Annotated in this window: 46 protein-coding genes, 1 pseudogene and 1 riboswitch (1 of these 48 cut by a window edge); of the genes and pseudogenes, 29 read left to right on the forward strand and 18 right to left on the reverse strand. The window is 68.1% G+C overall.

Annotated features, from left to right (window positions below; genetic code table 11):
• Window positions 1-26: 26 nt before the first annotated feature.
• The 3 genes from BLT45_RS03535 to ilvC are packed head-to-tail and all read right to left on the reverse strand — an operon-like array spanning window position 27 to window position 3035.
• A complete protein-coding gene (locus tag BLT45_RS03535) occupies window positions 27-299 on the reverse strand; it encodes an ACT domain-containing protein (RefSeq protein WP_093295257.1) in 273 nt (90 codons plus the stop codon).
• On the reverse strand, window positions 283-2031 hold the full coding sequence (gene ilvG, locus BLT45_RS03540; RefSeq protein ID WP_093295260.1) for an acetolactate synthase 2 catalytic subunit: 1749 nt from the start codon (window positions 2029-2031) through the stop codon (window positions 283-285). Before ilvG ends, BLT45_RS03535 begins: the two co-directional genes overlap by 17 nt.
• Complete coding sequence (gene ilvC / locus BLT45_RS03545) at window positions 2028-3035, reverse strand: ketol-acid reductoisomerase (protein WP_093295263.1); 1008 nt, start codon at window positions 3033-3035, stop codon at window positions 2028-2030. The genes ilvG and ilvC overlap by 4 nt, the downstream gene beginning before the upstream one ends.
• Before the next feature lie 365 nt (window positions 3036-3400).
• On the opposite strand from ilvC, the gene ilvD reads away from it, so the two are divergent.
• Window positions 3401-5242 (forward strand): dihydroxy-acid dehydratase, encoded by a 1842-nt coding sequence (ilvD, locus tag BLT45_RS03550; RefSeq protein ID WP_093295266.1) that lies wholly within the window; start codon window positions 3401-3403, stop codon window positions 5240-5242.
• A gap of 7 nt (window positions 5243-5249) precedes the next feature.
• Window positions 5250-6101, forward strand: a complete 852-nt coding sequence (locus BLT45_RS03555) for a phosphate/phosphite/phosphonate ABC transporter substrate-binding protein (protein WP_175455711.1) — start codon at window positions 5250-5252, stop codon at window positions 6099-6101.
• Between the two features lie 26 nt (window positions 6102-6127).
• Here the strand turns inward: BLT45_RS03555 and BLT45_RS03560 are convergent, their stop codons facing one another.
• A complete protein-coding gene (locus BLT45_RS03560; RefSeq protein WP_093295272.1) occupies window positions 6128-8047 on the reverse strand; it encodes an alpha/beta hydrolase family protein in 1920 nt (639 codons plus the stop codon).
• Window positions 8048-8178: 131 nt separating this feature from the next.
• Window positions 8179-8279: riboswitch (TPP riboswitch) on the forward strand.
• Window positions 8280-8425: 146 nt separating this feature from the next.
• On the opposite strand from BLT45_RS03560, the gene thiC reads away from it, so the two are divergent.
• The 4 genes from thiC (at window position 8426) to BLT45_RS03575 (ending at window position 11878) form a co-directional block, all read left to right on the forward strand.
• The gene (thiC, locus tag BLT45_RS03565) at window positions 8426-10312 is read left to right on the forward strand and encodes a phosphomethylpyrimidine synthase ThiC (RefSeq protein ID WP_093295275.1); all 1887 of its coding nucleotides are present in this window, start codon (window positions 8426-8428) and stop codon (window positions 10310-10312) included.
• Between the two features lie 102 nt (window positions 10313-10414).
• Window positions 10415-11014, forward strand: coding sequence for a DUF4136 domain-containing protein (locus BLT45_RS03570; RefSeq protein ID WP_093295277.1), 600 nt, complete (start codon window positions 10415-10417; stop codon window positions 11012-11014).
• Window positions 11011-11178 (forward strand): hypothetical protein, encoded by a 168-nt coding sequence (locus tag BLT45_RS18295; RefSeq protein ID WP_175455712.1) that lies wholly within the window; start codon window positions 11011-11013, stop codon window positions 11176-11178. Before BLT45_RS03570 ends, BLT45_RS18295 begins: the two co-directional genes overlap by 4 nt.
• A gap of 16 nt (window positions 11179-11194) precedes the next feature.
• Window positions 11195-11878, forward strand: a complete 684-nt coding sequence (locus tag BLT45_RS03575; protein ID WP_093298435.1) for an ion channel — start codon at window positions 11195-11197, stop codon at window positions 11876-11878.
• Window positions 11879-11966: 88 nt separating this feature from the next.
• Here the strand turns inward: BLT45_RS03575 and ppa are convergent, their stop codons facing one another.
• Complete coding sequence (ppa, locus tag BLT45_RS03580) at window positions 11967-12521, reverse strand: inorganic diphosphatase (protein WP_093295280.1); 555 nt, start codon at window positions 12519-12521, stop codon at window positions 11967-11969.
• A gap of 155 nt (window positions 12522-12676) precedes the next feature.
• Here ppa and BLT45_RS03585 point away from each other — a divergent pair, with 155 nt between their 5' ends.
• The 3 genes from BLT45_RS03585 to BLT45_RS03595 all read left to right on the forward strand — a co-directional run bounded on the left by BLT45_RS03585 (window position 12677) and on the right by BLT45_RS03595 (window position 14584).
• Window positions 12677-13462: a lytic transglycosylase domain-containing protein gene (locus BLT45_RS03585; RefSeq protein ID WP_093295282.1), complete on the forward strand. Its 786-nt coding sequence runs from the start codon at window positions 12677-12679 to the stop codon at window positions 13460-13462.
• 113 nt (window positions 13463-13575) lie between these two features.
• Window positions 13576-14082, forward strand: a complete 507-nt coding sequence (locus BLT45_RS03590) for a hypothetical protein (RefSeq protein ID WP_093295285.1) — start codon at window positions 13576-13578, stop codon at window positions 14080-14082.
• A gap of 73 nt (window positions 14083-14155) precedes the next feature.
• On the forward strand, window positions 14156-14584 hold the full coding sequence (locus tag BLT45_RS03595) for a DUF4920 domain-containing protein (RefSeq protein WP_175455713.1): 429 nt from the start codon (window positions 14156-14158) through the stop codon (window positions 14582-14584).
• An 8-nt stretch (window positions 14585-14592) separates the two neighbouring features.
• Here the strand turns inward: BLT45_RS03595 and BLT45_RS03600 are convergent, their stop codons facing one another.
• Window positions 14593-15228 carry a Rossmann-fold NAD(P)-binding domain-containing protein gene (locus BLT45_RS03600; RefSeq protein WP_093295290.1) on the reverse strand — a complete coding sequence of 212 codons (636 nt, stop codon included), beginning with the start codon at window positions 15226-15228 and terminating at the stop codon, window positions 14593-14595.
• A gap of 169 nt (window positions 15229-15397) precedes the next feature.
• Between BLT45_RS03600 and BLT45_RS03605 the strand changes: the two genes are divergently transcribed.
• From BLT45_RS03605 to BLT45_RS03630, 6 genes are all read left to right on the forward strand, one after another.
• The gene (locus BLT45_RS03605; protein ID WP_093298438.1) at window positions 15398-15793 is read left to right on the forward strand and encodes a hypothetical protein; all 396 of its coding nucleotides are present in this window, start codon (window positions 15398-15400) and stop codon (window positions 15791-15793) included.
• A gap of 209 nt (window positions 15794-16002) precedes the next feature.
• A complete protein-coding gene (locus BLT45_RS03610; RefSeq protein WP_093295293.1) occupies window positions 16003-16377 on the forward strand; it encodes an EF-hand domain-containing protein in 375 nt (124 codons plus the stop codon).
• A 134-nt stretch (window positions 16378-16511) separates the two neighbouring features.
• On the forward strand, window positions 16512-16829 hold the full coding sequence (locus tag BLT45_RS03615) for an EF-hand domain-containing protein (protein WP_093295296.1): 318 nt from the start codon (window positions 16512-16514) through the stop codon (window positions 16827-16829).
• A gap of 24 nt (window positions 16830-16853) precedes the next feature.
• The gene (locus tag BLT45_RS03620) at window positions 16854-17171 is read left to right on the forward strand and encodes a hypothetical protein (protein ID WP_093295299.1); all 318 of its coding nucleotides are present in this window, start codon (window positions 16854-16856) and stop codon (window positions 17169-17171) included.
• A 122-nt stretch (window positions 17172-17293) separates the two neighbouring features.
• Window positions 17294-18016, forward strand: a complete 723-nt coding sequence (locus BLT45_RS03625) for an HAD family hydrolase (protein ID WP_093295302.1) — start codon at window positions 17294-17296, stop codon at window positions 18014-18016.
• Between the two features lie 34 nt (window positions 18017-18050).
• Window positions 18051-18497 carry a hypothetical protein gene (locus BLT45_RS03630; RefSeq protein WP_254771777.1) on the forward strand — a complete coding sequence of 149 codons (447 nt, stop codon included), beginning with the start codon at window positions 18051-18053 and terminating at the stop codon, window positions 18495-18497.
• Window positions 18498-18516: 19 nt separating this feature from the next.
• On the opposite strand, the gene BLT45_RS03635 is transcribed toward BLT45_RS03630, so the two are convergent.
• The 10 genes and pseudogenes from BLT45_RS03635 to BLT45_RS03680 all read right to left on the reverse strand — a co-directional run bounded on the left by BLT45_RS03635 (window position 18517) and on the right by BLT45_RS03680 (window position 29035).
• Window positions 18517-19641: a cupin domain-containing protein gene (locus BLT45_RS03635; RefSeq protein WP_093295305.1), complete on the reverse strand. Its 1125-nt coding sequence runs from the start codon at window positions 19639-19641 to the stop codon at window positions 18517-18519.
• Between the two features lie 86 nt (window positions 19642-19727).
• Window positions 19728-20486 carry a 2-dehydro-3-deoxy-D-gluconate 5-dehydrogenase KduD gene (gene kduD, locus BLT45_RS03640; protein ID WP_093295310.1) on the reverse strand — a complete coding sequence of 253 codons (759 nt, stop codon included), beginning with the start codon at window positions 20484-20486 and terminating at the stop codon, window positions 19728-19730.
• A gap of 119 nt (window positions 20487-20605) precedes the next feature.
• Window positions 20606-21454 carry a 5-dehydro-4-deoxy-D-glucuronate isomerase gene (gene kduI / locus BLT45_RS03645; protein ID WP_093295313.1) on the reverse strand — a complete coding sequence of 283 codons (849 nt, stop codon included), beginning with the start codon at window positions 21452-21454 and terminating at the stop codon, window positions 20606-20608.
• 130 nt (window positions 21455-21584) lie between these two features.
• Entirely contained in the window at window positions 21585-22640 is a 1056-nt protein-coding gene (locus BLT45_RS03650) for a LacI family DNA-binding transcriptional regulator (RefSeq protein ID WP_093295316.1), read from the reverse strand.
• 50 nt (window positions 22641-22690) lie between these two features.
• A pseudogene (locus tag BLT45_RS03655) lies at window positions 22691-24196 on the reverse strand (family 43 glycosylhydrolase); the annotation flags it as partial.
• 92 nt (window positions 24197-24288) lie between these two features.
• Window positions 24289-25425: a pectate lyase gene (pelA, locus tag BLT45_RS03660; protein WP_093298448.1), complete on the reverse strand. Its 1137-nt coding sequence runs from the start codon at window positions 25423-25425 to the stop codon at window positions 24289-24291.
• A complete protein-coding gene (locus BLT45_RS03665) occupies window positions 25422-26705 on the reverse strand; it encodes a TRAP transporter large permease (RefSeq protein ID WP_093295319.1) in 1284 nt (427 codons plus the stop codon). Before BLT45_RS03665 ends, pelA begins: the two co-directional genes overlap by 4 nt.
• Window positions 26706-26708: 3 nt before the next feature.
• Window positions 26709-27224 carry a TRAP transporter small permease gene (locus BLT45_RS03670; RefSeq protein ID WP_093295322.1) on the reverse strand — a complete coding sequence of 172 codons (516 nt, stop codon included), beginning with the start codon at window positions 27222-27224 and terminating at the stop codon, window positions 26709-26711.
• Between the two features lie 12 nt (window positions 27225-27236).
• Window positions 27237-28232: a TRAP transporter substrate-binding protein gene (locus BLT45_RS03675; RefSeq protein WP_093295325.1), complete on the reverse strand. Its 996-nt coding sequence runs from the start codon at window positions 28230-28232 to the stop codon at window positions 27237-27239.
• Window positions 28229-29035: a 2-keto-4-pentenoate hydratase gene (locus tag BLT45_RS03680; RefSeq protein WP_093298452.1), complete on the reverse strand. Its 807-nt coding sequence runs from the start codon at window positions 29033-29035 to the stop codon at window positions 28229-28231. Before BLT45_RS03680 ends, BLT45_RS03675 begins: the two co-directional genes overlap by 4 nt.
• A gap of 199 nt (window positions 29036-29234) precedes the next feature.
• On the opposite strand from BLT45_RS03680, the gene BLT45_RS03685 reads away from it, so the two are divergent.
• Entirely contained in the window at window positions 29235-30587 is a 1353-nt protein-coding gene (locus BLT45_RS03685; RefSeq protein ID WP_217629524.1) for a pectate lyase family protein, read from the forward strand.
• Window positions 30588-30698: 111 nt separating this feature from the next.
• Here BLT45_RS03685 and BLT45_RS03690 read toward each other — a convergent pair whose 3' ends face one another.
• On the reverse strand, window positions 30699-33614 hold the full coding sequence (locus BLT45_RS03690) for a TonB-dependent receptor (protein WP_093295328.1): 2916 nt from the start codon (window positions 33612-33614) through the stop codon (window positions 30699-30701).
• Window positions 33615-33894: 280 nt separating this feature from the next.
• Window positions 33895-36708: a TonB-dependent receptor gene (locus tag BLT45_RS03695; RefSeq protein WP_175455714.1), complete on the reverse strand. Its 2814-nt coding sequence runs from the start codon at window positions 36706-36708 to the stop codon at window positions 33895-33897.
• Between the two features lie 238 nt (window positions 36709-36946).
• On the opposite strand from BLT45_RS03695, the gene BLT45_RS03700 reads away from it, so the two are divergent.
• The 13 genes from BLT45_RS03700 to kdpA all read left to right on the forward strand — a co-directional run.
• Window positions 36947-37963 (forward strand): sugar kinase, encoded by a 1017-nt coding sequence (locus tag BLT45_RS03700; RefSeq protein WP_093295334.1) that lies wholly within the window; start codon window positions 36947-36949, stop codon window positions 37961-37963.
• A gap of 135 nt (window positions 37964-38098) precedes the next feature.
• Entirely contained in the window at window positions 38099-38956 is an 858-nt protein-coding gene (locus tag BLT45_RS03705; protein ID WP_093295337.1) for an HpcH/HpaI aldolase/citrate lyase family protein, read from the forward strand.
• Window positions 38953-41385 carry a sodium:solute symporter family protein gene (locus tag BLT45_RS03710; RefSeq protein WP_254771778.1) on the forward strand — a complete coding sequence of 811 codons (2433 nt, stop codon included), beginning with the start codon at window positions 38953-38955 and terminating at the stop codon, window positions 41383-41385. The genes BLT45_RS03705 and BLT45_RS03710 overlap by 4 nt, the downstream gene beginning before the upstream one ends.
• A 70-nt stretch (window positions 41386-41455) precedes the next feature.
• On the forward strand, window positions 41456-42331 hold the full coding sequence (locus tag BLT45_RS03715) for a LysR family transcriptional regulator (RefSeq protein ID WP_093295340.1): 876 nt from the start codon (window positions 41456-41458) through the stop codon (window positions 42329-42331).
• A gap of 236 nt (window positions 42332-42567) precedes the next feature.
• On the forward strand, window positions 42568-44811 hold the full coding sequence (locus tag BLT45_RS03720) for a TonB-dependent receptor (RefSeq protein WP_093295343.1): 2244 nt from the start codon (window positions 42568-42570) through the stop codon (window positions 44809-44811).
• A gap of 14 nt (window positions 44812-44825) precedes the next feature.
• Complete coding sequence (locus BLT45_RS03725; protein ID WP_093295346.1) at window positions 44826-46115, forward strand: serine hydrolase domain-containing protein; 1290 nt, start codon at window positions 44826-44828, stop codon at window positions 46113-46115.
• Window positions 46112-47062 carry a ribokinase gene (locus tag BLT45_RS03730; RefSeq protein ID WP_217629525.1) on the forward strand — a complete coding sequence of 317 codons (951 nt, stop codon included), beginning with the start codon at window positions 46112-46114 and terminating at the stop codon, window positions 47060-47062. Before BLT45_RS03725 ends, BLT45_RS03730 begins: the two co-directional genes overlap by 4 nt.
• 28 nt (window positions 47063-47090) lie before the next feature.
• Window positions 47091-49280, forward strand: coding sequence for a formylglycine-generating enzyme family protein (locus tag BLT45_RS03735; RefSeq protein ID WP_093295349.1), 2190 nt, complete (start codon window positions 47091-47093; stop codon window positions 49278-49280).
• Window positions 49277-52087: a ThuA domain-containing protein gene (locus BLT45_RS03740; RefSeq protein ID WP_093295352.1), complete on the forward strand. Its 2811-nt coding sequence runs from the start codon at window positions 49277-49279 to the stop codon at window positions 52085-52087. The genes BLT45_RS03735 and BLT45_RS03740 overlap by 4 nt, the downstream gene beginning before the upstream one ends.
• The gene (locus tag BLT45_RS03745) at window positions 52084-53910 is read left to right on the forward strand and encodes a glycoside hydrolase family 127 protein (RefSeq protein WP_254771779.1); all 1827 of its coding nucleotides are present in this window, start codon (window positions 52084-52086) and stop codon (window positions 53908-53910) included. The genes BLT45_RS03740 and BLT45_RS03745 overlap by 4 nt, the downstream gene beginning before the upstream one ends.
• 121 nt (window positions 53911-54031) lie before the next feature.
• Window positions 54032-55219, forward strand: coding sequence for a CaiB/BaiF CoA transferase family protein (locus BLT45_RS03750; RefSeq protein WP_093295355.1), 1188 nt, complete (start codon window positions 54032-54034; stop codon window positions 55217-55219).
• A 120-nt stretch (window positions 55220-55339) separates the two neighbouring features.
• Window positions 55340-56065: a TorF family putative porin gene (locus BLT45_RS03755; RefSeq protein ID WP_254771780.1), complete on the forward strand. Its 726-nt coding sequence runs from the start codon at window positions 55340-55342 to the stop codon at window positions 56063-56065.
• Window positions 56066-56182: 117 nt separating this feature from the next.
• On the forward strand, window positions 56183-57671 hold the 5' portion of the coding sequence (kdpA, locus tag BLT45_RS03760; protein ID WP_093295359.1) for a potassium-transporting ATPase subunit KdpA. It continues 215 nt past the right edge of the window; the window shows 1489 of its 1704 coding nt (coding positions 1-1489); its start codon is at window positions 56183-56185; its stop codon lies beyond the right edge, outside the window.

The following is a 57671-nucleotide window of genomic DNA, read 5'->3' on the forward strand; positions in this document are numbered from 1 at the left end:
GACGTCCGCGCTGGCGGGTGCGGCGTTCATGCAGCGCGGTCCTGGTGGCGACGATCCCGGCTCAGCTCCTGCACGGCACTGAAGGACAGTTCCTCCACGTCGTAGATTTTCAGCAGCTGCTGGCGCAGGGTTTCCGGCGCGCGGGTACTGTCGATCACGATCGCCAGGGCCCAATAGCCTTCGCTGTCATGGGTGGCATGCACCGCATGGGGCGGAAAGCCACGACGCTCGATCATGCCCAGGACGCGGATCAGCGCGCCTTCGGCAGGTTTGAGCTTCAGTTCAAGCCGGTAACGCATTCTTTTTCTCCGGGCCGTCGGCCGCGTCGGCAGGCTCGGCGGATGGTTTCGCGGGATTGGCATCCAGCATCGAGCTGTTGGCGTGGTTCGGCGGCACCAGCGGCCAGACGTTCGCCTTGATGTCGATGGTGACGTGCAGCAGGGCGGGGCCGGGCTGGGCCAGCAGATCGGCCAGGGCGTCCTCGACCTCGTCGCGCAGGCTGATGTGGCGGGCCGGGATGCCGAACACGCGCGCCAGTGCGGCGAAGTCCGGGTTGTCGGACAGGTCGATCTCGCTGTAGCGCTCGGCGAAGAACAGTTCCTGCCACTGCCGCACCATGCCCAGCGCGCTGTTGTCGATCAGCACGATTTTCACGGGCAGCTTGCAGCGGGCGATGGTGGCCAGCTCCTGCACGTTCATCATGAAACCGCCATCGCCGTTGACCAGGATGACGGTGCGGTCGGGGCAGGCGAACTGCGCGCCCATCGCCGCCGGCAGGCCGAAGCCCATCGTGCCCAGCGCGCCGCTGGTCAGGTGGTTGCGCGGATGGGTGAACTTGCAGTGCTGCGCCACCCACATCTGGTGCTGGCCCACGTCGCAGGCGACGATCGCATCCGCCGGCGCCACTTCGCTCAACCGCTTCAGGAGGCCGGGTGCGTAGATGTCGGTGCCGGGTGCGTCGTAACGGAAACCGAAGCGCTCGCGATTCGCCATGCAACGCTTGCGCCATTCTTCGCAGGTGCTGCGTGCGGCACCCAGCGTACGCAGGCTGGCGGCGACATCCCCGGGCACGGCGACGTCGGCGGTACGCAGCTTGCCGATCTCGTAGGCATCGGCATCGATATGCAGCACGCGGGCGAACGGGGCGAACTCGGCCAGCTTGCCGGTGGCGCGGTCATCGAAGCGCGCGCCGACGACGATCAGCAGGTCGCATTCCTGCACCGCCATGTTGGCCGCCCGCGTGCCGTGCATGCCCAGCATGCCCAGGTAATGCGGGTGGCTGGCGGGCAGGGCGCCCAGGCCACGCAGGGTCAGTACGGTGGGGATCTTGGTCGCATCGACGAACTGGCGGAACGCATCCACCGCGTCTGCGATGCCGATGCCGCCGCCGCCGTAGATCACCGGCTTCTCGGCGCCGGCGATCGCGGCCAGCGCATCGGCCAGCTTCGCGTCCTCCGGTGTCGGGATCGGATCGACGCTGGCCGGCACGTGGTCCGGCAGATGCGAGGCATCCGACATCTGCACGTCCTTGGGCAGGTCGATCAGCACCGGGCCGGGCCGGCCTTCGCGCGCGATGCGGAAGGCTTCGCGCACCATCTCCGGCAGATCGTCCACGCGCCGCGCGACGAAGCTGTGCTTCACGATCGGCAGGGTCAGGCCGAACACGTCCAGCTCCTGGAACGCATCGGTGCCCATCAGCGTGGTGGCGACCTGGCCGGTCAGGCAGACCATCGGCACCGAATCCAGCATCGCGTCGGCGATGCCGGTCACCAGGTTGGAGGCGCCGGGGCCCGACGTGGCCACGCACACGCCGACCTTGCCGCTGGCGCGGGCATAGCCGTTCGCGGCCAGCGCGGCCCCCTGCTCATGCCGCACCAGGATGTGCTTGAGGTTGGAATCCACCAGCGCGTCGTAGAACGGCATGATGGTGCCGCCGGGATAGCCGAACAGCGTGTCCACGCCCTCGGCTTCCAGGGCGTGGGCCAGCCAGCGGGCGCCATTGCGTGGGGCAGTGGCCGCGGCGGCGTTCATGCGGCGGCCTGCTCGTCTGTCTTCGGTTGCGGGGCGTTGGCCTGCAGCCACACCATCTTCGCGCGCAGTTCCTTGCCGACCTTCTCGATCGGGTGGTCCTTGTCCGCCTGCTGGAACTTCTTGTAGTTCGGCAGGCCCGCGTCGTACTCGGCCTGCCAGTTGCGGGTGAAGGTGCCGTTCTGGATATCGGTCAGCACGTCCTTCATGCGCGCCTTCACCGAGGCGTCGATGACGCGCGGACCGCTGACGAAGTCGCCGTACTGCGCGGTTTCGGAGATGAATTCCAGCATGCGGGTGATGCCGCCTTCGTAGAACAGGTCGACGATCAGCTTCAGTTCGTGCAGCACTTCGTAGTAGGCGATCTCCGGCTGGTAACCGGCTTCCACCAGCGTCTCGAAGCCGGCCTGTACCAGCGAGGAAGCGCCGCCGCACAGCACGGCCTGCTCGCCGAACAGGTCGGTCTCGGTCTCTTCCTTGAAGGTGGTCTTGATGATGTTGGCGCGCGCGCCGCCCAGGCCGCCGGCGTAGGCCAGCGCGAACTGCTCGGCCTTGCCGCTCTTGTCCTGGTGGACGGCGTAGATGCAGGGCACGCCACGGCCGATCTCGTACTCGCGACGCACCAGCGCGCCCGGGCCCTTCGGCGCGACCAGCACCACGTCCAGGTCGGCGCGCGGTTCGATCATGCCGAAGTGGACGTTGAGGCCGTGCGCGAACAGCAGCACGGCGCCCTGCTTCATGTTCGGCGCCAGCACGTCGGCATAGAGCTTCTTCTGCACCATGTCCGGCGTCAGCACCGCGACCAGGTCGGCGTCCTTCACCGCGTCGGCCGGCGCCTTCACCACGAAACCATCGGCCTCCGCCTTGGCTTCCGTCGGGCCGCCCGGGCGCAGGCCCACCGTCACGTCGAAACCGGAGTCGCGCAGGTTGAGCGCGTGCGCGCGACCCTGGCTGCCGTAGCCGACGACGGTGATCTTGGGATGCGGGAGAGCGTTGGCGGTGGTCATGGTGCGGGTTTCCTGAGGGTTGATGGGGAATCGAAGGGGCTTAAACAAAAAACCCCGCACTTCTCAGTGCGGGGTTTTGCGAATCTGGCGTTTCTGCTGCTTACACGCCGGTCCGTCCCGCACTTGTGGGCGAGGTAATAAGGACGAGTACGAGGAAGGACGCCGCAGCGGATGCGGTGGGGTCGTTCGTCGTGGGCGTGTGGCGCTGCAACATGCAGCAAGAGAAACATGCCGCTCCGAACCGTGTCAAGCGCTTTTCCGGCGTTTGCGACGATCGGATGATTTCAGTCGAGATGGTTGCAACTGAAACCTAGAAAACGCCGCAGAATCAGCCTCCCCACGCTGTCGCACCGCCGGCTGTTTCCATGCCCGAGTACCGTTCCAAGACGTCCACCCACGGCCGCAACATGGCCGGCGCCCGCGCGCTCTGGCGCGCCACCGGCATGAAGGACGAGGACTTCCACAAGCCCATCGTCGCGGTGGCCAACTCCTTCACCCAGTTCGTGCCCGGGCACGTGCACCTCAAGGATCTGGGTCAATTGGTTGCACGTGAAATCGAACGGGTAGGCGGGGTCGCCAAGGAATTCGACACCATCGCCGTCGACGACGGCATCGCGATGGGCCACGACGGCATGCTGTACTCGCTGCCGTCGCGCGAGGTCATCGCCGATTCGGTCGAGTACATGGTCAACGCGCACTGCGCCGATGCGCTAGTGTGCATCTCCAACTGCGACAAGATCACCCCCGGCATGCTGATGGCCGCGCTGCGGCTCAACATCCCCACCGTGTTCGTGTCGGGCGGCCCGATGGAAGCCGGCAAGACGCGTCTGGCCGATCACAAGCTCGACCTGATCGATGCGATGGTGATGGCCGCCGACCCGAACGCCAGCGACGAAGAGGTCGCCGCCGTCGAACGCAGCGCGTGCCCCACCTGCGGCTCGTGCAGCGGCATGTTCACCGCCAACTCGATGAACTGCCTGACCGAGGCGCTCGGCCTGTCGTTGCCGGGTAACGGGACGGTCGTGGCCACGCATGCCGACCGTGAGCAGCTGTTCAAGCGCGCGGGTGTGGTCGCCGTGGAGCTGTGCCATCGCTGGTACGGCGGCGAAGACGCGACGGCGCTGCCGCGCGGCATCGCCACATTCGAGGCGTTCGAGAACGCGATGACGCTCGACATCGCGATGGGCGGTTCCACCAACACCATCCTGCATCTGTTGGCCGCGGCGCAGGAGGGCGAGGTGCCGTTCGACATGCGCGACATCGACCGCCTGTCGCGCCGCGTACCGCAGCTGTGCAAGGTCGCGCCGAACACGCAGAAGTACCACATCGAGGACGTCCACCGCGCCGGCGGCATCATGGCGATCCTCGGTGAACTCGCGCGCGGCGGCCTGCTGCATACCGGGGTCGCCACCGTGCATGCGAAGTCGCTGGGTGATGCGATCGCGAAGTGGGACGTCACGACCAACGACGATGACGCCGTCACGACCTTCTACAAGGCGGGGCCGGCCGGCATTCCCACCCAGGTCGCCTTCAGCCAGGCCACGCGCTGGCCCTCGCTGGACACCGATCGCGCCGAAGGCTGCATCCGCAGCGTCGAACATGCGTTCTCGCAGGAGGGCGGCCTGGCCGTGCTCTACGGCAACATCGCGGCGGACGGCTGCGTGGTGAAGACGGCCGGTGTGGACGAGTCCATCCACGTGTTCGAAGGCACCGCGCGCGTCTTCGAAAGCCAGGATGCGGCAGTGGCCGGCATCCTCGGCGATGAGGTGAAAGCGGGCGACGTGGTCGTCATCCGTTACGAAGGCCCCAAGGGCGGGCCCGGCATGCAGGAAATGCTGTATCCGACCAGTTACCTGAAGTCGAAAGGGCTCGGGAAACAGTGCGCGCTGCTGACCGATGGCCGTTTCTCGGGCGGCACCTCCGGCCTGTCGATCGGACACGCCTCGCCCGAAGCGGCGGCGGGCGGCGCAATCGGTCTGGTGCGCGACGGCGACCGCATCCGCATCGACATTCCGCAACGCACGATTTCGCTGCTGGTCTCCGACGAGGAGCTGTCGGCGCGTCGCGCGCAACAGGACGCGAAAGGGTGGAAGCCCGCGCAGCCGCGTATGCGCAAGGTCAGCACCGCACTGAAGGCTTACGCCCTGCTCGCGACCAGCGCCGACAAGGGTGCGGTACGCGACAAGCAGCTGCTGGATGGTGTCTGATAGCGGGATGACCCGCGCCCTCTTCGTCGTCGTCCTGTCGCTGTTGTCCGTCGTGCCTGCGTGGGCCCAGCAGGCGCAACCGCGCGCCTGGGTGATCGCCACCTATGCGTATCCGCAGCGCGATCGCGCGGCCGCGATCCAGCCGCTCGCCGACTATCTCGGCCTGCGTGCCCGGCATGGGGTGCAGGTCCGCGTGTTCGATTCGCCCACGGCGCTGGTCGACGCGCTGCGGCGCGGCGACGTCGACGTGGCGGTGCCAAACCTGCACGGCTATCTGCAGGCACGCCACGCCAGCGAGCCGCTGACGACCTTGCCCGTACCGCAGGTGCCGGCGTTGCAGGCGGACCGCTACCGCGCCGTGCTGGTCGGCCGGCAAGGCCTGGAGGCCGCGGGCGAGCTGGAACGGCAGGCGAGGACGCTGCGCCTGGCGCTGGTCGGTCGCGATTCGGCGTCCGGTGGGTTCGTGCCGGTGCGCGAGCTGCGCCGACGCGGTCTGGAACCCGAAACCGCGTTCGCCCATCTCGCGTACGCCGGTTCGCATGCGGCAGCCCTGGAGGCCGTGGCGACCGGGCGCGCCGACGTGGCGGCGCTTGCGGCCGATGTCTACGACGCCGACCGCCCGGCCGGCGTCGTCGAACTCTGGCGCTCGGCGCCCATCGCGCCCGGCCCGCTGCTGTGCCGCCCCGCGGCCGATGTGCCGTGCCAGCAGTTCACGGCCTGGCTGCTGGAAGCCCACGACGAGGCTCCGGCCGTGATGGCCGCGCTACGCGCGGGCTGGCCGGAGTTCGGCGATGCGCAACGCTTCACGGTGCCGGAGCGCGCGCTCCTCGATGCATCGATGATGCAGGTCGAACCCTAGGCGCGCGGGGCGAGGCCGGCGGTGCGTCATGGCGTGGGCGGACCGATGTGCCGCGCAAGGAATGTTTCGAGCGTCCGATAGAACGCGATGTTGTTGGCATCGGCGTAGAAGCCGTGGCCCTCGCCGGCCACCGCCATCCATTCCGGGGCACGGCCCGCGCGTTCCAGTGCCGCGCGCATGGCCCGCGCCTGGGCGATGGGCGCGCGCTCGTCGATTTCGCCGTGCACCAACAGTACGGGTGCCGTGATCCGTGCAGCGAGCGTCGTGGGCGAGGCGGCGGCCAAGGCCGCTTCATCGCGACCGATGGCACGCACGAGGTAGTTGTTGCCGTACTGCGTGCTGCGGATATCGCCCTTGGCGTACATCATCTTGAGGTCGTATATCCCGGCGAAGCCGGCCGTGCACTTGATCTGGTCCGGTGCCCGCGCCGCCAGCATCAGGGCCGAGTAGGCGCCGAAGCTGGCGCCGTACGCGCAGACGCGGTTCCCATCGGCATACCCCTGCGCGATCGTCCAGCGCAGGCCTTCCAGGATGTCGTCCTGCACCCGCGTGCCCCATTTCAGGTAGCCGGCCTCCACGAACGCGCGGCCACGTCCGCCGGAGCCGCGGTAGTTCACCTGCAGGACCAGGTAACCACGGCTGGCGAGGAACTGCGCATCCTGGTCGAACGCCCAGTCGTCGCGGATCGCGTGGGGGCCGCCATGCGGCATCACCACGGTGGGCAGGCCGGCCGGCGTCGTGACGCCCGCCGGCAGGGTCATGAAGCCTTCCAGTTCCATGCCGTCGCTCGCACGGAAGCGGAAAGCGCGCCGCTCGCCCATGCGGGCGGTATCCAGGCCCTCCCGGCTCGAAAGCAGGAGCGATGCTTTGCTCTGCGCGCGATCGAACAGGTACCAGCTCCCGGGGTCGCGATCGCTGGAGACGTACAGCAGCGACCTGTTGCCATCGCGGCTGTGGTCCGCGTACGCGACATAGTGATCGGGGAAGGTGTTGGACAGCGCCTGGTGCAGTACGGCGTCCGCGGACTGTGCGTCGATGTAGGTCGCGCGCGGTCGGCCGTCGTCGATCACCGCGGCGAAGGGCTCGGCAGGCGCCGCCGCCCATTCGATGTCGGATACGCTGCGCAGCGCGTGGTGCGCGAGCACGCGGCGCTCGCGACCGTCCGGCGAAGACACGACGAGGCTGGAGGGGCCGCCATTGATGGCCTGGAGCCCGAACACGCGGGTCCCGTCTGCGCTGAATGCATACGGCGTCCACGCCATTCCCGGGGCATCCGGTACGACCGGCATCCAGTTCCTGCCCTGCTCATCGGCGATGAACAGCAAAGGTCGGTCGTTGTCGTCGGTGCCCGACGCGAACCGGGGCACGCCGCGCGGGTCCAGCGTGAACTGCAGGTCCTTGACGTCGATATCGGCGACCAGCCTGCCGGTCGCGTTGCCGGCGTCCACGTCGTACAGCTGCGACCGCTGCGTGCCGCGCGACAGGCGGCGCATGTAGAAGCGGCCGTTGGGCGTGGCGGGCACGCCTTCGATGTAGCCGAAGCCGGCTTCGACGCCGGCCGTCCGCAATGTCTGCTGATACCCGAACAGGTACTTCTGGTTCTTGCCGTCGGCGTCGGTGGCGATGATGTCGCCCGTCGGGATGGGCGCCTCGCGCGAGCCCAACTTGCGCCCCTTCGCCAGCACCAGGCGGGTGTTGCCGACCCACGCCACCTGGGTGGGAAGCTCGAAGCGCGGCAGCCGCAGGAGCGCGGTACGGTGCATGTCCCCCGTGCGGTGGATGACCAGCGCGTGGTGGCCCTCGCCGAGGTCCGCGGTGATCGCCACGTGGGCGCCATCCGGCGACAGGCGCGGCGAGTGGAGCCGATTCGCGGCGACGAACGCCTCGATGGGCACGGGTGCCTGGGCGGTCGCCGCGACGGCGGGCAGGGCCAACAGAATGCCCATAACGAACATCGTTCTGAATCCCATCATCCCCTCGTCCTTGTCCCATCCCGGGCCCCTGCCGCCCAGCATATCCCGACCGCAGGGCGCCGGATCGCGCAGGCGGCGCCCGACGCCGGGTTATGGTCTAATTCGCGCCGAAGCGGGGGTATCGCCGGCCGGGCCGGTGATTGAGACAGACCCTTCGAACCTGATCCGGTTGAGACCGGCGTAGGGAAGCTTCGCAGGCTGCGCCGTGTTGCCGTGTCGCCCTCCCCGGGCCCGCCCTCCGTCCGCCGCCGCGCCGCCGCTTCGTCCGTGATGCGAATCCTCGTATCCCGCTATGCGAATCCCTCGCAAGAGCCCGCACATCTCGTGCGGGATTCGAAAAGGACGAAGCCGATGAATGCCATTCCCAAGCCCGCCGCCGATCTGCTGCAACAGACCGGGCAACTTTCCGAGTCCGTGACGCGTCCGATCCCGGGTTCGCGGAAGATCTTCGTCGAAGGCTCGCGCGCGGACCTGCGGGTGCCGATGCGGGAGATCGCGCTGACCCAGACGCCGACCCTGTTCGGCGGCGAGGAGAACGCGCCGGTCACGGTGTACGACACGTCGGGCCCGTATACCGATCCCGGCGCGAGCATCGACCTGTCCGCCGGCCTGCCGGCGCTGCGCGCGAAATGGATCGAAGAACGCGGGGACACCGAGCAATTGCCGGCGTTGAGTTCGGAGTTCGGCCGGTCGCGCGAAGCGAACGCCAAGCTCGACAGCGTGCGCTTCCCCGGCCGCATCCTGCCGCGCCGCGCGAAGGCGGGCGCCAACGTCAGCCAGATGCACTACGCCAGGCGCGGCATCGTCACGCCGGAAATGGAATACGTCGCCATCCGCGAGAACCAGCGGCTGGATGCCGTGCGCGAGGCCCACCTGCTGGCGCAGCATCCGGGCGAAAGCTTCGGCGCCAGCATCCAGACGTTCATCACCCCGGAGTTCGTGCGCGACGAGATCGCCCGCGGCCGCGCCATCCTGCCGAACAACATCAACCATCCGGAAAGCGAGCCGATGATCATCGGCCGCAACTTCCTGACCAAGATCAACGCCAACATCGGCAACAGCGCCGTGTCTTCCGGCATCGCCGAGGAAGTGGAGAAACTGGTGTGGTCGATCCGCTGGGGCGGCGACACGGTGATGGACCTGTCCACCGGCAAGCACATCCACGAGACGCGCGAGTGGATCATCCGCAATTCGCCGGTGCCGATCGGCACCGTGCCGATCTACCAGGCGCTGGAAAAGGTCGACGGTCGTGCCGAGGCACTGACCTGGGAGATCTTCCGCGACACCCTGATCGAGCAGGCCGAGCAGGGCGTGGACTACTTCACCATCCATGCCGGCGTGCTGCTGCGTCATGTGCCGCTGACGGCCAAGCGCGTGACCGGCATCGTCTCGCGTGGTGGCTCGATCATGGCCAAGTGGTGCCTGGCGCATCACAAGGAGAACTTCCTCTATACGCACTTCGAGGACATCTGCGAAATCATGAAGGCCTACGACGTCGCCTTCTCGCTGGGCGATGGCTTGCGCCCGGGGTGCATCGCCGATGCCAACGACGCGGCGCAGTTCGGTGAACTCGAAGCGCTCGGTGAGCTGACCAAGATCGCCTGGAAGCACGACGTGCAGTGCATGATCGAAGGTCCCGGCCACGTGCCGATGCAGCTGATCAAGGAGAACATGGACAAGCAGCTGCGCGAGTGCGGCGAGGCGCCGTTCTACACGCTCGGCCCGCTGACCACCGACATCGCGCCGGGCTACGACCACATCACGTCCGCGATCGGCGCGGCGATGATCGGCTGGTTCGGCACGGCGATGCTCTGCTACGTCACGCCGAAGGAACACCTGGGCCTGCCGAACCGGCAGGACGTGCGCGACGGCATCATGGCGTACAAGATCGCCGCGCACGCCGCCGACCTGGCCAAGGGGCACCCGGGTGCGCAGGTGCGCGACAACGCGCTCAGCAAGGCGCGCTTCGAGTTCCGCTGGGAGGACCAGTTCCACCTGGGCCTGGATCCCGAGAAGGCCAAGGAATTCCACGACGAGACCCTGCCCAAGGACGCGCACAAGCTGGCCCACTTCTGCAGCATGTGCGGGCCGCATTTCTGCAGCATGAAGATCACCCAGGACGTGCGCGACTACGCGGCCGAGCATGGCGTGGACGACCAGCAGGCGCTGGCCGACGGCATGGCGGAGAAGTCGGCGGAGTTCCTTGCGCAGGGTGCGCAGGTGTATCGTCAGGGCTGAACCGGGGCGCGGGTCCGTTGCGACGGATCGGCCCGGGGATGCGTAAAGGTGGAAAGGGGCCGCCGATCGCGGCGGCCCATGCCGAACCTCCGGAGACCTGCCATGACCCCGATCGCCCGCCTGACCCGCCGCAGCCTGCTGCTGGCCGCCACGTTGCTGCTGGCCGCCTGCGCGACCGGTCCCCGCGTCACCAGTGACGTCGACCCATCCGCCAACTTCGCGCAGTACCGCACGTTCGCGTTCTACACGCCCCTGGCGATCGAGAGTCAGGGCTACGCCACGCTCACCAGCGGGCGCACCAAGGATGCGGCGCGCGCGCAGATGGAAGCACGCGGCTACGTGTACGACGAGAAGTCGCCCGACCTGTGGGTGAACCTCAACGCCTACATGCAGGAGAAGACCGACGTCGTCAACACGCCGGAAGTGGATTACGACTACTACTACAGCTACCGCTCGCGGCGTTACTTCGCCGTGCCGTACTGGCGCGACCGTACCGATGTCTACAAATACACCGAAGGCACCCTCAACGTGGACCTGGTGGATGCGAAGCAGAACCGCCTTGTCTGGACGGGCGTCGCCGTCGGCCGCGTCGGCCGCACCAAGCCGGAGGAGCGCGGGACGAAGATCGACGCCGCCGTCGCGGAGATCTTCCTGCGCTATCCGTATCGCGCCGGCAGCGGTGCGACCGCGGTGGCCCCGTGAAGGGCAGCGGCAGCGGCATCGCGAAGGCGGGCATCGGCTTCGGTACCGCACTGGCGATCACCATTTCGTGGAGCGCCAACAAGTCGCTGCTGTGGGCGGTGATCCACGGCGTGCTGTCGTGGATCTACGTGGTCTACTACGCGCTGGTCTACCACTTCAAATGAAGGTCGCGGCATGACGATGCCCCTGGCGTGGCTGCGCTGGCTGGTCACGGCGCGGCGCCACCCGTGCGCCTTCCTGCTGATCGTGCAACTGGCAGGCATCCTGCTGTACCCGGTGATGGAAGACACCCAGGCCGGCCGCGCGTTGTTCGGCGCGTTCGGCATCCTGGTGCTCGCGCTGGCGCTGTGGGTCGTCAACCGTAGCGCGGCGGTGAATTGGATCGCCTGGTCGCTGGCGGTGCCCTCGGTGCTGCTGTCGGTGTCGGCGGCGCTGTTCGACCTGCCCTCGCTGGGCGTCTACGCCCACCTGCTGGAAAGCGGCCTGTACTTCTATACGGCCGGCAGCCTGATCGCCTACATGCTGCAGGACCACTCGGTCACCAGCGACGAACTGTTCGCCGCCGGGGCCACGTTCACGCTGCTGGCCTGGGCCTTCGCGTTCGCTTTCTCGGTCTGCCAGCAGTGGTATCCGGGCAGCTTCACCGCGGCGGTCGATCCGACCTCAGCGCGCAGCTGGATGGAGCTGCTGTTCCTGAGCTTCAGCCTGCTCTCGGGCGTCGGCTTGAGCGACGTGGTGCCGATCCTGCCGCAGGCGCGCGCGCTGGTGATGCTGGAGCAGTTCGCGGGGGTCATGTACATCGCCGTCGTCGTGTCGCGGCTGATCGGGCTGACGATGCTGCGTCCGCCCCGCAGGCCGGAGTGATGCGGGCATCGCCCGTCCGCAGGGCCCATCAACAAGAAGGCCGCCCGAGGGCGGCCTTCCTTTTACGCTTGCGGGACGTGCGAGGCGATCAGAACTTGTGCTTCTCGTCTTCCGGCTGGGCGGCCTGGCGGGCGATCGCATCGACCAGCACGGCCTTGGCTTCGGCGGCGTTGCCCCAGCCGTCGAGCTTGACCCACTTGCCCTTCTCCAGATCCTTGTAGTGCTCGAAGAAGTGGCCGATGCGCTCCAGCCAGTGCGGGCTGACCTGGTCGATGTCGCTGATGTGGCTGTAGCCGGCGAACACCTTATCCACCGGCACCGCCAGCAGCTTCTCGTCGCTGCCGGCTTCGTCGCTCATGCGCAGCACGCCGACCGGGCGGCAGCGGATCACCGAGCCGGGGATCAGCGGCAGCGGCAGCACGACCAGCACGTCGGCCGGATCGCCATCGCCGCACAGGGTGTGCGGGACATAGCCGTAGTTGCAGGGGTAGCGCATCGGGGTGGAGAGGATGCGGTCGACGAAGATCGCGCCGCTGGCCTTGTCCACCTCGTACTTCACCGGCTCGGCGTCCTTCGGGATCTCGATGATGACGTTGATTTCGTCCGGCGGATTCTTGCCGGCGGTGACCAGATCCAGGCCCATTGCGTGCTCCGAGGGGGTGCGGTGAAAGAGGGCCCGCATTTTACGCGCTTGGCTGCTGCGGCGCAGCAGGACCGGCCTCGGCCCTGGCCGGCCGTCGGCGCCCGGCACGTGATTCAGGCTGTCTTACAGCGTCAGGGCCCTAAAATCCGCCGCCCATGCACCCCCTCCGACCCGCCGCCGGCCTCCTGCTGACGGTGCTGGCCTTGGCCAGCACCGACGCGGGCGCGCGCACGGTGTACCGGTGCGTCCAGGGCGGCACGGTCAGTCTGGCCACCGCGCCGGAGCCCGGCTCCAAGTGCACGGCCAAGGAGATAGACGACAACGCGGTCAGCACGCCGAACCTGTGGGGTTCGATGGGCGTGTTCAGCGGCACGCTCTACGAGCGCGAGCAGGACGGGCAGAAGGTGTACTCCACCCGCAAGCTGCCGGGGTCCACGCCCTACCTCAAGTTCACCGTGCAGACCCCGCCGGGCGAACCCGCGCATCCGGGCCTGGGCCGGGTCGGCAAGCCCCGCCTCGACCGCTATCCCTCGGAATTCAAGGCGGCCGCCCGCCAGACCGGCGTGGACGACGCCTGGCTGCGCGCCGTGGCGCACGCAGAAAGCGATTTCGACGCCAAGGCGGTATCGCCGAAAGGCGCCATGGGCGTGATGCAGCTGATGCCGGACGTGGCCAAGGAGTACGGGGTGGCGGACCCGTTCTCGTCCGCCGAATCGATCAACGCCGGCGCGCGCCACCTCGGCCTGCTGATGAAGCGCTACAAGGGCGACCTGACCCTGGTCGCTGCGGCCTACAACGCAGGGATCGGTACCGTGTCGCGCTACGGCGGGGTGCCGCCCTACGCGGAGACGCAGGAGTACGTGTCCAAGGTCACCGCCTTGTACGAGCTCTACCTGCGGGCCATGGGTCGCAAGCAGGCGCCGGAACGGCCCGCGCTCTGAACCGGTTTCCGCGGGGCGTTCAGCCTCGAGGCGGGTCCTTCACTCGGTGTGTGCGTACGTGCGCCTAGCGTAGCCCCATGGCCGGGGTCGCCCCACTCCCGGAGGAGACCGTCATGAAGCATCGTCGCGTATTCAGCGCTCCCTCGGTCCCGGTCGCCGAAGCGGCCATGCGGCGCGCCATCGGCGTCGGCATCGATCCGGACCACGCCGCCCTGGTGGGCCGCTCGGAAATCGAAGTCGAGCAGGTTCCCGACAGCGAGAAAGAGGCCGCCCCCACCGACTTCAAGCCGGCCGCGCTGCGCGGGCTTGTCGGGGGCGCCTTGCTGGGTCTGGTCCTGGGCGTGGCCGCCATGTTCGTCCCCGCCGTCGGCATCCATGCCGCGGGGGTGGCGGTGTGCGTGGTGATCGGTGCGTGTGTCGGCATGTGGGCGGCGTCTCTGGCGGGATCGGCGGTGCCCAGCGAGGTGCGCCGCGACTACAGCCAGCAGATCGAGGCGGGACACGTGCTGCTGGTGATCGATGATCCCGATGAGGATCGGCTCGAGCGGGCCTGCGCGGCGGTGCTGGAGACGGCCGGCGTCTACCGGTTGCAGGTCCTGCCGCACGGGCTGCTGCAGTAGGTCCGTGCCGGGCCGTATGATCGGCGATTCCCGCAACGAGGATTCGCTCATGCGTCATCGGACGATCGGAATCATGTTGGCCTTGTGCGCGGGCGGCGCATGGGCCGGCGATGCTGCCCAATGGGAGAAGTTCGGCGCCGAGGTGCCCGCCGGCCCGGTGGTGCCGCTCGCGCAGGCACTCGCCGACCCCGCGGCGCACCAGGGCCAATCGCGTGTCTTCAGCGGACGCGTCGTCGATGTCTGCCAGAAGAAGGGTTGCTGGGTGATGCTGGAGGACGCGGGGCACGGCGCGCGCGTGCTGCTCGGCGACCACGATTTCTACGTGCCCAAGGACGTGCGCGGTCCGGCCCAGGTCCACGGCGTGCTGTCCAAGGTGACGCTGTCGCCGTCGGCACGCGAACACACCGCGAAGGAAACGTCGCCGGGCGCCGAGGTGCCGACGATCGAATACCGCATCGTCGCCGACGGCGTGCAGGTGCAGGCGGACGATCCCGGCGCCTGAGCGCCGGTTCAACCGAGCAACTGCTCCGAAGGCACGACGTGCCGGCCGGGACGTGCGTCCAGGACCGCCTCCAGCAACGCCGCCGCGACGCGTTCCGGCGGCACCACCCGATAGCGGCGCGGCAGCACGGGGCCGAGCGCACCGAAGATCCGCTGCGCCCATCGCTCGCCCGCACGGTGTTGCGCGCGGTCGCCGCCGAGCAGTCCGGGCCGCAGCAGCGTGAGCGAATCGAATCCCAGGTTTGCCAGCGCCTGTTCCAGCTCGCCCTTGGTGCGCGAATAGAACACGCGTGACGCCGGGTCCGCGCCCAGAGCCGACACCAGCGCGAAGGCGCGTGCGCCATGGGCACGCGCGAGGCGTGCGACGGCCAGCGGATAGTCGTGGTCCACGCGATGGAAGGCGGCCCGCGATCCGGCATCGCGGATCGTCGTGCCCAGTGCGCAGGCCACGGCATCCACGTGCCACCCGTCGGCGTCGCCGGGCAGCGCATCGAAATCCACCACGGGGTTCACGAGTTTCGGGTGGGCGGGAAGCGGCCTGCGCGTGGGCGCGATCACGCGGGTCACGCGCGGCGACGCGAGCGCGAGGGTCAGGGTGATCTGGCCGATGAGGCCGGTGGCGCCTGCCAGCAGAAGACGGCTCATGCGGGGATTCCACGTGTCGGGAGCCGCATCATGCCAAGTCGGACGCATCCGCCACAGACGCTTCGGTTACGCTTCCGTGTCGGCCACGAACCCGGCGCCCGGAGCGCCACGCCATGCCTGTCGCCTCCGCCACCGCTCCTGCCCTCGAATGGACCCGGGAGCGCGCCCGATGAATCTCCCGCTCCACTACGGCGTGCTGGGTGCGGTCGAGGCCGGCCTGATCGCCTTCATCATCGGCCTGCTGAGCTTCCTGTTCTGGCATTGGCTCTGCGACCGCCAGCGATGGTCGATCGGGCATGCGGTGGGATGGGCGTGCGTGACGGCCGTGCTGATCGGTGCGGGCATCGATGCCTGGAACCTGTTCTACCTCGGTATCAGCCGCCTGGAATCGCCGTTGTATGCGCGGCTCGCCCTGCAAGGCATCCACGATGCCGAATCACTCGGCTCCCGCGTCGTGCTCGAGATCGCCGGCGCCCTGAGCGGCGTCGCCCTTGGTTGGCAATGGTTCAGCAAAAAATCGCACGACGAAACGTCGCCGAAAAGCGCCGAAAAAACGGACGCGTAACTTCATTCCTGTTCGACGTCACGCATTCCACGAAGTGATGACCGCGTCGTCACCGGTGCCTAACACCGTGCTAACCGATGCGATGTCGCGTGTGGTTAAGCGTGCGTGCACGTTCATATCAATGCGCATTTTCCGTTCACACGCGCCGCTGCAAGGTGGGGCCGTGCGCAATCGGACGCACTTCTAACGAAGACAGACGGAGCACTGACATGACGAAGAACACCCGCACCCCGCTGATCGCCCTGGCCGCCCTGAGCGCTGCGCTGGCCATGCCGCTGGCATTCGCGCAGGAGAAGACGGAGGACGCCGCCACGCAGCAGGCGCAGCAGACCGAACCCACCGCCGACCAGGCGACCGGCGCGGCCACGCAGAGCCCGACCCAGAGCACGCAGTCCGCGGCCGATGGCAAGCAGGGCTGGGCTGACGTCGACACCAACGGCGACGGCAACATCAGCAAGGAAGAAGCCGCGGCCAACCCGGGCCTGAGCCAGGTCTTCGACCAGGCCGACGCCAATACCGACGGTTCGCTGACCGCCGACGAGTACAAGGCGTTCGTCAGCAAGAACTACGGCGAACAGAAGTAAGCAACGCCGCATCACCGCGTGACGGCGCGCGACAGCGCGCTACACGCATCACCGGAAAAGGCGGCCGGCGTGCCGCCTTTTCCGCTTCATGGCCCCGCGTACCGCTGGTAGGCGGGGCGGCACAGGAGGTCCCCATGACGCAGACCACATTCCGCTCCACCGGCCTCGCGGTCGCACTCGCGATGATGGCGACCGCCGCGCTTGCGCCCGGTGCGTTGGCCCAGGATGCCTCGCGCGCCGACCAGGCGCCTTCGAACCCGCCGCACAGCGCGCCGGCACCGTCCGCGCCCAAGCCCTTCGCAGAACTCGATGCAAATGCGGATGGCGCCATCAGCAAGGACGAGGCCGCCATGGATCCGCCGCTCGCGCAGGCCTTCGGCACCCTCGACACCGATGCCGACGGCCGTCTGACGCCCGAGGAATACGCCGTCTATGCGCAGGGCCAGTCCTGATCCTTCCCCCTCTGGAGAACATCCATGAACACCCGTATCCACCGATTGCTCGACAAGCGGCTCCTGCTGCTCGGCACGGCCGTGCTCGGCGCAGGCCTGCTGACGGCCTGTGGTCCGAAGCCGGAAGACACCCCGGCCGCCGCGGCCCCTGAGCCGGTCGAGACCACGCCGCCGGCCGACGTTGCGCCGCCGGCCCCGACGCCGACCGATCCGGCGATGCCGACGGATCCGAACGCACCGCCGACCGATCCGAACCTGCCGCCGCCGGCCAACCCGAACGCGCCGGAAACCACGCCGCCGCCCGCCGACGGCAGCACGACGCAGCCTGCCAGCGGCGGCTGAGTCGGCGCGTCGGGCACCTGACGTCCGCAAAGGAATGGCCGCCTCCGGGCGGCCATTCCATTCGTGCTGCGCACGTGACTGCTATCCTGCGCGCCCCTCCAGCACGACGGCAGGCACTCGGCATGGCGCGTATCCAATGGGTCGGCTTCGATGGCGACGACACGCTCTGGAAGAGCGAGGACTACTACCGCCAGGCGGAAGCCGACTTCGAGGCGATCCTGGGCGCCTACGTCGACCTCAGCGACCCGCGCACCCATGGCCACCTGCTGGAGGTCGAACGCCGCAACCTGAGGATCTTCGGCTACGGCGTCAAGGGCATGACCCTGTCGATGCTGGAGACCGCGATCCAGCTGTCCGACGAACGCATCAGCGCGCGCGATCTGCATCGCGTGATCGAGATCGGGCGCGCCACGCTGCAGCATCCGGTCGAGTTGCTGCCGGGCATCCGCGAGGCGGTCGCGCAGATCGCGGCCGATCATGAAATCGTGCTGATCACCAAGGGCGACCTCTTCCACCAGGAAGCCAAGATCGCGCAGTCGGGCCTGGCGGATCTGTTCCATCGCATCGAAGTGGTCTCGGAGAAGGACGAGGCCACGTACGCGCGCGTGCTGCGCGAACTAGAGGTGGCGCCCGAAGCCTTCGCCATGGTCGGCAACTCGCTGCGATCGGACATCGAGCCGGTGCTCGGACTCGGCGGCTGGGGCATCCACATGCCCTACCACGTGACCTGGGCGCTGGAGGCCGAGCACGGTGTCGCGCACGATGCGCCACGCCTGCGGGTGGTGGAAGGCGCTGACCAATTGGCCGCCGCGCTCGCCGCGATCGAAGCCACGCCAGGCGCATGACGCACCTGCGGCGGCCCTGCGGCACAATGGCGGCGTGAAACGCGCGCTGCCCATCCTGATACTGCTGGCCTGCCTGGCCATCGTCGCGCCTGCCCGCGCGCAGGACGTGGCGGCCTACGCACCGGCGAGCGGCGATGCCGCCGTGGACCGGCACCTCACCGACATCAACGATTACGCCGCGCGCTATCCGGCCGCCTTCGCCGACGAGATGTCGCGCTACTACGCCGTGCCGCGCGCGTATGTCGAAGCGATGCAGCAGCAACCGGACTGGACCGCGGGCGATATCTTCATGGCCTGCGCGCTGGCGCAGATCGTCGGGCAGCCGTGCCGCGCGATCGTGCGCGAATGGTCGCGCGACCATGAGGGCGGATGGAAAGCGGTCGCCGGTCGCCTCCAGACCGAGCCCGGCAGCCCGCAATACCGTCGCCTGCGCAGTGCGCTGGAATCGACCTACCGTCGCTGGGGCCGGCCGCAGCCGTAACCCGGCATGCGCGCTGGCGTTACTGCGGCTTCTTCGCGTACATGATCAGCAGCACGAGATCTTCGTCGCCGTCCTGGCGGATCGCGTGGGTGCTGTCCGGGCGGGTCAGCATCGCATCGCCCGCCTGCACGGGCTGTACCGTGCCGTCGAGCTCGTACACCCCACGTCCGCTGAGCACGTAGTAGATCTCGTCCTTGTGATGCTGGTGCAGGCCGATGCCCGCGCCCTTGTGCAGCACGCGCTTGCGGAACTCGAAACCCAGCGCGGGCGCATCGCGGAAGAACGGATACGCCGTGGTGGCGCCGGCGCCACCGTGCGGTCCGGGCTGCGGCGTAGCGATGTCGCGGTCGTGCACGACGAGCGACGGATTCGGCTGCGCCTTGCGGTCGGCGAGCGCGGTGGCAGGCGCACCGCAATCGGTGTCGCGGGTAACGTGGCTGGCGAGCGACGGATCGATCTGCTTCCATCCCGCGACCACCAGGCACGCCACCATGACGGCGCCGCGCTGCTGGAAGTGGGTGTCGTCCTGCTGGTCCTGTGCCGGCACGTGCATGAAGTAGGCCTTGCTGGCCTCGTCGCCGGCGGCGCGCAGCCAGTCCATGCTCAGGGCGGTCAGGTCGATCAGGCCGAGTTGCTCGCGCTGCGCCAAGTCGCGCACGGCCTGTGCGTACAGTCCGTGCGTATCGAGCAGCTGCCCGCGGTCGAATTTACGCCGCGCCACCGGCGTCACCAGGATCGGGGTGGCACCCTTCTCGCGCGCGAGCGCCACGTAGCGCATCAGCCACTCGGGAAACGCGCGCTGCGGCTCGTTGTAGCGGGTGGGGTCCTCGATCTTCTCGTCGTTGTGGCCGAACTGGATCAGCAGTACGTCGCCCTTGCGGATGTCCTTGGCCATGCCGTCGAACCAGCCTTCGGCGATGAAGCTGCGCGAACTGCGGCCGCTCTGCGCATGGTTGCGGACGACATAGGCATCCTCGGCCAGGAAGCCCTGCAACTGCTGGCCCCAGCCCTCGCGCGGTGCGCGTTCCGGGCCGTAGGGGCTGGCCGTGGAATCGCCGGCGATGAAGACCTGCCGGGGCGGTGCGGCATGCGCGAAAGCGGGCAGGGCGGCCAGCAGGACGAGCGAGGCGAAAGCACGGACCATGGCGACACCGTATCGGAAGGCGAAAACGACACGGGCCGCGTCGGAGAGGGGCGCGGCCCGTGTCGCTGCAGCAAGGGGAAAGAAACTCAGCGTGCCAGCCAGCCACCATCGACGGGGATGATGGCGCCGTTGACGTAGTCCGACGCACGCGACGCCAGGAACACCGCCGTACCGCCCAGGTCGGAAGGCTCGCCCCAACGGGCGGCGGGGATGCGGTCGAGAATCGCCTTGTTGCGATCGGCGTCGGCGCGCAGCTGCGCGGTGTTGTCGGTAGCCATGTAGCCGGGCGCGATGGCGTTGATGTTCACGCCCTTGGCGCCCCACTCGTTGGCGAGCAGGCGGGTGATGCCGGCGATGCCCGACTTGCTGGCCGTGTACGACGGCACGCGGATGCCGCCCTGGAACGACAGCATCGAGGCGATGTTGATGATCTTGCCGCTGCCTTGCGCGATGAAGTGGCGGCCCGCGGCCTGCGACATGAAGAACGCGGACTTGATGTTGACGTTCATGACGTCGTCCCAGTCCTTCTCGCTGAAATCCACGGCGTCGGCGCGACGGATCAGGCCGGCGTTGTTGACCAGGATGTCCAGCCCGCCCAGACCCACGACGGTTTCCTTCACCAGACGCTCGACGGGATCGATGCTGATCAGGTTCGCTTCCAGGTTGAGGAAGCGGCGCCCGAGCGCGCGCACCTTCTCGCTGGTTTCCGCGGCTTCGACGATGCCCGCCGCGGCGATGTCGGCGCCGGCTTCGGCCAGCGCCAGCGCGATGCCCTGGCCCAGGCCGGTATTGGCGCCGGTCACCAGGGCGACCTTGCCTTCGAGACTGAAAGGATTGCTTGCCATCGGGTGCCCCTCGGTATGTGCTGCTGCAGGTGGTGTAGAGCGGAGCTTGCTCCGCTGCTCTTGATTGCGCGTTCTCATGAAACGCCCAGCCGAGCAAGCTCGGCTCTACATGACGTCGGTTACTTCAGCTGGCAGATGTCCAGCACGTGCATGTCGGTGTAGTCCAGGTTCTCGCCGCCCATCGCCCAGATGAAGGCGTAGTTGCTGGTGCCCGAACCCATGTGGATCGACCACGGCGGCGAGACCACGGCTTCGTCGTTCTGCACGACGATGTGGCGCTGCGCTTCCGGTTCGCCCATGAAGTGGTAGACGCGGTCGTTGTCGGCCAGGTCGAAGTAGAAATAGACCTCGCTGCGGCGGTCGTGCAGATGCGGCGGCATGGTGTTCCACACACTGCCGGTCTTCAGCACGGTCAGACCGAGCAGCAGCTGCGACGACTGGCACGTGGCCGGCACGATGAACTGGTAGATCGTGCGCTCGTTGCTGGTCTCCAGCGCGCCACGCTCCAGCGCCACCGCATCCTTGATCGACAGTTGCTTGGTCTCGAAGCGCGCGTGCGCCGGCGTCGAGGTGAGGTAGAACTTGGCCGGGTTGGCCGCGTCGTCGGACTCGAACGCCACGTCGGCGCTGCCCATCGCCACGTACAGGCCGTCCTTCGGGCCGAGCGCGTACGTGGTGCCGTCGACGGTGATCTTGCCCGTGCCGCCGCCGACGTTGATCACGCCCAGTTCGCGACGCTCCAGGAAGGGCTTGCCGGCGGCCGAAGCGGGTTCGGTCTGCCGCGGCAGGTCGACCTTCTTCGACACCGGCGCGGCACCGCCGATCACGAAGCGCTCGTTGTGCGAGTAGTTCAGCTGCACCGTGTCGGCGACGAACAGGTCGCCGATCAGGTAGCGGTCGCGCAGCTGGTCGTTGCTCGCGCCGTCCATCATGTCCGGGTGGGTGGCGTGGTAGGTCTTGCAGAACATGGGCGGGGCTCCGTCGGTGCGGACGCGCCTTGGGGCAGCGTCGGTAAGAGGTGTGGGGCGGATTCTACGGACTTTGGTAACCGGTGTCATTTTGCGGTGCGGCACTGCGGCCGAGGCCGCACGGGGCGGCTTACTCCGGCGGCTGCGAGGAGTCGCGGATGATCAGGTGCGGGCGGATGCTGGCCGCCGCCAGCACCGGGGTGCCTTCCGGCTGGATCAGCATGGCGGCGGCGGTGCGGCCGGTATCGCGGGTGTTGCGGCGGACCGAGGTCAGCGAGGGCCACAGACGGGAGGCCAGCGGACTGTCGTCGAATCCGACCACCGACAGCTGGCGCGGGATGCTGATCCCGGCGCGCATCGCCACCTTGTAGACGCCGGCGGCCATCTCGTCGTTGCCGGTGAAGATCGCGGTGGGGCGGTTCTTGCCGGACAGCAGCTTCTCGGCCGCGACCACGCCGGATTCGAAGGTGTATCCGGCTTCGATGATGCGCGACTTCGGCAGTTCCAGGCCGCGCTTGGCGAGCGCCTGCACGAAACCGTCCGTACGCTCGATCGAGGAACGGTAGGCGCTGGGGCCGGTGATCAGCGCGATGTCGGTGTGGCCGAGCGAGAGCAGGTACTCGGCCGCTTCGGCCGCGCCGTCGCGGTCGTGCGTGACCACCATGCGCGAGGGTTCGTCCATCGAGACCGAGGCGATCCGGGAATACCGGCAGCCGATCTCGGCGAGCATGTCCGCCAGCGCCTGGTCTTCCGAGGCACGCGGCACCAGCATCACACCGTGCAGCTTCTGCTGCTGCACGAAACGGCGCACGCCGTCGATGTAGCCGGGGCTGCGGCTGTCGCAGGGATGCACGACCAGCTCGAAGCCGGAGTCGCGAAGCGCATCCAGTGCACCGTACTGCATGTTCACGATGTACTGGGCGGTCGGGTTGTCGTAGACCATGCCGATCAGGAACGAGCGGCGGAACGCAAGGCCGCGCGCCATCGGGTCCGGCACGTAGCCCACGTCCCGCATCAGCGCCTCGACCTTCTCCCGCGTGTCCTTACGGACCAGCGGCGAGTGGTTGATGATCCGCGAAACCGTTTTCTTGGAGACACCGGAGAGCCGCGCGATGTCGTTGATGGTCGCGGCCTTGCCACCGGTGGGCAGGGCGGCGGGGCTTTCGGGCTTCTTGCGCGCGGGCATGGGGCGATGCGGGTCCGTTCGTCGGTCGAGGGGATTCTAGCGGCTGGGGGTCAGTCCAGCGCGCGGTAGCGGAAATTACGGAAGTGCACCTTCCCCTGGCCAGCCGCATACAGGGACGGCTTCAGGGCCAGGAAGCCCCCGGCGACGTTGTGGTGGTAGCCGGACACCTCCATCTGCACGGGGTACTTGGTCCAGGTCTTCCCGTCCGCGCTGGTATGGATCGTGACGATATGGCGGTTGTGGGTGACCCGCAGCCAGAGCCTGCCGCCCTTCGTGCTGGGGGCCAGCTTCCCGGGGCGTTCCAGGCCATAACGGTGCATCACGAACTGCTCGCCGTTGCTGCCCACGCCCGCATAGAGGCGGTCGTTGTAGAACAGCACCGCGCCGCCCTGCGCGCCGGGTTCGACCTCCATCTCGACCTCGAACTGGTAGGCGAGATCGCCGGCAATGACGCCAAGAGGCGAGCTGTCGCGCGGCGAGGTCCCCTTGCCCTGCAACGTCATCACGCCGTCGCCGAACGTGAGTCGACGGGCTTCATCGGGCGCCGGATCGTAGAAGGCCCACTGCGGGCCCAGCCGGCCGCCGCGAAAGTCGTCGGACAGGGCCATGCCGTGGGGCGAAAGGGCCTTGCCCGCGGGTTTGCGCAGCGGGCGGCTCAGATCACCGCCCTGGGCGACGAACCAGCCATCGTCCGTCCACGCGATCGGATCGAGCAATGCCTGCCGGCCGAGCGTCCAGAACTCGTGCTCGTAGCCGTGGTAGATCATCCACCATTGCCCTGCGGCGTCCTCCACCAGCGTGGCGTGCCCGCGCGACCACCAGTACTGGTCGCGCGAAGTCGTGCGCACCACCGGATTGTTCGGCGCGTTCTCCCAAGGCCCGTGGATCGAGCGCGACCGGGCGACGATCACCATGTGACCGGTGGGCGGTCCGGCGGTGCCGCCCACGGCGGTGATCATGTAGTACCAGCCGTCGCGGAAGGTGATCTTCGGCCCTTCCTGCGCGTAACCCTCCACGTCCCACGATTCGGGATACCGCCAGCCGCCGTAGACGTGCTTCACCTCGCCCACGGTGCTCAGGCCGTCGTCGGCCAACTGCACGTAGTCGCCGGCGCTGAGGAACAGGTAGCGCTTACCGTCTTCGCCGACCGCATGGCCGGGGTCGATGTGGCCGGGCAGGCCGATGTCGATCGGCTCGCTCCACGGTCCGCGGATGTCGTCGGCCCACACCACGAAGTTGCTGCGGCGGGGCGATTCGGTGCCGCCGACGCGGGCCGGGAAGTAGATGTAGTAGCGGCCCTGGTGCTTGACCAGGTCCGGTGCCCAGATCGAGCCGACGTTCCGGGTGATGGCATGACCGACCGGCTGCCAGTTGATCAGGTCGCGCGAGTGCCAGATCGGCAGCCCGGGATACGCCGTGAACGAGGACAGCGTGAGGTAGTAGTCGTCGCCGTCCTTCAGCACCGACGGATCAGGACGGTCGCCCGCCAACACCGGATTCAGGAAAGTGCCGTCGCCGAGGTCGGCCTGGCGCTGGTGCTCGATGCCGCGTTTCCATGCGGGCGGCGTATCCCCCGCCTGCGCGACGAAAGCGAGGCAGCAGAGCAGGGCGGTGGCGATGAAGCGGGTCGACAGCATGCGGAGCGTCCTCAAGGCGAAGCGGGGTGCGACGCCTTCCATTGCGGGTATTCCTTCGACAGCAGCCGCTTCGGCCAGCTGCCGTACCACTCGTAACCGGTACGACGCTCGCGCGGGATATCCTCGTAGCGCGCGACGCGTTGGCTGTCGCGCGTGGCGAGTACCACGCTGTTGTCCTTCGTGTCGTAGAAGCGCGCCCACAGCCCGGTCGCGGCCGGGTCGGCGACCAGGCGACGGTCCTTGGCGCTGCTGTGGTACTGGAACTGCTCCGTCGGCGCGTCGAATGTCTCGATGCGCTGGCCGGTGATCTCGACGTGGCGTAGCCAGGCCACCGCACCGTCCACGGCCTTCACGACCTCGGGCGAGGGATCGGGAATCGACATCAGGTAGCGCACGACACCGACGGTTTCCTGCCCGGTGATCGAGGGCAATTCGAACTTGCGGCCCTGCGCGGGCGCCAGTGTTCGCGCATCGTACTGGCCGGCCCAGCCCGCGAGCGTGTTGCCCTGGCGCACCTGCAGGCGCAGCAGGCAGGCATCGCCGGCTTCGACGGCCGCCTGCACGCGTGCGCGCAGCGCCGCGTCGACGAAGGCGTAGCGCCGGGTATCGGTGAGCACCTTGCGCAGCGTGCCGAGCACGCCGGCGGTGACGTCGTCCGCGATGGTGATGTGCGGGTGGTAGGACTGCGTGGCCGGCACCGTATGCGGCCATCCGCCGCACGCCGGGATCTGCTGGGCCAGGGTGAACGCCAGGCCCTTCAGACTGCCATTGCGGTACCGCGCATCGCCGGTGATCGCGTATGCCGTGGCCAGGTAGTCCACCTGCGTGTAGATGTTGCGGTTGTCGAAGCTGCCGCCGGACTTGCGGGCTTCGGCATCGAAACGCGCTTTCTCAGGCTCGTCGAGGATCCGCGCGGGATCCTGGTTCTCGATCCAGCCGCCGTCGGTCCGTTGGTAGCGCAGGATGTTGTCGGCGATCAGCGCGACCTGGTCCGGCGCATACCGCGGATAGGCATCGCCATGCACGTTGCGCCAGTGGTGGATGGCGTCCTCGAACCCGGCGAGCGAGGGCGTAGCGGTCGACGCCGCCATGGCCGCCGACAGCGGCGCCCACAGCAACGCGACGACCAAAGCGCGCGCGCAGATCATCCCCTCAGCGCCCGCGGCAGCCACAGCGACAGCTCGGGGAAGAACGCCACGATCAGCAGCACCGCCAGCGCCGCCAGCCAGAACGGCCAGATGGTGCGCATGCTTTGCGCCACGGTGATCTTGCCGATGGACGTACCGATGAACAGCACCGAGCCTACGGGCGGCGTGACCAGGCCGATGCCGCCGGCCAGCACCATCACCAGGCCGAAGTGGATCGGGTCGATGCCGTAGGCCTTCACCACAGGCAGGAAGATCGGCGTGCAGATCAGGATCTTCGGCGCGAGGTCCATGAACATGCCCAGCACGAGCAGGATCACCACGATCATCAGCAGCACGGTGCGTTGGCTGTCGGCGATCGACTGCAGGAAGTCCACCGCCGCGGCCGGCACCTGCAGGTAGGCCAGCAGCCAGCCGAACACGGCGGCAGTGGCGATGACGAACAGGATCACGCCCGTCGTGCGCGCGGCATGCACCACCGCGCCGCGGAACTCGGCCCAACGCAACTGGCGATACAGCAGTGCGGTGACCAGCAGCGCGTAGACCACGGCGATGGCCGCCGATTCCACCGCGGTGAAGATGCCGGCGCGGATGCCGACGAAGATCAGCGTGACCAGGCCCAGGCCGGGCAGCGCGCCGACCAGCCGCATCGCTACCGCACGCCAGCCCGGGAAGGGTTCGGTTCCGTAGCCGCGATGGCGCGCCACCACGTAGCCGGTGATCATCATCGCCACCGTCATCAGCAGCGCCGGCACGATGCCTGCGGCGAAGAGATCGGCGATCGAGATGCCGCCGCCGGCCGCCGCCGAGAACAGGATCAGGTTGTGCGACGGCGGCACGAGCAGCGCGACCAGCGCGGCGGTCATGCAGACGTTCACGGCGTAGTCCACGTCGTAACCGCGCTTGACCATCTGCGGAATCATCGTGCCGCCGACGGCCGACACGTCGGCCAGCGCCGAGCCCGACACGCCGCCGAAGAACAGCGACGACAGCACGCTGACCTGCCCCAGGCCGCCGCGCATGCGACCGACCAGCGACGACGCCAGCGCGATCAGCCGTTCGGAGATACCGCCCCGCAGCATCAGTTCGCCGGCGAAGATGAAGAGCGGGATCGCGATCAGCGAGACCGAGCCGGAGCCCGCGGAGATCTGCTGCACGAGCACGATCGAGGGCACATCGAGATAGAGCAGGGTGGCCAGGGCGGCCACCGCGAGCGCGAATGCGACGGGAACACCCAACAGCAGCAACAGGACGAAGGCGCCCAGCAGGATGGCGATGGCCACGGATCAGACTCCTTCTTCGCGGGCGGGCTGCGTCGCCTGCCACGCCTTGTTCAGTGCGAACACGCAGATCAGCACGCCACTGATCGAGAGCGGCAGGTAGTTGATGCTCTGCGGCATCGACGCACCGGCGATCTTGATGTTCAGGCCATCGAGCAGCAGCACGGCAGCCCAGCCGGCGATCATCGCGCCCACGGCCGCGATCAGCAGCGGACGCGCCACGGCCAGCGCACGGCGCGCGAGCGGCGGCAGGCTCTCGGCGAGCAGGTGGAAGCTGAAGTGGCGGTTGGTGTGCACGCCGGTGGCGGCGCCCAGGCTCATCGCCGTGCTCAGCAACAGCAGCGTGACGGGCTCGGTCCAGCTGGGCGAGTCGTTGAGCACATAGCGGGTGAATACCTGCCAGCCCTGCACGACCACCAGCCCGATCAGGGCGGTGGCGGCGATGGCGATGGCGGCGTCGGCCAGGCGGTCCAGCGTGCGCTGCACGGGGCCGGCCGGAAGGGTAGCGGCGGTCTCGGTCATGGGCGTGCCTCGTCAGGCCAGATCGCGGATGCGACGGTAAAGGGCTTCGATCTCGGGCTGCTGGTGGTAGGCGTCCAGCAGCGGCTGCGCGGCCTTGCGGAAGGCCGCGATATCCACGTCGTTGGTCTGGATGCCGTGTTCCAGCACCGCCTTGCGCGCGGCGTCCTCCGAGGCGTCCCACTTCGCCCGCATCACCGGCACCGACTCGCGCGCCAGGCGCACCAGCAAGGCACGATCCGAGGGCTGCAGCGATTCGAAGCTCTTGCGCGACATCACCAGCACGTCGGGCGCATAGGAATGCCGCGTCTCCGACCAGTACTTCGCCGCCTCGAAATGGCGGCTGGAATGGAAGCTGCGCATGTTGTTCTCGGCGCCGTCGATCATGTGCGTTTCCATGGCGGAGAACGTTTCGCCCAGCGACATCGGCGTGGGGTTCGCGCCGAGCAGGCGGATCAGGCGGATGAAGATGTCCGATGCCGCCACGCGCACCTTCATGCCGTGCAGGTCGGCGGGCACCCGGATGGGATGCTTGTTGTTGTAGAAGCAGCGTGCGCCGGAATCGTAGATCGCCAGGCCCACCAGGTCGCGCGCGACGAAGCTGTCGAGCACCGCCTGGCCGACCTCGCCATCGATGACCCGGCGCAGGTGCGCAACCGAATCGAACACGTACGGCAGGCACAGCGCCTGGGTCAACGGCAGCGCGTTGTTGAGCGCGCCGGAGAACACCCGGGTGATGTCGATCACGCCGAAGCGCGCCATGTCGATGGCTTCGGCCTCGCGGCCCAGCTGGCCGGAATGGTATTGCCGCAGCGACAGGCGGCCGCCGGTCTCGCGCGCCATCGCATCGCCGATCCAGCGGACGGCCTCGACGGTGGGATAGTCCTTCACGTGCACGTCGGACGCGGTCAGCACGCGACGGCCCGCATCCGCATGGGCGAGCGAGCCCGCCAGCGGCGCAGCGACCGCGGCGCCCAGGCCGGCGCCGAGGAAACGACGACGGTTCATCATGCGCGCCAGTCTCCCTCGTCCAGGGCCGTGGCGGCCACGGCACGGCACGCGATGCTGCCATGACCGTCGAAGTCGATGCGCGCCACCTGGCCCGGCAGGATGTCGTGGATGCCGGTGGCATTGCCCGTGGCGATGAAATCGCCTGCCTGCAGCGGACGCCCGCGACGCGCCGAACGCGACAGCGCGAAGGCGAAGGCCGCGCGCAGGCCGCCCGGCAACGTGGTGGCGCCGCCCTGGCCGACGCGCTCGCCGTCGATCCAGGTGCTGCAGGTCAGCGAAGCGTCGGTGCGCGCCGCCCAGTCGGGGATTTCCGCGCCCATCACCAGGCCGTTGTTGTTGCCGAAATCGGACACGACCACGCGCGGCCCCAGCTGGTTGATGGTGGCCAAGGGGCTGCTGGCGACTTCCATGCCGATGAAGAGCGTGGACGGGACGGCGGCCGCCTCTTCGGGCGTCCAGTCGGTCTTCCCGGCCGGCGCGTCGGCGTCCAGGCGCAGGACGTACTCGGCCTCGACGGCGCCGAAGCCCCCGGCGAACACGTGGAAGTCATCTTGACCACCGGTGGTCATCCGGAAGGCGCGGGCGAAGATCGGGCCAAGCAGGCGCTCGTCCCCGGAGGCGTCGCGGCGCTCGGGCGCGATGTAGCCGACCTTCCAGCCCACCACGCGGTCCGGCCATTGGGCGATGGCGAAGTCCTGCACCCGGTACGCGGTCGCCAGGTCGGCGGGAATCTCGCCGGGAAAGGCGGGAAGCGCACGGCCCTGGCGGCGCGCGGCGACGAAGCTGTCCGCGATGGTCGCCAGATCCGGGGCCTGCGCACGCTCGCGGGCCAGGGCGCTGCTGTCATTGCTCAAGAGGGTTCTCCCCGCTCTGTTTGTTGCACTGCCGAGTGACAGCGCCGCTGTGGCCTGTATATGGTAAACCGGTGTCATTGACAATGTGCACTGCCGCAAAAACCGACCCGATGCCACGATGCATCGATCCACTCCTGGGAGGGAGCCAATGCTTCATATCCGTATCCCCCGGCTGGCGGGTGCCTGCCGGCTGAGCCGCCTCTTGGCGTTCACGCTGCTGATGTCGATGGCGACGTTGGCCGTGGCCACCGAGGCGGGACCGCTGGCGTTCCCTGGTGCGCAGGGCAGTGCCGCCCATACGCCCGGCGGCCGTGGCGGCGCCGTGCTGCGCGTGACCACGCTGGCGGCCGACGGCCCCGGTTCGCTCAAGGCCGCGCTGATGGCCAAGGGTCCGCGCACGGTGGTGTTCGAAGTGGGCGGCGTGATCGACCTGGGCATGAAGGAGCTGCGCATCACCGAACCCTTCCTCACCGTCGCCGGGCAAACGGCCCCGCACCCGGGCGTGACGATCATCAAGGGCGGGCTGACCATCGCCGCCCACGATGTGGTGATCCGCCACATCCGCATCCGTCCCGGCGACGGCGGCATGGCCAAGCGGTCGGGCGACATCGATGCGATCACGACCGTGCGCGGCGCGCACGACGTGATCGTCGACCACTGCTCGCTCACCTGGGCGACGGACGAGAACCTGTCGGCCTCCAGCACCCGCTTCCATGGCGAGAACGAAACCGAGTGGATGGCCAACGCCTCGCGCAGGATCACCTACAGCAACAACATTGTCGGCGAGGGCCTCGCCAACGCCACCCACCCCAAGGGCGAGCACTCCAAGGGATCGCTGATCCATGACCACGTCAACGAGGTGCTGATCGTCGGCAACCTGTACGCACACAACTACGAGCGCAGCCCGTTGTTCAAGGGCGGCGCGCGTGGGCAGGTCGTCAACAACCTGATCTACAACCCGGGCCAGCGGGCCATCCACTACAACCTGATCGCCGAGGAATGGCTGGGCCATCCGTACTCGCGTGGCGAGATGGTGGTGCGTGGCAACGTCATGCGGGCGGGTCGCTCCACTGAGCCGCTGGCCTTCTTCATGATCGGTGGCTCCGGCGACCTGGATCTCCATCTGCAGGACAATCTCGTCGTCGATCGCGTCGGCAACACGAGCATTCCGGACACGGGCAGTTACACCACTGCGCCGTTGAAGCTCAACCGGCTGAAGAGCGCGCCTGCGCTGCCGTTCGGCGTCGCGTTGCTTCCCTCGCAGAAAGTGCAGGACGCCGTCATCGAGCACGTGGGCGCAACGCCCTGGAACCGCGACCTGATCGACCGCCGTATCGTCGCTGACGTCATCGAAGGGCGGGGCGAAATCATCGACAGCCAGGAGCAGGTCGGCGGATACCCGCAGTACAAGGAAGCGCGCAAGCCGTTCGTCGAGAGCGAATGGAACCTGGACACCATGGAACCCCTCGCGGGCTATCCGCGCGGCGAGCCGCTGCGCTGACGGCGTGCCCGCAGATCCGCAAGGGCGGAAAGGGCCCGCCGTGAGGCGGGCCCTTTCTTCGTTCGGCTTCCCAACGGGCACGTCGCCCCCTGCGCTGCCGGTGCGCCGGAATCAGAAGTTGAACCGCGCGCCGACGTAGTACTGCCGCCCGGTGTGGTGGTACACCGACGCGCGATCGCCCGCCGAATCCACGTACTGGTCGTTGAACTCGTCGGTCAGGTTGAGGCCTTCCAGCGTGAGGGTGAGTCGCTTGTTCCACTTGTACGACATGGACAGGTCCACGCTGCGCGCGCTGCGCTTGCCTTCCACGTCGTTGTTGTTCTGGCCCGGCACGCGCTGCAGATAGTCGTCGCGGAACGAGGTGGACACGCGGGCACTGAACCGATCGTTGTCGTAGTAAAGCGTGGCGTTGTACGAATCCGGCGACAGGTTGACCAGGTCGTTGGCGATGTAGGTCACCGGGAAGCTGCCGGGGACGGCGTAGTCGATGTCCGATTCGACATGCGTGTAGTTCAGCAGCACGCCGAAGTGGCGCAACCCGCCCGGCAGGAAGCTGAAGGGCTGCTGGTAGTTCAGCTCGAAGCCCTTGAGCGGGCCGCCGGGCGTGTTGATCGGCGTGCGCACGTCGAACTCCACGTCCCAGAACGTCGACGGTACCCATTCCAGCGGCAGGCCCGTGTCGCGGTAGGCGATGTTCTCCCGCAATTCCTGGATGTAGGTCTCGATGTCCTTGTAGAACAACGCCAGTGACAGCACCGAGTCTTCGGCGAAGTACCACTCGGCGCTGAAGTCGTAGGTCTTCGCCCGGAACGGTTGCAGGTAGGGATTGCCCACCCGGATGTTGGGTGAGCCGGTGGTGGTGATGCCGGCGCCGGGCGACAGGTTGCCCAGCTGCGGACGCGCCATGACCTTGGCGGCGCCGAAGCGCAGCACGACGTCGTCGGTGACGTCCCACGCCAGGTTCAACGAGGGCAGCCAGTCCTTGTAATCGTTGGTGACCGTCACCGGGCTGCCGCCGCCGACCGAGGTGTAGCCGCTGGCTTCCACGTCCGTGGTGGCGTAGCGCACGCCGAGGTTGCCGCGCAGCGGACGGCCGATCAGGTCCGTGTTGAAGTCCAGCTGCAGGTAGCCGCCCCAGTCTTCTTCGCTGATGCTGCGGTTGTTGCCGCGCGCGTTGCCGTTGGTGATGCTGCTCAGGGTGAAGTCGCCGCCGGGCACACCGGTGTTGCAGTTGCAGTAGATGTCGAACAGGCCGGCGATCGCATTGAGGTCCGGGATCAGCCACGCGCTCGGGCCGCGTCCATCCAGCCCGCGCCCGAAGCCGGTGACCAGGGTGGAGATGTCGGCCACGGTGGTGCCCGTGGGCAGCGCCGGTACCGAGGTCTCGCTGCTGCGGCGGAACTCCCACGTATCCATGCCGAAGCGCTTGTACGACGCGCCGCCGCGCAGGGTGAAGGTCTCGTTGATGGCGAAGTCGAGGTCGAGCTTGCCGGTGTCGAAGGTGTTGTCCACGCCCTGCGGACGGATGCGGATCTCCGAGCCCGTCGTGTTCGCGGCCGGGCTGCTGATCCAGCGCCATGCGGCAGGGCTGGTCACGTCCAGGTTGCCGTAGGTGATGACGGGCAGGCGGCTGTTGCCGCGATAGTCCCAGCTGTAGCCGTCCAGGTTCTGGATGTCGAGAGTGACCGTGGTCTGGACCGGGTTGTTGAACTCCGAGCGCGAAGTGCCGGCGAGCGCGGTCAGCTTCAGCCTGTCGGTAATGTCCTGTTCCAGCGTCAGGCTGTACTGGGTGAATTCGGTGGAGAGCTCGTCGAAGCGGGATTCCGAGCGCACGTCGACATTGTCGAATACGCCGTAGACCAGGTTGCCGCGCTCATCCACCTCGGCCTGCAGCACGTGCGTCTCGTACTTGCCACCCTGCGTGTTGGAGCGGCTGAACGAGATGGTCTCGAGGAAGTCCTCCTGGCGCGTCGCATCGAGCTTGGAGTACATCGCATCGAAGCTCAGCAACGTGCCGTCCGTCGGCTTGAACTGCAGCGCGGCGGTGACGCCGAGGCGTTCCTGGTCGTGGGTGAGGCGGCCGTACCGGGGCAGGCGCGGGTGGAACGTGGTGGCCGCCGACGCCAGCCGGTAGGCGTCGTTGTTGGCCTGGGTATTGGCGGGCCGCGGATTGCCGGTCGAGCAGTTCAATGCGGTCGTACCACGGCCGCTGTTGTTGGCGTTGTTCTGCGGCGCATACCCGACCGGGCTGCAGAAGCCGTTGGAGGAAGGCCCATTGTCCCAGCGCACGGCGCTGTAACCCTCTTCCAGCAGATGCCGCTCGCTGTAGGCGGCCGACAGCAACGCGCCGAACCGGCCATCGGCCCAGGTGTTGCTGATCAGCGCCGAGAAGCGGGGATCCCAGTCCTTCGCCAGATCGTTGTAGCCCATCTGGCTGGTCGCAGTCGCCGTGAAGCCGTCGTAGTCGAACGGTCGGGCGCCGCGCAGGTCGACCGTGGCGCCCAGCGAGCCTTCGTCGATCTGCGCGGATTGTGTCTTGCGCACCGTCAGCTTGCTGAAGAGTTCGGAGGCGAACACGTTGAAGTCGAAGCCGCGGCCGCGGTTCGCGCCGCCGGAGCTATCGGTGCCGCCGGTGGTGGCGAGCGCTTCCAGCCCATTGATGCGCACGCGGGTGAAGTCCTGGCCCAGGCCGCGCACGGTGATCGAACGTCCTTCGCCGGCGTCGCGGTCGATCGCCACACCCGGGATGCGTTGCAGCGCTTCGGCCAGATTGAGGTCCGGGAACTTGCCGATGTCCTCGGCCACGACGGCGTCGATCTGCTCGGCGCTGTAGCGTTTCTCTTCCAGCGCCTTTTCCAGGCTGGCGCGGAACGTGCCGACGACTTCGATGCGATCAAGGTCGGTGGTGGCGGGCGAGGCTGCCTGCGCGTCCTGTGCCTGTGCGAAGGCGGGCGCGTGCAGGGCGAGGGCGATCGAGAACGCGAGTGTGGACACCGGTGTCTTCCGGCGGTTGGATTGATGCGTCATGACGTCCCCCTCCCAAGGGCTGCCAATCATGTGAGCGTGCCGGGCGGTGCCGACGACGTGTGGAAACTCCCCAGATTCCATGCTCGGCGCACTTGAATGACACCGATGGTCAGAGACGCTAACAGAGTGTGCATCGCAACAACAAGTGGTTGATTCGAATAAGAAAAATGTCCCCATGGACAAAGGGGGGCTGTAATCGTTTTCCGGCCATCAGGAAACAAAAAAAGCCCGGCCTTTGGCGGCCGGGCTTTCGGGCGAACCAAGGTTCGCGGCGGTGCGGTCAGAACTTGTAGCGCAGGCCGAGCAGGTACTGGCGACCGGTCTCGCTGTAGTCCAGCGGCAGCTGGCCGTTGGTGTTGGCCACCCAGGATTCCTGGACTTCCTCGGTCAGATTGATGCCTTCCAGACTGAGTTCGAGCTTGTCGTTGATCTTCCAGCGGACCGAGGCATCGACCGTCGTCGTGCCGGTCTGGCCATGGACGTCGAACCCGGCTTCCGTGGCGGGTACCTGCAGCAGGTAGTCGTCGCGATTGGTGGCGGAGATGCGGCCCGAGAAGCGCTCGCCCTCGTAGAACAGCGTCGCATTCCACGCGTGCTTGGACAGGCCGGTGAGGTCCGTGTTGAACGAGTTCGCACCGGTCGAGGTCAGGTACTGGATCTGCGAGTCGACGTAGGTGTAGTTCAACTGCAGCCCCAGGTTGCTGAACTTGCCGGGCAAGAAGGTGAAGGGCTGGATGTAATTCGCTTCGAAGCCCTTCAGCTCGCCGCCGGGCGTGTTGAGCGGAACGCTGAACACGAAATCGTCGTCGACGGTGGCGCCCGTACCGTCCAGCAGGCTGGCAGGCAGGCCGCTGGCCGAGTAGGGCTGAACGACGCGGGTGGTCTGCACGAAGCTGTCGATGTCCTTGTAGAACAGCGCCAGCCCCAGCATGGCGCCCTCGTTGAAGTACCACTCGAACCCCAGGTCCGCGGTCTTGGCGCGGTTGGGATTGAGCAGCGGGTTGCCGCCGCTGACGGTGCGTGCACCGCCGCTGACGTTGACCGTCACACCCGGCGTCAGGCTGCCCAGGCCCGGACGCGCCATGACCTTGGCCGCGCCGAAGCGGATCAGGAAGTCCGGCGTGATCTCGGCGACCAGGTTCATCGAGGGCAGTGTGTCGCTGTACTCGCGCGACACCGTCGTCGCGACGGGCGAGCCGCTGGCCGTCGCGATGCCGGTGGAGCTCTGCTTGGTCCGCACATAGCGCACGCCGAAATTGCCCGACAGCGGGATGGGACCCAGGTCCGCGGAGAACTCGCCCATCAGGTAGACGCCGCGGTCCTGCTCCTCGACGCTGGTGGTGTTCACCGGGCGCGGGACGATCGCGAACGTGCCCGAGTTGCTGTAGATGTCCAGCGCATCCGCGACGCCCTGCAGGTCGGGAATCACCCAGACGCCGGGCGAGCCGGTGACGCTGGACAGGCGCGCGAGCGTGGTCAGGTCCGCCGGAACGATGCGGGTGCCGCTGGAGAACGTCGGCACGGTCACTTCCGAGGCGCGGCGCAGTTCGCGGCTGTCGTAGGTGTAGTCCTTGGCCTGCACGCCGCCCTTCAGGCGGAAGCCGGCGCTGAGGTTCCAGTTGAAGTCGAGCTGCGCGTTGTCGAATGAATTGTCGACGTACTGCGGGCGCAAGCGCACTTCGGCGAGCGTCCACCCGTTGGGATCGGTCGGATCGATGCCGTAGTTGAGCACCGGCTTGTAAGGATTGCCGCGGTAGTCGTAGCTGTAGCCGTCGACGTTGTACTTGTCCATGATGATCGTCGTCTGGATCGGATTCTCATGCTCCGACTTGGACGTGCCGACCTTGCCGCTGATCTTGAAGTTGTCGGTGAACTCGTGCTCGCCTTCCAGGCCGAGCTGGGTGAAGACGGTGTTCCACTCGTCGTGGCGGCTCTCGGACCGGATGTCGACATCGTCGAACAGACCGTAGACGAGCGCACCGTTCTGGATGACGCCGTCCCGGACGATCGTTTCGGGCTTGCCACCGCTGCCGGCCGCACGGCATGCATTGCCGGCCGGGCCGGCCGCACACGCGCCGCGACTGAAGGAAATGGCTTCGATGTAACGCTCGTCGCGCACGGCGTCGATCTTCGAGTACAGGGCATCCAGGGCGAACTGCGTGCGGTCGGATGGCTTGAACTGCAGCGAGGCCGTGATGCCCGTGCGTTCCTGATCGTGTTCCATCAGCGTGTAGCGCGGAAAGCGCGGGTGATACACGTCGGCCGCGCGCGCCGCCGCGAACGGCGATGCCGCATTGAAGCCGCCGTTGCTGGTTCCCCCGGCCCAGCGGCCCGAACCGCTGCCCTCCTCGAGCGCCTGGCGTTCCGTGTAGGCGAACGAAAGCAGGGCGCCGAACTTGCCGTCGGCCCACGTGTTGGAGATCAGGCCGGCCACGCGCGGGTCGGTGTAGTCGCCCATGTCGGCGTACGCCACCTGGCCGCTGGCCGCCAGCGTGAAGCCGTCGTAGTCGAACGGGCGCGCGGTGCGCAGATCCACGGTCGCGCCCAGCGAGCCTTCCTCGACGTCGGCCTGGCCGGTCTTGCGCACGATCAGCTGCGAGAACAGGTCCGAAGCGAACACGTTGAAGTCGAAGCTGCGGCTGCGGTTGGTGCCGCCCTGCTGGTCGGTCGAGCCGACCGTGGTCAGGGCTTCCATGCCGTTGATGCGCACGCGGGTGAACTGGGGACCCAGGCCCCGCACCGAGATGTTGCGGCCTTCGCCGGCATCACGGGTGATCACGACGCCCGGGATGCGCTGCAGCGACTCGGCGAGGTTGAGATCGGGGAACTTGCCGATGTCCTCGGCCACGATGGCGTCGACCATGCCGGCTTCGCCGCGCTTGATGTCGAGGGCCTTTTCCACGCTGGCGCGGTAGCCGGTGACGCTGACGGTATCCAGCGTATCGACGCTCTGCTGGGCAGGGGCGGCCTGACCGGACCCGGTCGTCTGCGCCGCTTCCTGGGCGTGCGCGGCTGCACTCATCTGCAGCGCGAGGCCGATCGAAACGGCAAGCAAGGTAACCGGTGTCTTCCGGCGGTGTTGACTGACTGGCATGTTCTCCCCTCCTCAAGGGACCATGGCCGCGTGTGCGACTGTTTTGTTAGCAAAAAACTGCTGTGTATTCCCTTCCAGATCGTGCCAGCTGATAAAATGACACCGCTGGTCAAAAGCAACGCTAACAGAGTGTGCGCTGCAACAACAACTGCCGCCGGACCCGGATTATCTTGTCCTCGGGACAACGCTGGACGGCGCATGCGCATCGACGCGACACCGCAACGGGAGGAGTGCTGCAATGGCAAAGATCGTGTGTTTCGGAGAGCTGCTGCTGCGCCTCGGTGCGCCTGGCAGGCAGGTATTGCTGCAGTCGCCGGTGCTCGACGTGCATGTCGGCGGCGCGGAAGCGAATGTCGCGGTGTCGCTCGCGCGTTTCGGCCACGACGCGCGCATGGTGGGCGTCGTGGCGGACAACGCGCTGGGCGAAGCGGCGCTCGGTGAACTGCGGCGTCACCGCGTCGATACCGCAGCGGTGCAGCCGCAATCCGGACGCATGGGGCTTTACTTCCTCACGCCCGGTGCCATCCAGCGGCCGAGCGAAGTGCTCTACGACCGCGCCGACTCCGCCTTCGCCCGTGCCGGTGGCGGTGCCCACGATTGGCCCGCATTGCTGGCCGGTGCGCAGTGGCTGCATGTCTCGGGCGTCACGCCCGCGCTCGGCCAGCGTGCGGCGGACGGCGTGCTGGCGGCCGTCATGGCGGCGCGCGCGGCCGGGGTGAAGGTGTCCTTCGACGGCAACTTCCGCCCGAAGTTGTGGGAAGCCTGGGGCGGCGACGCACCCGCGATCCTGCGCGGGTTGATGGCGCAGGCGGACATTCTGTTCGCCAGCCACCGCGACCTGCAGGTGGTGCTGGGCCTGGACTTCCCGCAGGCGACGCCGCAGGAGCGTTTCGCCGCCGGCGCGGCCGCCGCGTTCCAGGCGTTCCCGCACCTCCAGCAGATGGCGGCGACCGTGCGCGTGCAGCGCAGCGTCGACCATCATGTGCTCTCGGGGATCACGGCCCTGCGTGAAGGGGCGCTGCACACGACGCCCGCGCACGAGGTGTCGCCCATCGTCGACCGCATCGGCACCGGCGACGCGTTCGCCGCGGGCGTCCTGCACGGCGGGCTGACCGGCATGCCGGTGGCCCAGGCGCTGCACTTCGGCGTGGCGGCGGCCTGCCTCAAGCATTCGCTGCCCGGCGACTTCAATCTGCTCGGCGCGGCCGATGTGCAGGCGCTCCTCGGCGAGAACAGCCTGGACGTCCGGCGCTGAACGTCCTTGCGGCCAACAGGGAATGTTGCGTTGCGACATTCCCGGACGCAGGAAAAACTATCGTTTGAAGATGCCGCCGCGGGCTTTGCCCGTGGCCCGATTCCCGCAGACTGCGCGCCATGATGAGCGCCGTCCATGCGTAGCAAACTGTTCGTGCCCGGCAGTCGCCCCGCGCTGTTCGCCAAGGCGTTGGCCGGCGACGCCGACCTGCTGTCCTTCGATCTCGAAGATGCGGTCGCCGGCGACGACAAGGCATCCGCGCGCACGCAGGTGGCTGCGTTCCTGCGCAGCGCTCCCCACCGCGGCGCCGGCAAGCAGGTCGTCGTCCGGGTGAATGCATGGAACTCGTCCGCGTGGGAGGACGACCTGCGCGCGATCCTGCCGCTGGACATCGACCTTCTCAACCTCCCCAAGATCGAGTCGGTGGAGCAACTGCGCCAGGCGATCAGCGAGATCGATGCGATCGAGGTGCGCCTCGGCGTGCGGCGGGCCGTGGGCCTGCTGGTGAACATCGAAACGCAGCGCGCACTGCGTCACGCCGCGAAGATCGCGCAGGCCCATCCGCGCGTGCGCGGCCTGCAACTGGGCCTGGGCGATCTCTTCGAGCCCTACGGCATCCGCCGCACGGACCTGCGCAACGTGCATGCCGCGCAGTACGCGTTGCGCATGGCGGCCGCAGAGGCCGGCGCGTTCGCCTACGATGCGGCATTCCCGGGCCTCGACGACGAAGCCGGCTTCCGTGCGGAAGCCGACGCCGCGCGCGCGCTCGGTTTCGCAGGCAAGAGTTGCGTGCATCCGCGCCAGGTGGCATGGGCGAACGACCTCTTCGCGCCTTCGGCGAAAGAGATCGACGACGCGCGCCGTACCGTGCAGAAGGCGGACGAGGCAGGCGAAGGCGCCTTCGCCGTGGATGGCCGCATGGTGGATGCGCCTTTCCTGGCGCGGGCACGCGCCGTACTGGCGCTTGCAGATCGTGACAAGGGGACAGCATGAAACATCCGGCAGTGCGGTCCGCGACCGCCCGCATCCAGCGCGCGGCGATGCATGCGCTCGTGCTGTTGGCTTGGGCGATCGTGGGCGGGGCAGCATCGCCTGCACATGCGGAAAGCCTGACGACGGTGCGGCAGGAGGTGCTGCCTGCGCCCTCCGCCGGCACGATGGGCGATGTCCATGCCGTCGGCAATGCGCTGGTGGCGTTCCACGAGGGCACTGCGTGGCAACTGCCGGCGGGCGCGAAGGCCTGGCAACCGCTCCCCCTCGGTGCGGACATCCCCGTGCCGGCCACCTGGGTCGGCGCCGCCAAAGGCACGCTCTACCTGCTGCAGACAGCGGGCGACGGCCAGGCATCCGCCGGGGTTTCAGTCGCGGCGCTGGAACAGGGGCGGCTGGTGCTGCGCACGCTGCCGGCGTGGCCTGCGCCGCTGCGGGACGTCAGGCTCGCAGAAGCGGAAGGACAGCTGTATGCCGGCGGTCTCGACGCGACAGGCTCACCGCGCCTCTACCAGGTGACGCTCGCCGCCGCATCGATGGGCTGGACCGCGCTCGATGCCTGGCCTTCGGGCGGTGCTTCCAGCCTTCTCGCGCAACGCGGCGACCTGTTCGCGACCGTGCCCGGCGCCGGCGGCGACGCGCTCTGGCGCTGGCATCGGGAAACAGGATGGACGCCGATGCCTGCACTGCCCGGCCGGCTGGTGCCGCAGGCGGCCCGCACGATCGGACAGGCGCACCTGCTGTATCTGGTTTCCGAAGGCGGCGTGGATGCGCCCCGACTGGTGACATTCCACACCATCACCAAGGCCTGGGCCACGCTGCCCGCGACCGTGCCGCCCGGTGTCGCGGGCGTGACGGCCTGGGGTGACGGTCTGGCATGGTCGGGCCCGGATGGCAAGCTCAACACCTTGCAGCTGCAGTCCGGCAAGCACCTGCTGACGTGGCTGGACTGGCTGGTGATCGTGGTCTACCTGGCCGCGATGATCGGCATCGGCCTGTACTTCTACCTGCGCGAGAAGCGCAACTCCACCGAGAACTTCTTCGTCGGCAGCCGCACCATCCCGTTCTGGGCCGCGGGCCTGAGCCTGTATGCGGTCAACACCAGCTCGATCAGCTTCATCGCGATCCCCGCGAAAGCCTTCGAGACCAACTGGCAATACCTCACCAACAACCTCATCGCCGTGCTCGGCCTGATGTTCGTGGCGGTGTGGATCGTGCCGTTGCTGCGCCGGTTGAACCTGATGTCGACGTTCTCCTACCTGGAGACGCGCTTCCACCCGAGCATCCGCATGCTGGCCAGCGCGCTGGCGATCCTGATGCAGATCGGCAGCCGGATGAGCGTGATCCTGTTCCTGCCGGCGCTCGCCATCTCCACCATCACCGGCATCGACGTGGTCTGGAGCGTGTGGCTGATGGGTGGGTTCACCATCATCTACACCGCGATGGGCGGCATGAAGGCGGTCATCTGGACGGACGTGGTCCAGGTCATCGTGAAGATGGGCGGTGCGATCTTCGCGATCCTCTTCATCGTCTGGACGCTGAAGGGCGGCTTCGGCGAGTTCACCCAGATCGCGATGGCGGAGGACAAGACGAAGCTGTTCGATTTCAGCTTCGACCTGACCAAGGCCACGGTCTGGGGCTTCATCTTCCTCGTGCTGTTCGAGGTGGTGCTGACCTTCCCGAAGGACCAGGTGCTGATGCAGCGCGTGCTGTCGACGAAGTCGGACAAGGAAGCCGGGCGCTCGGTGTGGGCCTTCGCCGCGATCATGATTCCCGGCGGTTTCGTCTTCTACGGCATCGGCACGGCGCTGTTCGTCTACTACAAGAACAATCCCGAGCGGATGAATCCCCTGCTGCCGGTCGACGCGACCTTCCCGCTGTTCATCGCCGCGGAACTGCCGATGGGCGTGACCGGCCTGATCATCGCCGGCATCTTCGCCGCCGCGATGGCGACGCTGTCGGGCATCATGAATTCGGTGGCCACGCTGATCACCGTCGACTTCTACGAGCGTTTCGCCAAGGACACGTCGCAGAAGAAGGGCGTGTTCTTCGCCGAGATCATGACGGTGGTGGTCGGCTTGGTCGGCATTGGCGCCGCGCTGGTGCTGTCGCGTTTCGACATCGGTTCGCTGTTCGACGTATCGATCGAGTTGGCCGGCCTGCTCGGCGGCGGTTTCGCCGGCGCGTACACGCTGGGCATGTTCACCCGCCGGGCGAATTCGCAGGGCGTGGCGATCGGCATCGTCACCGCGATCGTGCTGACGTTCGTGGCGTGGTGGTTCGACCTCGTGCACCCGTATTTCTACCTGGCCATCTCCATCCTGGTCTGCGTGGTGGTGGGTTACCTGGCCAGCCTGTTCTTCCCGGCGCCCGCGCGTTCGCTGGAGGGCCTGACGATCCACCGGCAGGACGCCGTGAACACGGCCGACTGAGCGCATGGGCCATAGGTCCCATCGTCGGCGCGCCGCGCCTCGTGTAGCCTGAGGGCAGCAGGGGAGGCGCGTGGACACCCAGTTCCTGAATACCTTCGTGGTGGTCGCCGACCGGGGCTCGATGGCCGCGGCAGCGCGCGTGCTCAACATCACCCCGGCCGCCGTCGCCCAGCAGATCCGCACGCTGGAACGCGAACTCGGCGCGCCGCTGATCGCGCGCGCCGGTCGCACCGTCAGCCTGACCGAGGAGGGCTCGCGCATCCTGCAGCGCGCCCGCGACCTGCTGCGCGATGTGGCCGACATGCGCAGCGTCGCCAACGACAGTGAAGTCTCCGGCGAATTGCGGCTGGGCGCCTGTCCCACCGCGCTGGCCGGCATGCTGCCCGACATCCTGGCGCGCATGGTCGATGCCTTCCCGCAGATCAACGTCTACATCCGCCCCGGCTATTCAGCGGAGCTGTACCGTGCCGTGGAGAACGGCGAGCTGGATGCCGCGCTCGTCCTGCAGGCGCCCTACAACCTGCCCAAGACCTGCGACTGGCAGCTGTTGCGCGAGGAGCCGCTGGTGGTCATCGCCCCGGCGCGCCTGGCCGGCCGCGATCCGCACGAATTGCTGCGCAGCGAGCCGCTGATCCGCTACGACCGCAACCAGTGGGGCGGCCGCGTGGCGGACGATTACCTGCGCCGCGCCGGCATCGTGCCGCACGAGCGCTTCGAACTGAACGGGCTCAACGCCATCGCCGTCATGGTGGACCGCGGCCTGGGCGTGTCGCTGGTGCCGGACTGGGCCAAGCCGTGGCCCGAGGGCCTGGACCTGGTCCGCATCCCCCTGCCGATGCCCAGCGAACCGCGCCGCATCGGCATGGTGTGGTCGCGTTCGACGGTGCGGATCCGCCTGGTGACCGTGCTGCTGCAGGAAAGCCGTGCCACGGCGGGGCAACCCTGACCGGCGCAATGCGTCGTCATGTTGCAGTGCACGCTACAAAAACTAGCCTGTGAACATATCCGCGGGCGATTCTTCCGTGACGCACGTCCGCCTAGGCTTCGAACATCGTCGGGTTCGAGCGTCTGGGAGGAACGCTGGGCACGCCGGCCGCCGGGAGCGGCCTTTCTCGCACACACCCTTGCCATGCGGCCGGCGCATCGCGCGCCGCCGCCCACCCCGCATCTCGAGAACTGACCATGAAACAGGTACCCGCCGCGTTCGGCGTCTTCTTGCTGGCCGCCGCCGTCAGCGCCAGCGTCAAGGCCCAACAGAACACTCCGCTGCCGCCGCAGGACGCGACGACCGAAGAAGCCAAGGCCAAGGACGCCGTCGACCTGGATCAGGTGATCGTCACCGGCGTGCGCGCACCGAAAGCCGTGGACAAGATCCCTGGCGCGGTGTCGCTGGTCAGCAAGGAAGAAATCGCACACACGCTGTTGGTCACCGAAGACGCGACCGCCGTGCTGGCGCGCACCGTGCCCGGCTACGCGGAAGCCTCCCAGGCCATGAGCAACAGCGGCGAGACGCTGCGCGGACGCGTGGCGCTGCGCCTGTTCGACGGCGTGCCGCAGGGCTCGCCGTTGCGCGACGGCAGCCGCAATGCGACGTTCACCGACATGGGCATCGTCGGCCGCGTGGAAGTGATCAACGGTCCTTCCGCCTCGGAAGGCGTGGGCGCATCGGGCGGCATCATCAACTACATCTCCACCGTGCCGACCAAGGAAGGCAGCGAGTTCCGCTTCCTGAGCCGCTACTCCACCCAGTTCAAGGACGACAGCGCCGGCTGGAAGCTGGGCCTGAACTACGCCTACAAGCAGGACAACTACGACCTGGTCGCCGGCGTGTCGAGGATCGACCGCGGCATGGGATACGACGCCGACGGCGTGCGCCTGGGCATGAACACCAGTGGTTCGCTGCACGATTCGGTGACCCGCAACCTGTTCGTCAAGGGCGGCATCAACTTCGGCGAAGATCTCGAGAAGCGCCTGCAGGTCAGCTACAGCGACTTCAAGATCGAAGGCAACGGCAACTACATCCAGGTCGACGGCTGCCGCTACGAGCCGGGTTGGTGCGAAGACCCGCACCCGAACACCTCGGAGCGCGGCCATATCTTCGGCAGCAAGGCGGAGTTCAACGACTTCCGCCAGATCAACGTGCAGTACACGGACGCCGATTTCTTCGGCGGCACGCTGAACCTCAACGCCTACTGGGCCGACCAGGCCATGCGCTATCCGCCGGAGAACGGCAGCGATCGCCAGGACCCGGATATCCCGCCCAATGGTCCGGATGGCCTGATCTGGGACCAGTCCGAGATCAATTCGGACAAGGTCGGCTTCCGCCCTTCGTGGGTGCGCGGCCAGCTGTTCGGCGTGGATGGCCTGGAGTTGCGCGCGGGCGTGGACTGGGTGCGCGACAAGGCCGACCAGCGCCTGGCGCTGACCAACCGCCTGTGGGTGCCGCCGATGACGTATGAAAGCGTCGCGCCGTACGCGCAGCTGAGCTGGGATGTCGGTCCGTTGACCTTCAGCGGCGGCATCCGCCACGAGGACGGCGAACTCAGCGTGGACGACTACACCACGACCTGGTTCCGCAATCGCGTGTTCGTGGAAGGCGGCACGCTGTCGTACACCGAGACGCTGTACAACCTGGGCGCCATCTGGCGCATCACCGACCAGTGGTCCGTGTTCGCGGCGTATGGCGAAGGCTTCGGCCTGCCGAACGTCGGCATCCCGTTGCGCAACATCAATTATCCGGGCCAGAGCGTCAACGGCATCATCGACCTTCAGCCGATCGTGGTCGACAACCGCGAGGTGGGCGTCAACTGGCGTGGCGACGCGACCTCGTTCAGTGCGTCGTACTACGACTCCCAGGCTGATTTCGGCACCTCGCTGGCGATCGATCCCGCCACCAACGACTTCGTGCTGAACCGTGCACCGACCCGCATCAAGGGCTTCGAATTCTCCGGCGACTGGAACATCAACGAAGACTGGAAGCTGAGCGGCATCTACTCGCGCATCCGCGGCAAGACCGCCTTCTGGAACGCGGACACCATCGGTCGCTATCCCGCCGGCGGTCTGAACAAGCCGATGGGTGCGCTGGACGTCAACCCGGACAAGATCGCGCTGAGCGTGCGCTGGAAGTTCAACGAAGACGGCGACGTGACCCTGGGCTCGACCACGCTGCTGTCGCGCGACCTGACCGGCAGCGACGTGCGCGAATTCGATGGCGCCACCTACTCGTACTCCGAGCACACCACCGGCTACACGCTGTTCGACCTGGGCATGAACTACCGGGTCGAGAAGTGGGGCCGCTTCTCGCTGGGCGTCGAGAACCTCGCGAACAAGCAGTACATCCTGACCTGGTCGCAGGTCCCGGGCTTCCGCAACTACTGGGCGGGCCGTGGCCGCATGTACTCCTTCACCTACGAGTACACGTTCTGACCCACGATCCTCGGATGCCGGCACTCCCCCACGCTGCGTCCACCCGCGCCGTCGCCTCTCCCGGGCGGCGCGGGTTCTGGATGGTCCTGATGCTCTCGCTCGCCGCCTGTGCGACGGCCACGCCGCCGTCCAGCGCGCCTGCACGCGCACCGATGGATGCCGTGCTGGCGCAGGCCACCGGTGAAACGGGGTATCTGGGTGCGGTCGCTCTGGTGGCCGACCACGGCACCGTGGTGTACCGCGGCACGTTCGGGCATGCCGATCTGCAGGGTCGGCAGCGGCTGCGCGAGGACGCGATCTTCCGCATCTATTCGATGACCAAGCCCGTCACCTCGGTGGCGGCACTGATGCTGGTGGAAGAGGGTCGACTGCAGCTCGATGCCCCGGTCGCCACCTACCTGCCGGCGTTCGCCGGCCTGCGGCGTCTCGACGGTGGCAGCGTCGAGGCGCATGTGCTGGTGCCGGTGCAGCGACCGCTGACCGTTCGGCACCTGCTGACGCATACGGCCGGGTTCGCCACGGGCGGCGACGACATTCGCGTCGCGACGGCCCTGCTGCAGGCGCAGGCACCGGAAGACGCCCCGGATCTCGCTGGCTATGCCGACCGCGTCGCACGCGCGCCGCTGGCGACGGAACCGGGCACACGCTTCCGCTACGACGGCGTCAATACCGAAATCCTCGCCCGCGTGATCGAGGTGGCGAGCGGGCAACCGTTCGATGCTTTCCTGCGCACGCGCATCCTGCTGCCGTTGCGGATGGACGACACCGGATTCGACGTGCCTGCCGCGCAGCGAGGTCGCATCATGCCGCTCACCACACGCGACGCGCAGGGTCGGCGAAAATTGGCCGATACACCGTCTGCACGAGAGCCCGGCGTCCGGCTGCGCGCCTACACCAGTGGTGCCGGCGGCCTGTATTCCACCGCCGCCGACTACCTGCGTTTCGCCCGCATGCTCGCCGAAGGTGGTGTGCTGGACGGGGTGCGCCTGCTGCGCGAGGACACGGTGGCGATGATGATGTCCGACCAGCTGGGCCGCTTCGATCCACCGGTACCCGCGCCCGAACCGGGCGAGGGCTTCGGCCTGGGCGGCTATGTCGTCACCGATCCGGCCACCAGCGCACGGCCGGGATCGCGCGGGCAGTTCGGCTGGTCCGGTGCCGCGTCCACGTACTTCACCATCGACCGCGAGCGCGGCCTGGTGATCCTGCTGATGTCGCAACACCTGCCGTCGGGCGATGCGCCGGCGCTGCCGAAGATCGCCACGCCGTTCTACCGCGCGGTCTACGAAGCGGTGACGCCGTGAGCCGCGGCCACGGCGGCGTGCTGGTCGCGGGATCGGCGAACCTCGATTTCGTCGTGCGCGCGGCCCATGTGCCGGCACCGGGCGAGACCGTGCTCGGCCGCGCGTTCGCGACGTTCCCCGGCGGAAAGGGCGGCAACCAGGCCGTGGCCAGCGCGCGTGCCGGCGGCGCGCCCACGCGCATGCTGCTGGCGCTCGGCGACGACCCGTATGCCGCGGTCCTCGAAACCGCACTGACCGACGCGGACGTCGTCCTGCACATCGTGCGCGTACCCGACACCGCCAGCGGTACCGCCTTCATCTGCCTGTCCGACGACGCGGAGAACGCGATCACCGTCGCACCGGGCGCCAATGCCGGACTGCTGCCGCACCACCTGCCGTCGCTGCGCGGGATCAGCCACCTGCTGCTGCAGCTGGAGACGCCGCTGGAGAGCGTGGCGAGCTATGCGCGGCTCGCCCGCGAGGCCGGCGTGCGCGTGGTGCTGAATGCCGCGCCGGCCACGACGCTGCCGCCCGGCCTGCTGGACAGCGTCGACGTGCTCGTCGTCAACGAGGGCGAACTGGCCACGCTCGCCGGCGAGGGCAGCGTGGCCGCCCAGGCGGCGCGACTGCCGGTGCCGTGCGTGGTCGTCACGCTCGGCGCGCGGGGCTGTTTCGCGCGCCGCGGCGCGGAAATCTTCCTGCAGCCTGCGTTCCCGATCGAAGCCGTCGATACCACCGCGGCCGGCGACACGTTCTGCGGCGCGCTGGCCGCACGCCTGGCCGAACATGCGGGACTGGCGGACGCGCTACGCTTCGCCAGCGCGGCTTCCGCACTGGCCTGTACCCGGCTGGGCGCGCAGACCAGCATCCCGACCCGCCCGGAAGTCGAAGCCTGGCTCGCCGGGCGTGACGACGCGGGCTCGCGACAGGCCGCCCTGGCGACCTACTGCAGCCTTCCCGGTTCCTGATCCATCGTCCTGATCCAAGATCTCCCCCATGAGCCTTCCCTCTTCTTCCGATTCCCACGATGCCGCCGGGCATGACGACGCGCCGCACGTGGTGAAGACCGAGTACAAGTTTTCGCACGTCACCACCCAGCGCTACCTGCCGACGCCGGGCAAGGCACCCGGCTGGCCGTTCGCCGATATCGGCCAATGGAAGATCGATGCCAATGCGTCGGCCGACGACTGGGTCGCCGAGCTCAAGGATTGGCGGCGCGAACACCTGACCCGCATCGGCTACGACGACGCCAACTACCGCCGGCCGGAACTGCAGTGGGCGCAGCGCAACTTCGTGCATGCGCAGGTGATGGTCGAGGACCGGTATCTCTACGATCCCGTCGCCGGCCGCTACACCGTCGACCGTTACCTCGATGATCTGGACGCGCGCTTCGGCGGCCTCGACAGCGTGCTGCTGTGGTGCGTGTATCCCAACATCGGCGTGGACGACCGCAACCAGTTCGACCTGGCGCGCAGCCTGCCCGGCGGACTCGAGGCCCTGCGCGGCGCCGTCGACGATTTCCACCGTCGTGGCGTGCGCGTGTTCCTCACCACCATGCCGTGGGACAACGGCACCCGCGACGAAGGCGGGCCGGACTGGCAGGCCATCGCGGAGATCGTCAAGGCGGTCGGTGCGGACGGCATCAATGGCGACACCTACAACGGCGTGCCGCGCGCGTTCTTCGACGCGTGCGACGCGCTCGGCCATCCGGTGGTCGTACAGCCGGAGTCCACGATCAGCGCCGAGGAGCACCTGATCTGGAACGTGCAGAGCTGGGGCAAGAAGGCGCCGAACGAAGTCGTGCCGCCGGTGGCGAAGTTCAAGTGGCTGGAACCGCGCCACATGATCAACTACGAGAACCGCTGGGGCCGCGACCGCAACCACGATCTGCAGTACATCTTCTTCAATGGCGTGGGCTACAACGCGTGGGAGAACGTGTGGGGCCTGTGGAACCAGCTGACCCCGCGCGATGCGGAATCGCTGCGCCGGATCGCCGCGATCTACCGCCGCTTCCCGTCGCTGTTCGTCAGCCTGGACTGGCGCCCGTACGAACGCACGCTGCAGGCGGGCATCTTCGCCAGCCGCTTCCCGGGCGAGTGGCGCATGCTGTGGACCCTGGTCAACCGCCACGAGTATCCGATCGAAGGCGAACAGCTTGCCGTGCCGCATGTCGAAGGCACGCGATACTTCGATCTGTGGAACGGCACGCCACTGCAACCGCGCATCATCGACGGCCAGGCGATCCTCGAGACCACGCTGGAAGGCCGGGGCTTCGGCGCGCTGTTGGCGTCGCGCGGGGAGACGGACGAAGAAGGCCTCGATGCATTTCTCGCCCAGATGGCCGAGCGTGCCGCCACATCGCTGTCTTCGCTGTCAGCCAAATGGACCGCATTGCCGCAGACCCTGCAGGCGATCGCTCCGACGGCGCCGCAGGCCACCGCGCCCGAGGGCATGGTGACGATTCCTGCTGGCGAGTTTCTGTTCGCCGTGCAGGGCATCGAGATCGAAGGGCAGGTGTGGGAGGGCGTGGACGTGCAGTACCCGTGGGAACCCACGGCGCGTCGCCACCATCGCCGTCGCATGCAGGTCGCCGCCTTCCACATCGATCGCCACCCTGTGACGAACGCGCAGTTCAAGGCCTTCATCGACGCGACGTCGTATGCCCCGCAGGATGCGCAGCATTTCCTGCGCGACTGGCGCAACGGCGCGCCGCAGGCGGGGTGGGAACACAAGCCCGTTACCTGGGTGTCGCTGGAAGACGCACGCGCCTACGCGGCGTGGGCGTGCAAGCGCCTGCCGCATGGCTGGGAATGGCAGTACGCGGCGCAGGGCACCGATGGCCGGCTGTATCCATGGGGCGATGCCTGGCGCGACGACGCCGCACCGCCGGTGTTCCGCGGCCGCACCTTGCCGCCGCCGGCCGACGTGGGCGCGCATCCTATGGGTGCGAGTCCGTTCGGCGTGATGGATCTGGTGGGTCACGTCTGGCAGTGGACCGACGAGTTCCACGATGAGCACACGCGCGCCGCCGTCGTGCGCGGCGGCAGCGATTATGAGCCGCGCACCTCGCACTGGTATTTCCCGCAGGCCAAGCGGTTGGACCAGCACGGCAAGCTGCTGCTGATGGCGCCGGGCAAGGACCGCTCCGGGCGTATCGGCTTCCGTTGCGTGGTGGACGCGGCGTGAACCTGCGCGGGCGCGCATCCGAGCGGTCGCGCGCCTGCCGTTGGGCGCTGCTGCTCGTGCTTGCGTGCGTGCTGGCCGCCTGTGGTGCGGATGCGCCGAAGATCGTCGTGCTTATCGGCGGGCCCGCCAGCGAAGGTCCTGGGCGGCACGCGTATCCCGAAGGCATCCGCCAGCTGCAGGCGATGCTGGAACAGGACGCGCCGGGCCGCGTCAGCGTGAAGGCTTATCCCGACGGTTGGCCGAGCGATCCGACCGCGCTCGCGCGGGCCGATGCGGTGGTTCTGTATTTCGATGGCCTGGACAAGCATCCGCTACGTGATCCTGCGCATCGCGCCGTCTTCGATGCCGCCATGCAGCGGGGTGCCGGCGTCGTCGCGCTGCACCAGGCCTCGACGGTGCCGGAGGGCGACGACTTCGGCTTGGCGCGCTGGCTGGGTGCGGTGCGCGTCGGCACGTTCGACCGCACCACGCAGTGGACGATGCTGGAGCCGGCCACGCATCCGATCACGGCGGGCATGATGCCGTTCGCCTACCGCGACGAGTTCTATCCCACTTTCCGCGGCACCGGCGCGCGAACGCCCTTGCTGCAGGCGGTGCTGCACCCGCAGTTCCGCGACGGCCAGCCGGTGCTGGACGACATCGCCGAACGCACCGACGTGGCCTGGGCCCACGAGCGCGCCGACGGCGGCCGCGGCGTCGTTTTCAGCGGTGCGCATTACCTCGAGACGCTCGCGCAGCCGGCGGTACGCCGCCTGCTGCTCAACGCCATCCTGTGGACGGCGCATGCCGAGGTGGTGGATGCGCCCGTAGCGTCGTCCACGCTCGCCGCGCCTGCCGCAACCGGCGAGCCGGGCCAGGTGCGCCGCGCCACCTTCCATGCCGATGCCGCGCGCACCGGCTGGCGTCGCGACGAATCGGTGCTGACACCGGCGGTGGTCGGCGCAAAGGATTTCGGCCTCGTGTGGGAGTCGCCGCCGCTCGATGCCGACAACGGCAGCGAGGCACGCCTCTATGCATCGCCGCTGTATGTCGACCGGCTGGCGATCACCGCCGGTCCGCAGACCGGCGAGCGCTTCGACGTGGTCATCGCGGCCAGCAACAACGGCCATGTCTACGCCATCAATGCCTCGCGCCAGGGCGACGTGGCACCGGGACGTATCTTGTGGAAGACGCGGCTCGGCGAACCCTGCCGCTTGCAACCCGCGCCGCTCGACGGCGTGCCCACCGGCATCCTCAGCACGCCCGTCGTCGACGTGGCGCAGGGCCGGCTGTACGTCACCCATTGCGATCCCGAGCATCGCTGGCGCGCGTACGCGCTCGACCTGGGCAGCGGCCGCGTGCTGCCGGGCTGGCCGGTGACGCTGGACGAGGCCACGTTCAACCGCCTCAATGCCAACGCAGGCCCGTCCCGCGTGCCGCCGAAGCGCAAGTTCGATTTCCGCGTGCAACGTGGCGCGTTGAACCTCAGTCCCGACGGCTCGCAGCTCTACGTCGTGTTCGGCGAATCCGAGACCGGCTGGATCGCCGCGGTCGATACGCGCTCGCCACGCGTCAGTGGCGCGTTCGCCGCCGTCGCCATGCCGCACCGAGGCAGTGGCGGCATCTGGGGCGCAGGCGGTCCCGCCGTCGATGCGAAAGGCAATGTCTACGTCGTCACCGGCAGCGGCTTCGGCGGCTACCAGGACGCGGACGGCGACTGGGCGCAATCGGTGCTGAAGCTGGCGTCGACGGCGCAGGGTGGCCTCGCGCTGCGCGGCACGTACACGCCGTTCAACTACTGCACCAGCGCCGAGCGGGATATCGATCTGGGCTCCGGTGGCGTTGCGCTGTTCCCCGCGGATGCCGCAGACGGTACACGCAAGCTGATGACGGTCGGCGGCAAGCAGGGCAATGTCTATCTGCTCGACCGCGAGCGCCTGCCCGGCAGGCTCGACCGGCGTCCGCCGTGCAGCACCGATGCGGCCAGCGACGGGTCGTTGCTCGCGCCGACACCGCAACGACCGTTCGGCACGCGTGGGCCCCTCAACGTGTTCGGACCGTATTCCGAGGATGATGCTGCGCTGGATCTTGCCCGCGCGCGCTCGGTGCCTGCCGTGTTCAGCGCCGCGGACGGCACCGCGTATGTCTTCGTCACCGGCAATACCAAGCAGGCCCCTGGTTCGTCGACCAGCATCGCGCCTTCGGTGGTGCGCCTGCGGGTGGACCGGTCCGCGCCCGACGCACCGTTCCTGCGCGTCGACAAGGTGCATCCTTCCCTGGTGCTCGGTAACCCCGGTTCGCCGGTGGTGACCAGTCGCGGCGCCGAGGATGCGCTGGTCTGGATCCTCGACGAGAACGCGCCGCGCTCCGCCTCGCTGCACGGCGCCGATGCGCCGCGGCCGGTGCTGTATGCGTTGGATGCGCGATCGCTCGACATCGTGTGGCAGAGCGCCCCGGGCGAGCTGTTCACCAGCGGCAAGTACAACGAACCGGCATTCGGCGGCGGCCAGGTCTTCGTCGGCACCGACCGCATCCAGGCGTTCGGTCGGGGCGGCAAGCGCATCACCGATCGCGTGCCCGTGGCCACCGCAACGCAGGAGGCAGCGGTCGATGCGCGCCTGGTCGGCGTGCCGGCCGCCACCTTGTACACGCAGCGCTGCGCCGCCTGCCACGATCATCCGCAAGGCAATATTCCCCCTCGCGCGGTGATCGCCGCGCGCCCCCACCCCCGCATCGTCGATGCGCTCAGCCGCGGCGTGATGCGTCCGCATGCGGCCGGCCTGAGTGCGCAGCAGATCGACGACCTGGCCAGGTATCTCAAGCAATGACCCCGCACCACATTCACCTGCAAGGCGTCCTCGGCGAGGCACTCGATGCCAACCTGCGCGGCCGCCTGTCGCACTTCATCACCGCGCCCGACAGTCCGGCCATCGTGCTGTTCTCGCCGGAGCACCGCGCGCGCAACACCGAAGGCGATTGGTACGGCGAACACGCGGGCAAGTGGCTCTCGGCCGCGGCCCGTGCTTTCGTCCGCAGCGACGATGCGACGCTGGGTGCGCATCTGCGCGAAGTGGCCGACTACCTGCTCTCCGTACAGGAAGCCGATGGGTACCTGGGTACCTACGCCGACGCGCGCCGCTTCCTCCACCCCCAGCCGCCGCAGCCGCCGAGCTGGGATGGCGCGCCGACGCTGCGCACCTGGGACATCTGGGTGCACGCCTACCTGATCCTCGGCCTGGTCGAAACCGCGCGTGCCTTGCACGATCCGCGTTACACGCAGGCGGCCGAACGCATCGCCGACCTGTGCGCACAGGCACTGGCCTCGGGCATCGATATCACCACACTCGGCAACCATCACGGCATGTCGGCCACCGTGCTGATGGATGCGGCTTTGGAGCTGCATGAGGAGACCGGCGAGCCGCGCTTCCTCGCGCTGGCTCGCCAGGTGCTGGCGCAGGCCAACGCGCACCCCGCGCTGCGCCTGCTGCCCGCGCTGGACGCCGGCGCCGACGCCTCCGAGATCGCCACCGGCAAGGCGTACCAGCTGCTGTGGAACCTGGTCGCGCTGGTGAAGCTGTGCCGCGTCAGCGGCGACGCCGGCCTGCGCGACACGCTGGAGCGCATCTGGCAGAACATCCGCGAACACCACCTGACCCTGGGCGGTGGCCCGTGGGGTGGCGTGGCGCACCGCTCGCGCGAAGTGTTCAACGCGCGCGGCAGCTTCAGCCCGAACGCCTACGTGGAAACCTGCTCGCTGCTGTCGTGGATCCAGTTCAACCGCGAGCTGCTGCGGCTGACCGGTGAGGCGCGCTTCGCCGAAGAGATCGAGCGCACCGCCTACAACGACCTGCTTGGCGCACAGGCGCCGGATGGTGAGGACTGGTGCTACTACTCCTTCCCCAACGGAAAGCGCGTGCACACCACCTATTGGCGCTGCTGCAAGTCCAGCGGCGCGATGGCGGTGGAGGAACTGCCGGCGCTGGCCTATGCCGTCGACGGCGAGGCGGTCCGGGTGCAGCTGTACGGTCCGGGCGAAGCGCGCCTGGCGCATCCGCAGGCCGGGACGTTGGTGCTGCGCCAGCACACCGGTTATCCGTTCGACGGCGAGGTGTCGCTGGACGTGCGCCCCGAACATGAAGCCACCTTCGACCTGCGCCTGCGCATCCCGTCCTGGGCGGAAGGGGCCACGGTATCGGTCAATGGCGAGCCGGTGGATGCCACGGTGGTGCCCGGCACGTTCCTGAATCTGCGGCGGCTGTGGCGGCGAGACGACCACGTGCAGCTCGCGTTCCCGCTGCGGCCGACGCTGCACCGGCAGGTGCTGCGCAACGTGCAGGAGTCGCGCGCGCCGGATGGGTCGACGGTCCACCAGCAGGTGTTGGACCTGCACTATGTGGGCCTCACCCGCGGCGCGCTGGCGTATGCCACCGACCTGATCGACGGCTTCAAGACGGAAGAAACCGTCCGTCTGCCCGACGGCCCGCAGGACGACTGGCTGCAGGTGTTGCCGGTGACCGACGGCGAAGAGGGCGCGGCCATTTCGCTGCAGCCCGCGAGCCGGCCGCCGCTGCTGTTCTGGCCGTACTACCGGGCCGGTGGTCGCCACGACGGGGCCTGGCGGTTGACCTGGCTGTCGCTGCCGCCGCCATGACCACCCGCGCGCTCGCAAGAATTTGTGGCAGCAGAAGCTACGGCCGCTGGCTGTATCCCGTCCGCCACGTGGCACAGACTGGCCATCGCCGCTGCGGCGGCGACTGAAGGAGCCCCTTTCCATGGACAACACGTCTCCCTTCCGTTCGCGCCAGCGCACCGGGCCGGCCGGGCCGCTGAGCGGGGTCAAGGTGCTGGACCTGAGCGCGTACATCGCCGGCCCCTACGGCTGCACGCTGCTGGCCGACCAGGGCGCCGACGTCATCAAGGTCGAGCCGCCCGATGGCGACAACCTGCGCCAGTACCCGTCCACGCTGGAGCGCGAGAGCCGCGCCTTCCTCGGCGTGAACCGCAGCAAGCAGGGCATCGCGCTGGACCTCAAGCAGGCGGCCGACCACGCCGCCCTGCTGCGCCTGGTGCGCGAGGCCGACGTGCTGGTGCACAACTTCCGTCCCAGCGTGCCGAAGCGGCTGGGCATCGATTTCGACAGCCTGACCATGATCAACCCGCGCCTGATCTACTGCGCGGTGACCGGCTACGGCGAGACCGGCCCGATGAAGGACAAGGCCGGTTACGACCAGGTGCTGCAGACCATGACCGGCATGTGCACGCTGCAGGGCAAGCGCGGTGGCGCGCCGGAAATCATTTACGGTTCAGTGGTGGACTACTACGCCGCGGCGCTGCTGGCCGCCGGCGTGTCGTCGGCGCTGTACGAACGCGAACGCAGCGGGCGCGGCCAGTTCGTCGGGGTATCGCTGCTGCGCAGCGCGCTCACCATGCAGTCGGCGCGGATGATCTGGGCCGAAGGCGAGGCGCTCGACATCGGCCGCGACATGCGCTCCGGCGGCGTCACCGGCATCCACCCGGCGCGCGAAGGCTATCTGTACCTGTCCGCCAACACCCCGCGGTTCTGGAAGGCGCTGTGCCGGCTGACCGGCCTGGATGCGCTGGCCGACGACGCGCGCTACGACAGCGTGCGCAAGCGCGCCGAACATGCCGCGGAGATCGTGCCGCAGTTGCACGCCGCGCTGCAGGCGCGCTCCGCGACGGAGTGGGAAGCGCATTTCGGCGATGAAGTGCCCTGCGCGGCCGCGCGCCGCGTGGAGGACATGTTCGAGCATCCGCAGGTCCTCGCCGAGGACATGGTGGCCGAGATCGCGCATCCGGTGGTCGGCAGCTACCGCGGCGTCACCCGGCCGATCGCCTTCGGGCGCACGCCCGGGCCGGCGCCGTTCGCCGCGCCCGTGTTCGACCAGGATGCGGAGCACGTGCTCGGTACGTCCCCGTCGCAGGCGCGCAGCGCAGGCTAAGCCGGGACGCGCGGCTTTACGCCGAATTTACGGCGGTGCGCGGGAAGCGCATGGCGGCTTTACGCGGGGCAGGACCAGACTTTCGCGGTCGGCGGAACTCCTCCCGCCAGGATCGCACCCATGTCTTCCTCTTCGTTCCTCCTGCGCGGGCCGATGCCTGCGCGTCGCGCCGTTTCCACCGTCGCCACCGGCCTGCTGCTGGCCACGGCGTGCACCGCGCACGCCGCCACGTTCAACGGATCCGGTGCGCTCACCACCGATTACGTCTGGCGTGGCACCACCCAGACCCAGGGCGACCCGGCCGTGCAGGCGGGCTTCAGGGCGACGGCCGAGAATGGTGTCTATGGTTCCATCTGGGGCTCGAACGTCGAGTTCGCCCCGGAGACCCAGGCCAGCAGTGAGTTGGACGCCACCGTGGGCTGGAGCGGCGCGCTGTCCGATGACTGGGCGCTCGACGTCAACCTGACCCATTACCGCTACCCGTCCGCCACCGTCGACCTCAACTGGACCGAGGCCATCGGCACGCTGACCTGGAAGCAGAACTACTGGGCACAGCTGGGTTACTCCACCGAAGCGCTCGCGACGGACGAAGCCGGTGCCTACGCTCAGCTCGGCGCGAAGATTCCGCTGGGCGAGCAGGTCCGCCTCGAAGCCGCCGCCGGCTACTACTGGCTGGACGATGCCTACGACGACAGCTACGCACACGCGCAACTGGGTGCGGTGTGGGTGTTCAAGGCCCCGTTCGAGTTGCGCGTCACCGCGCACGCCACCGACAGCAGCGCCAAGACGCTGTTCCCGGGTCTGGCAGGTTCGCGCGTGGAAGCGGCACTGCAGGCCGCGTTCTGATCGCCATGTTCACCGACTTCCTCCACCTGTCGTTGTCGCTCGTCGGCGTCGTTGCCGGCGCCGGCCTGATGTTCCTGCTGATCACGCGGCGCGCACGCGCGCCGATGGACGACTCCCATGACTGAATTCCTTCTTGTATTCGCGCTGGCCATCGCGCTGGGCTGGCCGCTGGGCCGCTACCTGGCGGCGGTGATGCGCGGTGCTCCGATGGGGGGCGACCGGCTGTTCGGCTGGATCGAACGCCTCCTCTACCGCCTGCTCGGCGTCGATCCCGCGCAAGGCATGGGCTGGAAGGCCTATGCCATCGCCTTCCTCGCCAGCAACCTCGTCGTCGGCGTACTGGCCTGGATCGTCTTCATGACCCAGGCGTGGCTGCCGCTCAATCCCAACGACGCGCCCAACATGCGCTGGGACTTGGCGCTGCACACCATGGTGTCGTTCCTCACCAACACCAACCAGCAGCACTACTCGGGTCAGGCGCAGTTGTCGCACCTGGCGCAGATGACCGGCATCGTCGGCCTCCAGGTCATCACGCCGATGATGGGTCTGGCGTTGGTGGCGGCGACGTTGCGCGGCATGTTCGGGGGACGCAATCAGAGCGCCCTTGCGAAGAGCACGGGCGGCGACGCGGATGTCGGCAACTACTGGGCCGACGTGATCCGTCCCACCGTGCGCTTCCTGCTGCCGCTGTGCCTGGTCTGGTCGCTGGCGCTGACCTGGCAGGGCGTGCCGGCGACGCTGCAGGGCGGCCCGTTCGCCACGCCGATCGACGCGAGCGCGCAGATGGCGGAGCAGAAGATCGCCGTCGGCCCGGTCGCGCCGATGGTCGCGGTGAAGCAGCTCGGCACCAACGGCGGTGGCTGGTACGGCCCCAACAGCGCGGTGCCGCTGGAAAATCCGACGCCGTTCTCCAACCTGCTGGAAACGCTGGCCATCATCCTGATCCCGGTCAGCATCGCCTTCATGGTGGGCGGCTTCACCGGCCGCAAGAAGTTCACCGCATTGGTGTTCGGCACCATGCTGACGATGTCGGTGATCTCGACCGGCGCGTCGCTCTGGTCCGAAAGCCTCTCCGGTACGTCCAACGACATCGCGCTGATGGAAGGCAAGGAAGTGCGCTTCGGTGACGCGCCGTCCGCGCTGTGGGCCGCGGTGACCACGCAGACGTCGAACGGTTCGGTCAACGCCATGCACGACTCGCTGGCGCCGCTGACCGGCCTGGTGACGCTCAGCAACATGCTGGTGAACAGTATCTGGGGCGGCATCGGCTGCGGCCTGCAACAATTTCTCGTCTACCTGCTGCTCAGCGTGTTCCTCGCCGGTCTGATGACCGGCCGCACGCCCGAACTGTTCGGCCGCAAGATCGAAGCGCATGAAGTGAAGCTGCTGGCCGCGCTCGTGCTGCTGCAGCCGCTGGCGCTGTTGGCCTTCACGGCGATTACCTTGGCCGTGCCGTCGATCACCGGCAACTCCAATCCGGCGTTCCACGGCATCAGCCAGGTGTTCTACGAGTACACCTCGGCCTTCGCCAACAACGGTTCCGGTTTCGAAGGCCTCGGCGATGCGACTTATTGGTGGAACCTCAGCACCACGCTGATGCTGCTGC

Source organism: Pseudoxanthomonas sp. CF385, from assembly GCF_900104255.1.
Taxonomy (GTDB): Bacteria; Pseudomonadota; Gammaproteobacteria; order Xanthomonadales; family Xanthomonadaceae; genus Pseudoxanthomonas_A.

Bases quoted from the DNA above. Each gene is read 5' to 3' on its own strand.
- BLT45_RS03595 (WP_175455713.1), top strand. From the start codon at position 14,156: ATGTTGGCCTTGTGCGCGGGCGGCGCATGGGCCGGCGATGCTGCCCAA.
- BLT45_RS03615 (WP_093295296.1), top strand. From the start codon at position 16,512: ATGACGCAGACCACATTCCGCTCCACCGGCCTCGCGGTCGCACTCGCG.
- BLT45_RS03700 (WP_093295334.1), top strand. From the start codon at position 36,947: ATGGCAAAGATCGTGTGTTTCGGAGAGCTGCTGCTGCGCCTCGGTGCG.
- thiC (WP_093295275.1), top strand. From the start codon at position 8,426: ATGAATGCCATTCCCAAGCCCGCCGCCGATCTGCTGCAACAGACCGGG.
- BLT45_RS03685 (WP_217629524.1), top strand. From the start codon at position 29,235: ATGCTTCATATCCGTATCCCCCGGCTGGCGGGTGCCTGCCGGCTGAGC.
- BLT45_RS03750 (WP_093295355.1), top strand. From the start codon at position 54,032: ATGGACAACACGTCTCCCTTCCGTTCGCGCCAGCGCACCGGGCCGGCC.
- ilvG (WP_093295260.1), bottom strand. From the start codon at position 2,031: ATGAACGCCGCCGCGGCCACTGCCCCACGCAATGGCGCCCGCTGGCTG.
- BLT45_RS03555 (WP_175455711.1), top strand. From the start codon at position 5,250: ATGACCCGCGCCCTCTTCGTCGTCGTCCTGTCGCTGTTGTCCGTCGTG.
- ilvC (WP_093295263.1), bottom strand. From the start codon at position 3,035: ATGACCACCGCCAACGCTCTCCCGCATCCCAAGATCACCGTCGTCGGC.
- BLT45_RS03650 (WP_093295316.1), bottom strand. From the start codon at position 22,640: ATGCCCGCGCGCAAGAAGCCCGAAAGCCCCGCCGCCCTGCCCACCGGT.
- ppa (WP_093295280.1), bottom strand. From the start codon at position 12,521: ATGGGCCTGGATCTGGTCACCGCCGGCAAGAATCCGCCGGACGAAATC.
- BLT45_RS03605 (WP_093298438.1), top strand. From the start codon at position 15,398: ATGAATCTCCCGCTCCACTACGGCGTGCTGGGTGCGGTCGAGGCCGGC.
- BLT45_RS03725 (WP_093295346.1), top strand. From the start codon at position 44,826: ATGCCGGCACTCCCCCACGCTGCGTCCACCCGCGCCGTCGCCTCTCCC.
- BLT45_RS03720 (WP_093295343.1), top strand. From the start codon at position 42,568: ATGAAACAGGTACCCGCCGCGTTCGGCGTCTTCTTGCTGGCCGCCGCC.
- BLT45_RS03705 (WP_093295337.1), top strand. From the start codon at position 38,099: ATGCGTAGCAAACTGTTCGTGCCCGGCAGTCGCCCCGCGCTGTTCGCC.
- BLT45_RS03695 (WP_175455714.1), bottom strand. From the start codon at position 36,708: ATGCCAGTCAGTCAACACCGCCGGAAGACACCGGTTACCTTGCTTGCC.
- BLT45_RS03535 (WP_093295257.1), bottom strand. From the start codon at position 299: ATGCGTTACCGGCTTGAACTGAAGCTCAAACCTGCCGAAGGCGCGCTG.
- BLT45_RS03625 (WP_093295302.1), top strand. From the start codon at position 17,294: ATGGCGCGTATCCAATGGGTCGGCTTCGATGGCGACGACACGCTCTGG.
- BLT45_RS03585 (WP_093295282.1), top strand. From the start codon at position 12,677: ATGCACCCCCTCCGACCCGCCGCCGGCCTCCTGCTGACGGTGCTGGCC.
- ilvD (WP_093295266.1), top strand. From the start codon at position 3,401: ATGCCCGAGTACCGTTCCAAGACGTCCACCCACGGCCGCAACATGGCC.
- BLT45_RS03575 (WP_093298435.1), top strand. From the start codon at position 11,195: ATGCCCCTGGCGTGGCTGCGCTGGCTGGTCACGGCGCGGCGCCACCCG.
- BLT45_RS03590 (WP_093295285.1), top strand. From the start codon at position 13,576: ATGAAGCATCGTCGCGTATTCAGCGCTCCCTCGGTCCCGGTCGCCGAA.
- BLT45_RS03620 (WP_093295299.1), top strand. From the start codon at position 16,854: ATGAACACCCGTATCCACCGATTGCTCGACAAGCGGCTCCTGCTGCTC.
- BLT45_RS03690 (WP_093295328.1), bottom strand. From the start codon at position 33,614: ATGACGCATCAATCCAACCGCCGGAAGACACCGGTGTCCACACTCGCG.
- BLT45_RS03670 (WP_093295322.1), bottom strand. From the start codon at position 27,224: ATGACCGAGACCGCCGCTACCCTTCCGGCCGGCCCCGTGCAGCGCACG.
- BLT45_RS03755 (WP_254771780.1), top strand. From the start codon at position 55,340: ATGTCTTCCTCTTCGTTCCTCCTGCGCGGGCCGATGCCTGCGCGTCGC.
- BLT45_RS03600 (WP_093295290.1), bottom strand. From the start codon at position 15,228: ATGAGCCGTCTTCTGCTGGCAGGCGCCACCGGCCTCATCGGCCAGATC.
- BLT45_RS03635 (WP_093295305.1), bottom strand. From the start codon at position 19,641: ATGGTCCGTGCTTTCGCCTCGCTCGTCCTGCTGGCCGCCCTGCCCGCT.
- pelA (WP_093298448.1), bottom strand. From the start codon at position 25,425: ATGATCTGCGCGCGCGCTTTGGTCGTCGCGTTGCTGTGGGCGCCGCTG.
- BLT45_RS03570 (WP_093295277.1), top strand. From the start codon at position 10,415: ATGACCCCGATCGCCCGCCTGACCCGCCGCAGCCTGCTGCTGGCCGCC.
- kduI (WP_093295313.1), bottom strand. From the start codon at position 21,454: ATGTTCTGCAAGACCTACCACGCCACCCACCCGGACATGATGGACGGC.
- BLT45_RS03675 (WP_093295325.1), bottom strand. From the start codon at position 28,232: ATGATGAACCGTCGTCGTTTCCTCGGCGCCGGCCTGGGCGCCGCGGTC.
- BLT45_RS03560 (WP_093295272.1), bottom strand. From the start codon at position 8,047: ATGGGCATTCTGTTGGCCCTGCCCGCCGTCGCGGCGACCGCCCAGGCA.
- BLT45_RS03610 (WP_093295293.1), top strand. From the start codon at position 16,003: ATGACGAAGAACACCCGCACCCCGCTGATCGCCCTGGCCGCCCTGAGC.
- BLT45_RS03745 (WP_254771779.1), top strand. From the start codon at position 52,084: ATGACCCCGCACCACATTCACCTGCAAGGCGTCCTCGGCGAGGCACTC.
- kduD (WP_093295310.1), bottom strand. From the start codon at position 20,486: ATGGCAAGCAATCCTTTCAGTCTCGAAGGCAAGGTCGCCCTGGTGACC.
- BLT45_RS03710 (WP_254771778.1), top strand. From the start codon at position 38,953: ATGAAACATCCGGCAGTGCGGTCCGCGACCGCCCGCATCCAGCGCGCG.
- BLT45_RS03735 (WP_093295349.1), top strand. From the start codon at position 47,091: ATGAGCCTTCCCTCTTCTTCCGATTCCCACGATGCCGCCGGGCATGAC.